This window comes from Rhodococcus sp. NPDC056960 (genome assembly GCF_042674125.1).
Classification (GTDB): domain Bacteria; phylum Actinomycetota; class Actinomycetes; order Mycobacteriales; family Mycobacteriaceae; genus Rhodococcus_F.
In genome coordinates this window covers 57,672-115,342 of sequence record NZ_JBHURF010000026.1, presented here as the reverse complement: position 1 = coordinate 115,342, position 57,671 = coordinate 57,672, and the positions used below count along the sequence as shown (strand labels likewise).

Below are 57,671 nucleotides of genomic sequence, written 5' to 3'. Positions count from 1 at the left end.
TGAACGAGGTCCGGCCCGGCTGCGTAGCCTTGGAAAGGGCGGAGAAGAACGCATGACCCGGCAATAACATCCCAACATCGGTCGTAATGGGATGAGGTGGATCACGTCTTGGGCGGTGAGGGTGCCGACCTGATCTGTAGGAGAGAGGTCCGTTCACGCAATCGCGACCGCATTGCAGATGGCGGAACGCACTCCCTTACAGGTGAGCTTCTCGGGTCGGTTCACCTGCACGTTCAAGCGCATCGACGGTAGATTGTGGCGGATCACGCATGCGATGTCACCGGGCCTGATCAGCGATGTATCCCGCCACCGCAACTGCGCGCGGGCATGGATCTGACGCATCTGAATCGTGATACGAGAGGGACTGAGAGACGAGATGCACCATCTCCTGTGACTCTCGCGCGGTCACCCGACGGCTGCCTAATAATTTCCGGGGTGTGACTTCAGTAGTCGCCGGCGAACTCGTGGTCAACTACCGTCTCGACCTCGGGGTCGAAAGGTGAGCCGACGAGGCTCCGACTACGAAGGGACGAGAAAGTGAAACTAGCACGGTACATGTCCGACCATGGACCGCGCATCGGGATAGTGGTGGATGAGCGACTGGTCGATGTCCAGCAACTCGGTTATCGGCTAGAGGTCGAAGGCATACTCGAGGGTGGGCTCGACTTGTGGTCCCGGATGAGCGCCGATGCACGGGCCGACGGCCGACTCCCGGTGCCAATCGATTCGCTCGAACTGCTGGCGCCGGTCTCCCAGCCTAGTAAATACTTCGCCGTCGGCATGAACACCCGCGACCATCTGGCAGAGGTGTCCGGAGGAACGACGGCACGTGCGCAATCGGCACATCGACGTAATCAATTGGTCGCGCAAGCCTATCCCGATCCTCGGTTCGCGATGATCTTCAACAAACAGGTCTCCTGCATCAGCGGGCCCCACTCCCCGATCTGGCTCCCGCGAAAGTCGACCTTTCTGGACTACGAGGGCGAAGTAGCTGTGGTCATTGGCCGACGCCTGAGAGATGCCGACGAATCTGCGGCGCGGGCAGCGATCGCCGGCTACGTCGTCGCTAACGATGTGTCCGTGCGCGATTGGCAGACGACGACGTCCCAGGCGTGGCTCGGTAAGAGCTTCGATACACACGGGCCTATCGGCCCGTGGATCGTGACCGCCGACGAGTTCGATCCTGCTTCCGCCGAGATCAGGACATGGGTGAACGGAGAGCTCCGCCAGTCGGGCACTCTGGCGGACCAGATCCTCAGCCCATGGGCGATCGTCAGCCAAATATCACAAGTGTGTACGCTCGAACCCGGCGATCTTATCGCCACCGGTACGCCTGCAGGTGTCGGCGCCGTACAAGAGAAGTGGCTGACTCTGGGCGACCGTGTCCGAGTGCAAGTCACTGGCATAGGCGTCATTGAGAACGAAGTCGTCGCCGAACCGTCTGCAGAAGGACGCTGAGTAGCTGAGTCTTGCTAGCATTCCACCCTACGGACCTGTGCAAGCGGTGGCGGCAAGCTGACTGCATCTTCGTGTCGCTCGCGACAGCGACCTACTGTGGAAAAGTCGATAGTAGTTGGTGCGAACGCCTGGTCAGTGTTAGGGACGCCTTTCGAGTAACGCGGTTCTGACGATCGGTAGAAGTACTGAGATCCGGTGTCACCAAAGAAGTGAGACTCAGCGCCTACGATGTGCCGAAAATAACCGCCTATGCTCATACCCGCGCTATCGGACCATCAAAACCGTGTATTCCGAAAAGCGTCCCTAACATTGCGTCGGAGCGCCTCCAGCACGGAGCTGCGCCGGCCGATGGCCGCAACCGAGATATGTTGGGACAATAGTCCATTTGAATCGCTCTGGTCGAGATTCAAGCACAAGGAATACTATCGGCACCTCTATGCCGAAAAATCTAATCGCATTGCTGCAGTTGACATCTAGATTCGCTTCTTTGACACTCGATGGTGGACATGCAAAGCTCCGGCAGCTACGAGATGTCATTTCAGGCAGCAGCCGTCGGAAGCGCGGTAAGCCCTCTGCCCACTGTTCGAGGGAACCTCCTGCGGTTGACTCACATCGAAAGGGATATTATGAGTGCGAACGTTAACAACGAGCGGGACAATGGATTCCGTTTCTCACATATCGGATTGTGTGTGTCGGACATGGAGCGGGCAGTGGCCTTTTACCGTGACGGGCTTGGCTTTACCGAGGGCATCGCGCTGCCGCTGAACGACGAGCACCGCGACCTCGTCGGGGTGGACGATGGAGTGGAGCTGCGGGGCCGCGCCCAGTATGTACGGTTGGACGGACTACTGCTTGAGCTCATCGAGATGGAATCTCCGGAAAGCGTGCCCGCTTCCGCACACGCGGTACGCCCCATGCACCACCGCGGCATGACTCATCTCTCGCTCCATGTCGACGATATTGACTCTGCGATCGAGACCTTGACCACCCACGGGGGAACCTATCTCGAGCAGACCAGGCTCGACCTTGAGTGGCCCGAAACTTCGGGGGTCTGCCTCTTCTGCCTCGATCCGGATGGCAATCGTGTCGAGCTCATGCACTTCACGAACAAAGTTGACTTCGGTTGATAGCAGTTTGCGCAATCGCAATGGCCACCCCACCCACACCAAACGAATCATCGGCGAGGTAACACATGATCCGAATGTCGAACGTCTCCCGTCGCCGGCAGGGCGACACTTTGGAGTGGTTCTACAAGGAGTGGCACGGCGAGCATGTCGACATCATGCGCCGCTCTCCGGGCGTCATGAAACTCGTGCGACGTTACGTCCAGAACCCCGCACTGCATGACGGCGCCCTCCCTAGCCCGCCCCTGCCGCTCGGACTGGAAGGGTGGGATGCCATGAGCCAACTGACATTCACTGGAATCCAGGAGTTCATTGACTGCTTCAACGATCCTGACTACATCGCCAACGTCCGAGGTCATCTGCTATCCGATCCAGAGAAGGTGGTAACGGTCCTCACCGAGGACGAGGTCGTCATCGACGGGATCGCGAACGACTCAGCGGTCAAGGCGGCCGTCTTCTACGAACTGCGTGATCCGGCTGATCGCGATGCATTCGAGTCCAAATGGGCGGGCGAGTTCGCCGAAGAGGTCACCGCAGCTGAGCCGATCCTGCGTCACGTTCGCAACCGCGTCGCCGGATCAGTACATCCAGATGTATTTAAGAACACACGCTGGGAGAACGTACCGATGAACGAGTTCGTCTGCTACGACGAATTCTGGTTTGCCAATCATTTGGACATGGCAACCTTCCTCGACAACGAGCAGGTACGCAAGGCGAACTCACGGCTGCGCAAAGATTTCCTCACCGATCGAAGCTTCACGTACTTGTGCCGCGAGATCATTCCGATTGACAGCCTGACCCCTGCACCTCACTGACCGCCCTACGAGCGAAAAGCGGTCATCAGGCACTGACCCATCGCCCGAACAATTGCGATACAGCCGAGCGTGTATTCATTCCTAAATGTCGATGGCGCCCCCTACTGGCGGTGCCGATTCAATCGGCGTAATATCCTGGCACTCGAACACTTCCACTGCAGAGCACCCAACACTTTGCATGCAAGACGATTTGGCTCATCAGTCCAATCGGGGAGGATCAATGGACAGTCGAATGGATGGACGCCAAAGGTGGCAGATCGTCCCACGAGGCGCGGACATGGATAGCCGTCTACACGTCCCTCGCCGCGTCCGACCCTTCAACTCCAGCCTCGGCTACCGCATCCTGGCCCGAGCCTGGGCCGACACACACCAGACCGCCGCCGACGACCTCGCTAGGGCGGCCTGACACGAACGAAAAGCCGAGGACTGTCTAAATTCCTTGACACAGCCTAGTCGGGGCTCGTGTGACAAAAGTCGCTGATCGGGCCGCAACGCGGCGCTAGCGTGTCCTCTCGGCGACTCCTGACGGGTGTTTCGCGGCTTTTGATGAAAGGGAGAGTGCATTGGAGTGGTCACGGTCTGTGCCGATCTCGGCTCCGCGGTCGCCGGGATACGTGTCGGCGATCGGCGCCCCATCTGGGGAATGGAGGCGCCTGCTGGGCACGGACAAAGACGCGGTGCTGGTCCGATCCGACGGACTCTTCGGGTGGCACGCCGCCGCACCGGACGATCCTGAAGCCGCGTTCCGCGAGGCGATGCGGACGATCTGCGGCTCGCCGGTCACCGCACCCACCGCGCGCGAGTTCGCCGGGGAGGCCTCGCGATGACCGCCGAGCAATGGATCGACGCCCGCGGAGTGCGCACCCGCGTTCTGACAGCCGGATCGAACGGCGCGCCGCCCGTGCTGCTGCTCCACGATGGCGGTTGGGGGGCTTCCGCGGACATGTCGTGGGAACGCGTGATCCCGGTCCTCGCGCGCGAGTTTCAGATCGTGGCCCCCGACATGATCGGCTACGGCGGTACCGACAAGATCGGATTTTTCGACCGATCCGGAGTCAAGGTCCGTACAGAGCATCTACTGGCGGTCCTCGATCGTCTCGGCATCGAGTCGGCCGCGTTCGTAGGGAACTCGTTCGGCGGGACGATCGCGGTGCGCGCCCTCGTCGACCCGGAGGCGAGGAGCCGGATCAGCGCAGTGGTGAGCATTGGCGGCACGGGCGGTCCCTGGAAGACCGAGAAAGCGCTCTCAGAGCTCACCCGATTCGACGGAACCAGTAAGGACATGGAGCGTTACGTCGAATTGCTCGGCATCGACCCGAAAGACGCCGAATACGTCGACCGTCGACTGGCATGGGCGCGGGAGCCCGGCCACTACGAAACGCTGTTGGCCGCGCACCTAGAGGTGCCCGACGTCTTCCTACGATCGAGACCGGTTTCGCGGGACCCTTTCCCCGAGTCGCTGCGCGGCGTCGGCACGCCCACGCTGCTGATCGCGGGGCGAGACGACGACCTCTTACTCTCCGAGTGGACGCGGCACCTCGCAGACGAACTCGTGGCGGCGCAGATTACGGTGATGCCGACGGGCCACAGCCCGAATGTGTCCCATCCCGACGACACCGCTCGCGTGCTAGGCCAATTCCTGCGCAGCCGCCTCGTCCCCGCGCCCATGGCGGAGTAATCGGGACAGACGATCGATGCCCGGTTGTTTGAAGGTCTGGCGTTGCTGTTTCCAACGGAACGGGGATGGGCCTCCGTAGCCTGCGGCGTTCAGTCGGCCGCGGAGGGCGTGGTGCCGCCGTTGCCGTTGGAACCCGGCATGGCAGGCCTAATGGGAATCGATCTGTGAGCCTTCGACAGGGAACGGATCAAGAGGGGGTAGCTGATCACAGAGCCAGCCAGCCGGTGAGCACCATGAGACCCGGGAGTGGAGGTTGATTCCTAACCGGTCTTCGTCGATCTCGGTGCCGATCATTCACCCGTCACATCAATCCGGACACGAAGAAACGCAAACATATTCGTCAACTCGAAGCTCTCGGGTACTGCGTCACCCTGACTCCGGCCGCCTGAACCGCGTTGTTCGAACTGACCGACGCCACTGCTGTGTGCGGGCGCGCCGGTCCGAACGCTGTTGGAGTTGTCACTGACCGGTGAGCGTCGTCGCGGACTCGGTGCCCTCTACGACGGACTGAACGGCGACCGAATTGATTTCAGCCCGGCTGCGACGCTCACTGCGCACCCTGACTGTACCCCGCGACCACGACGGCCGGATCGTGCTTGCCGTCGATATCAGTGCGTGGCTGCGCCCGGATGCCCCGGCCAACCCGCAGCGGGCGTTCTGCCACGTCTATGGGCGCGGGAAGAATGCGGCGCAGCTGATCCCGGGTGGCCGTACTCGTTCATCGCCGCCCTCGAACCCGGTCGTAGTTCGTGGACGGCAGTCCTCGATGCGGGGCGCCTGCACCCCGATGACAACGAAACAGCAGTTGCCGCACTACAAATCAGTGACGTCGTCACCCGTTTGCAGGAATCCGGGCAGTGGAAAGAGGGGGACCCGGACATCCTGCTGATCTTCGATTCCGGCTACGAGCTGGCCCGGCTGGCGTTCCTGCTCGCCGATCTACCGGTGGTGGTGTTGGGGCGGATGCGGTCGGATAAGGTGCTGTGTTTCCCGGCACCACCGCCAGGCCGGACCGGGCGCCCACCTCGACACGGGGCGAGTTCCGTTTCGCCGACCAGCAGAGTTGGCGCACCCCGGCGGCCACCACCAACACCGCCACCGACCGGTACGGTGCCGCCACCGCGCAGGAATCGAATCGGTTGCACCCGAGGATTACCCACAGTGGCTCCTGGGCCGAGCATCCGGGACTACCGCCGATCGTGGAGGGCACGGTCATCCGGCTGACCGTCGACCATCTGCCCGGCGACCGCCATCCGACCCCGGTATGGCTGTGGTGTTCCGACCCGGACATTGGCGCCGGACAGATCGATCGGTTGTGGCAGCTGTACCTGCGCCGCTTCGACCTCGAACACACCTTCCGACTGCTCAAGCAGACCCTTGGCTGGACAGCACCGAAGATCCGCAGCCCCGAAGCCGCCGATCGGTGGACCTGGCGGGGGATCGTCGCGCGCACCCAGCTACGGCTGGCCCGCCCGCTCGCCGAGGACCTCCGCCGGCCGTGGGAGAATCCACCCCACCTCGCCGGCTCGCACCGGCTCGGGTGCGGCGGGGGTTTTCGCGCATCCGCCAGACCATGCTCTGTCCGGCCGGTGCGCCGAAACCCACCAAGCCCGGTCCCGGACCCCCACGGGGTCGAGGAACAGTTGCCTCGCCCTGAGGCTATGACGTGGGAAACGACGCACCACCGACAGCAGCAAACGGTCGAAAAGAAGAAATCGCACAGGATAAACCTCAAGCTTAGACCGGAACCCTCTGACAGATCCAGGGAGATTCAAAACTCTTGGTGTCAAGCACCAGAGTTCAGAATCACGCACGCCGTCGAACCCGGGACGCACCAATAGCGAGCACGATGGGCATGGGCATGGGCGGGCGACGATCGGTCCCGCGATCGTATGCGGCATGCGGGCTGGCCACCGCGCCGCGACCGGCGAGTCATTCTCTGTTTAACCCTTTAACCCATCATCACACATCGGCGTGCAGCCGAAAATGTGGACATCAATGACTGCGAATAATGGCCCCGCCAGACATCCGGCGTCACTGTGACCAATGTCGCTGAGACCCCTGGCGAAACCCGTAATGTCCACCAGGAAAGCTCGATGGCACGGAAGGTCGGGCCGCCCAGAGGCGAACGTTTCGGAACCAGACGTGACGATACAAAGGAACGCTGCACATGGTGATTCGCACGCGCACGAATGGGTCGGGCTATGACCCCGGCTCGGGGCAGGGGAGAAACGCCCACGAGGAGGTCGTGCTGTGAAGCTTTTCGAGCCGCTCGAACTCGGTCCGGTGATACTGAAGAACCGGGTCGCGGTCACATCCCACAAGTTCTCGTACCGTCACTGGGAAAACGACCACGAGAGGTCGACGGACAAGTACCTCGGATATGTACGACGACGCATGGAGGGTGGCGTCGGGTTCTTCGGTCTCAGCGCTCTTCCCGTCTGGGGTGTCGACGACCGGCATCCGTTTCAGCTCGAGCACGTCGGATCCAAGCTACGTCGCTTCGCGGATGTGGCACGGGAGCATGGATGTGGCACGTTCGTGCAGCTGCATAACGCAGGAGTGCAGGGTAATTCGTCACTCCCGGGTGTCAACTACGATGAGTCGGCTCCCTCGGATGGGGAGGGCCTCGTCGCCTTCTCGGCCGCGCCGTCGACTTCAGGCACCGAAGTTGCACACGAACTGAGCCCGGATGAGATCGATGCGATCATCGAAGGTTACGGCAGGCTTGCCGAGCTTGCTGTCGCGAGCGGCATTGATGGCGTCGAGCTGCACGCTGGACACGGCTACCTGCTGCAGCAATCCTTCAGCCCTTGGCGCAACCAGCGCACCGATGATTGGGGACCGTCGACGCGCTTCCTCAGGGCTGTAACAGCACGCGTCCGGGCTGGGCTCGGACCGAAAGGCGTGCTGGGCGTGCGCATCGCGACCAAGGACTTCCAGCCCTCAGAGGCCGGGGGACTAACCGAGCAGCGACTCCTGGAGATTGCCCTCGAGCTCGCTGACACGGGAATGGTCGATTACTTCAACCCTACGCACGGGTCCCAGGCGTCGGACTACGGGCGGGTGGTGGGAACATACCGGCGTCCGCTCGGGGAGTTCCTCCCATCAGCGGCAAGACTGCGGCGGGAGCTCGACGGTAAGGCAGCTGTGTTGGGCGTCGGCAGGCTGACGACGGTGCAGGCGGCCGAGGACGCGCTTCAGCGTGGCGACTGCGACTTCGTCGGGCTCACAAGAGCGCACATCGCCGACCCCGACATCCTGGAAAAGTCCAAGCGCGGCGAAGCGGATCGCGTGCGTCTCTGCGTGGGCGCTAATCAAGGATGCATCGATCGGCTCGGCGCAGGGGGTGATGTCTATTGCTTCCACAACCCCGACGTGGGTCGCGAATACCGACGTAATGACCCGCAGCCGGTCGCCTCGCCGAGGTCCGTGCTGGTGGTGGGGGCAGGGCCTGCCGGGCTCAAGGTGGCCGAGATCGCAGCGCGTCGTGGTAACGATGTGGTGGTCTTGGAGGCAGGCAGTCAAGCTGGGGGACGGCTCGGCAGCATCACGAATGTCACGGGTGCGCACGAACTAGTGGCTTCCACCGCGTGGCTTGAGGCCGAACTGGCCCGCATGGGTGTGCAGGTGCGGCTGGGCGTGCACGTCGACGAGGAGGTGCTCGCCTCGTCCGGGGTCGACGTTGTAGTCCTTGCCACTGGGTCCATCGCGCCGCCGCCACGGTTCCCGACGGATGGCTCGGTCGCCGTGTACTCTCCGGAGCTCGCCCTCAAGGAACTCGTCGGGGCACCGAAGGAAACCGTCGTCGTCCACGACTCTCTCGGCACCGAGGAAGCGATGGTTACCTACGAGCAGTTGGCGGCGAGCGGACACCAGGTCATCATCACGTCGCCGTTGCCGACGATCAGCCAATCGACCGGCTTCACGCACCGCACGGACCTTCTGGACCGACTGAAGGGCGGGGGCTGCACCCTTCTAGAGCGCACCGATCTCGTCTCGGCCACAGGCGGCCGAGTCCGCGCGCAGCGTACGTTCACGGGCGAGATCATTGAGCTCGGACCAGTCGCGGCCGTGGTGCTCGCGCAGAGCCGGCTACCCGAGACTTCGTTGCTGGATGCCGCGCGCAGGCACAGCACGGAGGTCCTGGTCGTCGGCGATGCGTACTCGCCCCGGGACGCGATGATGGCGTTCACACATGGCGACGTCGTAGCGCGGCAGATCTGAGCGGCGTGAGGCGAGCAGAGTTGCTGGGGATTCGGAACAGGTCGGTCACGGGTGAACCTAGAAGAAGGAGAAGAGATGCCGGATTATGACGTGATCATCGTGGGAGGCGGCCTCGCGGGTCTCGTGGCGGCGCGTGAGCTTCGGATGCTCGATCAGCGCGTGCTGCTGTTGGAGGCCAAGGATCACCTCGGCGGGCGGGCGTGGACAGCGGACTGGGATGGCTCTCCCATCGAGATGGGTGCCATGAACGTGCACTGGCTGAACCCACACCTGTGGGCCGAGATCATGCGCTATCGGCTCGAGGTCGTCGAGGTCGGCTCCTTTTCCACGTTCGCGCTCGCGCACGACGACGGTTTGACGCGCCTCGCTGCCCACGAGGCGCTCACTCATCTGGGCAAGGGGCTCGAGGCGTTCTTCCGCGGACTCGGCGAGTCCATCCCTCGTCCATTCGACCCCTGGTTCGACATCGACGCCCTGGTCGCTATGGACGAACTCTCCGTCAGCAGTCGTGTGGAGCAGCTGGACCTCACCAGTGAGGAGAGGGCGTGGCTCGAGGCCTGGATGACCGTTCGCACCAGCGGGCTGCGAGATCAAGCCGGGGTTTCGTCTCTCGTGAAGCACTATGCGATGGCCGGCCACAGCTTGAATCGGATGCTCGAGATGTCAAGCCGATTCCGTCTGGCGGGAGGCATGAAAGCACTGGTGGATAGCATCGCGGCCGAGTCCCGCGCCCATATACGGCTGGGATCGCCGGTCGCCCGGATCGTTCACGACGAGACAACGGTGGCGGTGCACACGGAGGCCGGCGAGACCTACACGGCGTTGGCGTGCATCGTTGCCACGCCACCGACGATCTGGCCTACCCTCGACGTTGATCCAAAGCTTCCCGCCCGGCGTACCGATGCGGACGAGGTCTATGCGACGCCACACCTGACCAAAATCTGGGCGCTGGCCGAGGGCGAGGTCGAGGATCTATTCGTGTTGCGCGCAGACCGGACCGATGCCCCGCTGGTGCATGCCCGAAAGGACATCGTCCGACCAGACGGTCTCACCACGATCCTCGGCTTCAGTCTCAGCGACGGCCTCGACACCGGGGACAAGGACAAGCTCGCTAAGGAATTCGAGACGATCTTCCCGCTTCCGCGCGCGAAGATCGTGGACGTCTTCTCGCACGATTGGGGCAGCGACGTCTACGCACGAGGCGGGCAGCATCACCTCCGGCCCCGCCAACTGTCTCAGACCGTGCCCTACCTCCAAACCGCGGAGAGTCGTCTGGTGTTCGCGAGCGCGGAGCTCGCGAACGCGTTGGTCGGAGTCGACGGCGCACTGCAATCGGGAACCCACGCGGCGCGTCGCGTCGGCGAGCTCCTAACGACGCATCGTCGGTGAACGAAACCCTGCCGCATGGCAACGCCGGCTCCTCGATCGCGCCGATGTTCCGCGTGGATCCCGCGTCGCCCTCGGCGACGGCTGCTCCAAGACCGAGATCCGGGGCAAGCCGGATCGCTGGAGCCCGTAACCCAAGGTGGACCTGGATATTGGAGAGGAATTGGACATGGTGGAAAGGATGCTGCACGTGACGCTCATCCCAATAGAGAACGAGCTTCGTAGTCTTGGCAGGGAGATCGTCCGGTGATTCCGAGAGTCATTTCGGCCGTGGACGAATCGGCTGCGTATGCTGAGGAGCGCCAAATGGTGACCGCGTTGATCGCCAAGCAAGCACTTTACGAGAACATGGCCAGCTATTGCCGCGGGATAGATCGCAAAGACCTTGAGCTTGTAAAGTCGACTTTCTGGCCGGAGTCCACTGACGACCATGGCAGTTTCGTCGGACTCTCCCATGACTTCTGCACTGAAGCATTTGAAGCTCAGAAGGTGTCGTCACACAAGGCCAGTCACTACATTTCTAACATGTTGGTGGAACTTGACGGTGAGCAGGCCAAGCGTGAGACCGCATTTATATACATCAAGGTGCCGACTGATGGCGCTGCGGTCGATCTGCTGTGCGGCCGATATCGAGACCTCTGCGAGCGACGCGACGGCGAGTGGAAGGTCCTGTCGAGGACGTGTATATGGGATCTCGCACAGCGGCTGAACCCAGAGTCGGACTACGCCGAGCTGTTCGGTATCCCTCCTAGTTCGAACTTTGGTGCGCTCTACCCGCACGACCCGATCTACGCCGAGCGTTGGTGAGTTGGAGCTGCGAGATCAGCGGGAAGCGGTGAACGCGACAAGGCGCGAACGCAGAATGGCGCCACAGTGCGCACGTGAACAGAGTGGCGCAGGCGGAACGTGACGAACATCGAACCCTTCGACATATAGAAAGGAACGAGATACATGCAGAGACTCGGAATTATCGGGAGCGGGAACATCGGGTCGGCGGTCGCCCGCCTCGCAGTAGCGGCGGGCATACATGTCGTTGTGGCCAACTCCCGCGGCCCAGAGAGCCTCACAGGTCTTATTGCCGAACTGGGGCCACTGGCATCTGCAGGTTCTGTCCACGATGCGGCCGAGGCTGGTGATCTCGTACTGCTCTCCGTGCCTCTCACGGCGTACGTGGCGATTCCCACCCAGGGCCTTCAGGGCAAGACGATGCTGGACACCAGTAACTACTACCCCTTCCGGGACGGGCGAGTACCCCAACTGGACAGTCACGAAGTAACCACGAGTGAACTCATTCAGGCGCACTTCGACGGGGTTCCTCTGGTCAAGACCTTCAACAACATCATGGCGCACCACATCTCTCAGCTGGCCCGCCCAGTCGGTGCTGCTGACCGGAGCGCGCTGCCAATCGCCAGTGATGATGAGGCTGCCAAGGCAGAGGCCGCTGTCCTCATCGACAGGATCGGTTTCGACACCGTGGACGCCGGCCCCTTGGTGGACAGTTGGCGGTTCGAGCCCGAGTCGGACGCCTACTCACGGCTCTATCTCGCCGATCCGGCCACTTCCATGGAACGGATGTTCGAAGCTCCCTCGGCTCCGGTGCCCGCTACCAAGCTGCAAGCCGCACTCGCTCGGGCCGAGCGTGTCCGGGTGGCGGACCGTACGTTCTGATGGGTCATCTCGCGAGTGGACGTTCGGCGCGCTGGCGCAGACGCGTCCATGGCGAAGGGGCCTGCAGCGTTCCCGAAAGGCGCCGATGCCACGAAGTACTGAGATCCGGTGTTGCCGAAGAGGTGAGATCCGGTGTCCACGATGTGCCGAGATAACTTGGGTCATTCGTGGACACCAGGACTGAGGCAGGACGCCGTTCTTGTCTCGGGGGATGGTCCGATTCGTCGGGCGCACCCGCAGCGCCCACGAGCCGCGACCGTATCGCCGCGGCCGCCGATCTTGGTGCCGCGCCAGATGATCTTGGTCAGTGCCTGCGCGCATGGAGTTCTGCGGTCTTCGCGAGATCGGAGGCTGCACAACAATCTTACAAAGGCCCACTAGTACCAAAGGCCCACTAGTGTCCCGCGTCAGAAATTCGTGAGATATATATGGCGAGGGAATCGAGGATCTCCTCGGCGGTCTTGTGCCAGACGATCGGCTTCCGGTCGTCGTTCCAGGTCTTAATCCAGTTGCGAACGTCTTTCTCCAGTGCTGCAACGCTTTTGTGTACACCACGGCGGAGCAGCTGATCGGTCAGGAATGCGAACCATCGCTCGACCTGATTGATCCAGGAGGACCCGGTCGGGGTGAAGTGGACGTGAAAACGTGGGTGCTTGGCCAACCAGTCGCCCACTGCCGGCGTCTTGTGGGTGGCCAGGTTGTCGCAGACGAGATGCACGTCCAACTCGTCGGGGACGGCCTTGTCGATCGCGGCGAGGAACTTCTTGAACTCCACGGCCCGGTGACGTCGATGAAGCTCGGAGTTCACCGTGCCGTCGGCGATGTTGAATGCCGCGAACAGGCTGGTGACGCCGCTGCGGGCGTAGTCATGACTGCGCCGTTCCGGCATGCCGGGCATCATCGGCAGCATCGGCTGGGAACGGTTCAATGCCTGCATCTGGCTCTTCGCGTCCACACAGAGGATGACGGCATGCTCGGGCGGATTATGGTAAAGGCCAACAGTATCGACGACCTTGTTCACGAACTGCGGATCCGTGGAAAGCTTGAAACCGTCGGTCAGATGCGGTTTGAGTTCGAACTTGCGCCAGATCCGGCCGATCGTCGACGGTGACAGGCCGGTGCGCTTGGCCATCGAGGTACGCGACCAGTGCGTCGTCGCATTGGCCGGGGTGGTTTCCAGTGTTGCGGTGACCACGTCTTCGACCCGGTCCAGCAAGATCGAGGGCGGACGACCCGGTCGAGGTTCGTCGACCAAGCCGTCGAGGCGTCGGTCGACGAAGCGCCCGCGCCATTTCTTGACCGTGTTGGCGGATATCCCCAGGTCTGCCGCGACTTGCTTGTTGGTCATCCCCGGACTCCGCGCAGGCCAACACGATCCGCGACCTCAGTGCCAACGATTGTGGGGTTTTCGCTCACCGCGACCATCGAACGAGTTGTTCGCGTTCGTTATCGGTCAACATCAACTCAGCCTTCGGGCGTCCGGTTCGAGGCATGCCTCAGTTCATCCAAGCCCAACGCCTGCCCCGCAACGAGAACGTCGTCCGCCTCGCCCGTCATGTTCAACCGCGGCCAAGGCCCCGTCCCGCATCCACGGAAACTGTGGGCCGCCCGCACGGTCCCAGAAATCGGCTGGGACCGTGTCGAGGACGCAGCGCCCGTCATGGCCGCCACCATGCGCACCACGAGTCTGTCCAAGACCACCATCGGGATGCGGATGGGCCACCTGAGCGCGTTCTACCAGCGCATCATCGAATGGGACTACCCCGACATCCCGCCCGGGCGCCGGTCTACTCGTCGGACCGGTCGATCAAGGACGAGCCGCTGCCGAGGTTCCTCGACGACGGCGCCGCCGCGAAGTTCCTCACCGCGGCCCGCAACCTGCCCGACGAGTTCGATCGTCTCTGCATCGAGTGCTCTCGCGCACGGGCATGCGCAAGGGCGACTCCTGGGCCTGACCGTCGATTCGGTGGTCCAGATCGGCTCGGCCTACTGGCTGCGGATCCCGATCGGCAAGCTCCACAACGACCGCTACGTCCCGCTGCACCCACAACTGAAAACAATGATCGACGCCTGGCTCACGCACCGCCCGGACTGGCAGGACAGCCCGCTGCTGTTCACCGACCGCGGCTGGCCGATCCCGGGCACCCTCGTCGACATGGTCGTCCAATCTGCTTCTGCCGCAGCGGGAATCGGACACGTGCACCCCCACCAGCTTCGCCATGCTCTCGCCACCCAGGCGATCAACCGGGGCATGAGCCTCGAGGCGATCGCTGCCTTGCTCGGGCATAAAGCCATGACGATGACGATGGTTTACGCCAACCCTCGGGAATTGCATCAGACGGGAGCATTTCCGCAGGTCGCCTGATGGACGCGCTACAGTAACAGTTCCTCGGGCGCTGGATGACACGCCGTCTGAGCTGCACCACTTGCACAATGCACCCGTTTAATGCAGTTTCCATGGCTTGAAGGGTCTCAGCAGATCGGCGTTGGGAGACGGCGGTGGGGCGTGGTGATCTGGCGGGTGCAGCGCACCTCGAGTTGGTGTCCGGTGTGGTGCAGCTGCGTCCAGAGGGCGCCATGGTGGAGGCGATGCTGTTGCCTGTCAAGTCTGCGTGTTGAGATCCTGAAGCCATGCACCTGACCAACCTGCGGCAGCCAGCGTGGTGGTGTTCCTTGGGCAGATGAAGCTCCCCGCGGCCGGGATTGGTAAACGTTGAAACCGCCGCGCACGATGAGGTCCTTGGCGCGAGGCGGTGGCGAACCCCAGCGCTGAGGTCATCCCGATTCGGCGACGGCAGCGACACCACACAGAAGAATGATCGCGCCAGCAGGCGGCCGAATCGCATTTCCGACAACTCTGCCCCGTGCCCCCATCCCGCAGCACGTGATTCTCAAGCGTGAGTCTATTTCACCGCCTGGACAAGGGCGGGGACGTCGGCCCGAAGTTGGACGAGTTCGGCGTTCTTGTTCGCGATGGTCTTCAGTGCGGCGATGGTGGGCCCGGAGGCGGGTCTCGACTTCCGGTGGCGCCCCGCGATCGGCCACCCGCGTGTAGGACTCGTTCTTAAAGTCCGTATGTCGCTGTGTCAGAGCGTTTCTAGGGGCATCCGCCTCCAGTGCGAGGGCGACGAGCGTGAGCGCACCGTTGGATCGCTCGGCGGTGCCGGACAGGATGCGGTCCATGGCTGCGCGGATCTGGTCGCGCTCGTCGGTGTTCATCCTGCGTCCTCGGTCAAGGTGATGCGGGTGCGGTCATGAGTGTCGGCGTAATCTCGAAGCTTGTCGGCGTTGGCGCGCAGCCGGTCACCCAGCGGACCAAGAACCCGGGCGGCTCGGGTGTCCATGACAGTAGCGCGCTCGCGGAGCTGGATAGCGTGCTGATCGGTTCGGATAGTGTTGCCGCAGCCGGGGACCCAGTGGTCCAGGCTGGGTGTGTCCTTGACCCCGTCGCGGTGACAGAGGGCGGTGGCCCGCTTGTAGTGGCAGAGCAGCAGTGCGTGCGGGTTGTCGTAGATCATGGCGTCATCGTTCGCGATCAGCCGCCAGGCCGTGGTGGCGGTGATGACTGTGCCGACGAAGCGAGGTGCGGTCGCGGCGGCCTTGATCGCCCGCCGGGCGGCCGGACCAGACACACCCTCACCGGACCCCAGGCTGTCGTGGAGGTTGGCGACGGTGTCGGCGACCACACGGGCGGTCTCGATGTCGATCAGGTCCTGGATCCCGCCCCGACTACGAGCCGCATTAATTGCCCGATACGGCCGTGCGAAGATGCCCATACTGAATGGCCAGCGCGACAGGGCCATTCGGGCGGCGGCCGATATGCCAGGCAAGGCCGCGGCGGAACCGGGCGGTTCCGATCGCGCCATTCGGATCAGGTGGGATGATCTCACCGGGCAGCCCGTGAGCAGCTGCTTCGGCGTTGACCCAGGCGACGAACGCTTCGATCCGGTTTCGAGGGTGGCCGTCATGAGCGACCCTGCGCCTGGCCGCGACATGATGTCGTGAACGTAGTGGTCGAACAGGAGCGCTCCCTCGGGAACCATTCGCTCCAGCACGCGAATGGCGTTGACGACGGGACGAATCGCGACCCAAGGCATGTCGCGTTCCACCCCGGAAGAGTCGTTGGTTGCCGTGCTCGTCCACGGCGTTCTTGAACATGGTACTGCGGATCAAGTGCCGGCCAACCTTGCCGTCGGCATCAGGTGCCGGGTCAGGGCAGCCCCCGGACCGAATGCCCAGGACCTCACCCTGCCGGGCGCCTGTGAGGTAGGCGCATCAACGTTGGCACACTGATATGTACGCCGGTTTGTCAAGGGCGCAGGGGCGAGGCGGGGACCAAGGTGAGGTGGTGGTGCCAGCCCAGCTCGGAACGGCCTTCAAAAGAGCGAGACCGAGCCCGGCTTCACTTCCCGGTAGTCGAGTTCGATACGCCAGCGGATCTTGGCCCGCCACACCAGCTCGGCGATCGGCGTGGCCTCGGTCAGGGCGGACAACCAGAAGTCGGTGGGTTGGCCGGACGCATCGGCAGTGCTAGGAAACTCGACTGAATGATCGCGACCGGATTGTCGGGGCCGGCGGGCCTCAGCCAGTCGCATCACCGATACAAGTCCGACTGCTGACATGAGATTGAATTATCGAAGACCGGCGTGATCGTGTGAGGTGCTTCTGTTCTTGGCTGCCCAGATTCTCCCGCCTGCAGGGTCACTCACGTTCTACAACCCCTTCACATCGTCAGTAGATCAGCTCAGACATCCCTGGATCTCGGATGTCAAGCAGCGATGGTGTGCTGACGGTGCGACCACGCGGTCGCCTGGTCGTAGGCGGCGTGGGTCTTGAGGCAACCGTGAAGGATGCCGACGAGCCTGTTGCCGACCTGCCGCAGAGCAGCGTTGTGGCTGACGTCGCGGGCGCGGAGCTGGTCGTAGTAGGCACGGACCTGCTCATCGTGCAGGATCGCGCAGGAGGCCTGCATGTGCAGGGCGTCGACAAGCCGATCGTTGTGCACGTGCCGGGCGGAGACCACTCGCATCTTGCCGGACTGCCTGGTGATCGGACTGGTCCCGGCGTAGTTCTTGCGTGCCTTCGCGCTGGTATAGCGGCCCGGGGCGTCCCCGAACTCGGCAAGCACCCGGGGACCGAGAACGACGCCGAGACCGGGCTGGCTGAGCAGGATCTCAGCGTCCGGGTGCTGACCAAAATGCGCCGTCACGTCTTTCTCGAGGTTCGCGATCTCGGTGTTCAACGTCGTCAGAATCGCAACGAGCGACCGCACCGTCGCCGCATACGCCGTAGTCACAGGATCGGGTTGGCCGAGGTGCTCGGCGCGCAGCACCTGCTGGATCGCCGCCGCTTTGGTGTCGATGTCGCGGCGGCCCTTCAACGCGGCGGTGATCTGCCGGAGGGTGAGCGTGGCTGCCGCGTCCGGGGCCGGGGCCTTGGCCAACAGGGTCAACACCGTGGTGGAGGTCAGCCCGAACCGCGTGTAGGCCTCGAGCGCGGCGGGGAAGTAGTCCCGCAACGCCACCCGCAGGCGCAGCAGGTGTCGGGTTCGTTCCCAGATCAACGTCTGATGCGCGCGGGTGACGACCTTGACCGCCTCCGCGATCTCGGAGTCGGCGGCGACCTCACGAAGTTGATGTCGGCGGGTGCGGAGCATGTCGGCGAGGGCGTGCGCGTCCCCCTTGTCGCTCTTGGCTCCGGAGTTTCCGAGGATTTCCCGGTGTCGCGCAGCCTGTTTCGGGTCTACAGCAAACACGGTGTAGCCGGCGGCCAGCAGTGCTTGTACCCAGGGTCCGCGGTCGGTTTCGATGCACACCAGCACGTCGGCGAACTCGGTGTCGTCGTCGGCGAACCGTCCGACGAGTTCCCCGAATCCGCGGATCCCCGCTATCCCTTCCGGTAACCGTTCGCGCCGCCGGACTCGGCCGTGTGCGTCCTGGACCTCCACGTCGTGGTGGTCTTCGGCCCAGTCGTCTCCGATGTACAACAACCTGCACCTCCTGGGATCGTCGAGCGTCCGGCCGGCAGCCTGCAGGAAGTCGTTCGCGGACTAATGGTCGAGTGCTCACGACCTCGGCCGGGCACGACATCCCATCAGCGATGCAGACCTCCTGGCGCGCCGGTGGGGGCACGGTCTGACCTCAGGACTCGGCTAATCGGTCCAGTCGACGAGAGTGCTCATCCACCAGCGGCTACCAGGTACCAAGTCTGCCGGACTGGCCAGGCTTGGTACCTCCCATTAGTCGTCGGGGATCGACGCTCGCAGACCGTCACGATCGAGAATTCTGAGTGCACGACCTTCTCGGACCAACAGTCCCGCGTCACGGAGTTCGGACAGCGCTCGTCCTGTCACCGCTCTCACTGAACCGATGGCGTCGGCTAGATTCTGTTGCGTCTCGTAAACAAGCCAGCGCCCGCCTTCCTGCACGGCGAGATCCAGCAGTGTTCGCGCGAGCAACTGCTTAACGGACAAGAAGATCTCATCGGCGAGAAGCATGTGGCCGGCAACCATGTCGTCGACCAACCACTGGCCGATCCGCCACGCGATCGCGCCATCGCGCTGGGCCACGGTGGCCAAACGCTGCGGCGACAACTTCATGATCTGGGCAGGCGTTGCGGCCTTGATGATCAAGGGCAGCCGTGCCGGGCTCAGCGTGGGCCGGAAGGCGGATGCTAAACCCGTCATCTCGCCCGGCCCTAAATGACGCATCATCGCGAGGCGCTCGGTTGAGCTGACGTAGATCCCGACTCGACCGGTGGCGATAACCATCAGAATGGGAACGTCCCACCGAATCATCTCGTCTTTGGCCAGGGAGGTTACCGTTGCGGTCGCCAGTAATTCCTGCTTCACCGACTCTGAGAGCTCGCCAAACCGGCTGGCTTCCCATGCGGCTTCGAGCAGAATTCGTCGGCCAGATAAGTTCGGCTGCGATGACCGCGACGACTCCATTGTCGAGACTCCTGCTTCCCATCTTCTTCTATACTCGCTTGTAGTCTAGGGTGCTCGCTGATTCATCGAGGTGGTGGGGGGGTGGCCGTGTAGGAGGAGCTCAATCCGCGGCCGGTGAGCCGCTGCAGGTTCATCGCCGCCGCCGGTAGGTTTCACCACGAGTCGTACTTGGCGACGCCCGGTACCGCAGTCTTCGTGCTCCGCGGGTCATCCACGCGATGCTGCGTTCGATCATCGAACGATGCTGCCGGAGTCTCGCCGCCTCACTCCATCGCGGGCCCACCGGCCCGGTAGGCCCGGTGGGCCCGCACCCGACGGTCGTGTTCCCGATGTGGACGGTGCGGCCCGCACAGAGTTGGTGCAGCGAGACCGGAATGGGTATGTTGTAGCGCTCGCGGTCCAGGGCTTGTTTCGCGAACAATACAGTCACGCCGTTAGGGCAGGCCACCGTCTTGCGGTCGTGATCGCGTCCTCGAGGCCGGTAGGAGTGGGGGACGGGCTTGGGGGTCCCAGGTGGTGTCGGGTTTGCCGGGACGGGTGTAGTCGGCAGCCGTGCGGAGCCGGGTGTGGTGTTCGTCGGCCGGGCGCAGGAGAAGACACCGCTGTTCCGCACGGAGAAACGCCGCGACGCCGACGGTCGGAGCTACCCGTGGATCGTCAGGTCCACCGGCATGGTCAACCACTACTACTTCTACTGCGTCGACGCCGACTTCGGCCCGTTCTTCCTCAAGTTCTGCTCGTACTTCCCCTACAACGCCAAACTTTGCATCAACGGCCACCACTGGGCACAACGGAAGGCCGCAAGGGCTGGGCTCGGGTTCACTGCACTCGACAACGCCTTCGCCGCGGTCGATGACCCCGACGCGCTGCAGGCGATCTGCGACCGGCTCTAGGCGGCTAGGGTGTGGTCGGGCAGGGTCGTTGCCATCGCCAGCAGAGCGGTGACCTGACTCCGTGCCAGGTGCATTTCAGCCGGCGGCGAGTTCGGAGGCGACGACGTCGATCAGCTCGGGGGTCGGGCGGATCGGACTAAGGCCGTTTGTTCGGGGACGGAGTGGCCCGACCGAAGCCATTACCACCGTGAGCGATGTTTAAAGTCGACCGCGCCATCGCCGCTTCGATACGCACGCTCAATTCTCTCAACGAGAGCTTCGACGTCGAGAATCCAATACTACTCGTATTAGAAACGTGGACAGTGAGCAACTGGCCTATTCAGAGCGCACATGGGGTGCCTGTCATCCTCAGGCAATTCCGACGAAACGCACATCGGCACCGACGCGCGTCGGACAACAACCCTTTTACTTCCTCCACATGATGGGTGACGTGGACCACATCTCGCCGCAGAATGGCTGCATGACAAACTTTCCCACACTCGACCCCGAACTGGCCGCAGCGGTCACGATGCTCCCGAAGATCGACTTCGGTGACCTCCCGGCGGCCCGGGCCACGTTCGATGCGTTGACCGGGACCCTGCTGACCGACCTGTCGTACGACGGCGTCGACTTGCGCACTATCACCGCCCCCGGCCTCGACGGCGACCAGGACGTGACAATCAGATTCTTCACACCCCAGAACGTCGAGGGCCCGCTGCCGGTTCTTGTGTGGATTCATGGTGGCGGGTTCGCCATCGGCACATCTGAATCCAGCGATCCCTATTGTGTGGATGTCGTCCGAGCACTCGGTTTGGCGGTCGCCAACGTGGAATACCGCCTCGCACCGGAAACGCCGTTCCCCGGGCCTTTGAACGACTGTTACGCGGCGCTGTCCTATGTGCATGCTCACGCAGATGAGCTGGGTATTGACCCTACCCGAATCGCGGTCGGTGGTCAGAGCGCCGGTGGAGGTCTCGCCGCGGGAGCCGTGCTCAAGGCGCGCGACGAAGGAGTCGTCCCTGTCGCTTTCCAGCTGTTAGAGATCCCGGAATTGGACGACCGGCTGACCACCACTTCGATGACCGAGTTCGTGGATACACCGTTGCGGCACCGTCCCAATGCGATTCTGTCGTGGCAGTTCTATTTGGGCGAGGGCTACTCCGGCCCCGAGGATCCGAATGTGTCGATCTACGCTGCGCCCGCGCGCGCAACCGACCTTGCCGGTCTTCCCCCGACATATCTGTGCACGATGGAATTGGACCCGCTTCGCGACGAGGGCATCGACTACGCACTCCGCCTGCTCCGTGCCGGTGTCAGCGTCGAGTTGCACTCCTTTCCCGGGACCTTCCACGGTTCTGCTCTACTTGAGACCGCTGAAGTCAGCAAGCGAGGTCACGCGGAAGCCCTCGACGCTCTCCGGCGAGGCTTGCGCACACTGGCCCCTGCCTCGTAGTTTTCCTGAATGCAAGGATTGATGTACCGCCTCGCGGAGCTCGACGCGAACTCCGCGGGCCTGGTACGTGTGATCGACTATTTCGACGCACTGATTCGCCACGGCGCCGACGCCGCGGCGATGATGCGCGCCAGTGCAGCGCTCGCCGACTGTGTCGTCGGTATGGACGTCTCCGGATGGCCTGGGATCGGCCACGGCGCGAGGCGTTGCGATTCGCGAGGCCGCTGGTCTCCGCAACCCCAACGGCCGCCATCGTCGAGCAAGGACGTGGTGATCGACGACGTCGTGGTCGGCACGGTATGGATCGAACGCGTCGGTACACCGCTTGCCCTCGACGAGATGCTCGTAGACCGCATGGCGTTGACCGCGGCGTCCATCCTGCAACCTCGTCGAGCACCGACGGCCGCGGAACTCACGCTCAATTTGTTGTTTCCCATGGATGAGTTGGCGGTGCTGACGGCTTGCGCAGCACTCGGGCTCGATCCCGCCGCCGACGTCCGAGTCCTCGTCCACGCCACCGATGCGGGTCTTCACACTCCACGTACCTCGGCCGGGCGTGCAGTCCCTGTCACCGTCGACGACTGCGTGCTCGTCCCTGTGACGGGTTCCGACCACTTGACCGACCCGTCGGTCAACATCGGAATTTCTCTGGCCGCAACAGCGTCGACAATTCACCTCTACGTCGGATCCGCCTATTTCGCATTGAGTCAGACCTCGGATGAGCAACGGTTCGTCGACGCCGCAGAGTTGGGAGCACTCAACCTCCTTGCACCCGGCAACTCGCTTGCGCATGAAAGCATTCCGGACCTGATTCGCGCGCACGAACTGACCGACACAGAATCCGGTGCCGAACTTCTGTCCACCCTGCGCGTGTATCTGCGTTCAGGGACCTTGCGCGCCGCTGCCGACCGGATGCATCTACACCACAGCAGCGTTGCGCATCGCTTGGCGAAGCTCTCTCAGATTCTCGGATTCACCGTCGACGCCATCGAAAACCGACCTCGCGCCGCGGCGATGATCATCGTGATCGATAGCACGAGCTCCTCCACACGAGCCGAATGAGCACCCGCGCGACATAGCGGCAGCCCAGACACCGACGAGGTCGAGCCCTACCATTGCGCCATCAAGGGCCTGTAATCGAACAAGCTCGTCGGCTACTCGACCCGGGTGGTGCGGAGCTGCGACTTGATGTAGTCAAGCAACGCGCCGTATCCGGCGGGCTCGATCTCGTCTGCTCGGCGGAGAAGACCACCACAAAGAAGCTGCCGCGAAGACAGCCGCCGACAACACAGCCACGAAGACGTTAGCTGTGAAGGAGGTTGTCGCGGAGATGGCGGCTGCGGCGAAGTCGACGACCAGGAGATTCGTGAGTGGGCGATCGGGGAGGGCCACGCAGTGGCCTCCCGCGGTCGGATTCCGGCCGAAATCGTGCAAGCCTTCTATGGCGTTCAGGCAAACGAAGGTCAGGCAAAGGTAAGAACGACGCCGGCGAAGAAGACGGCCGTAAAGAAGGCAGCCGCGGAGAAGGCGACTACGAGCAAGGTGAGGAGGACGACCAAGGGCCGCGCAGTGTCGTCCGTGGTCGGACCCAGCCGAGTTCGAGCGGTCCTTCTGCAACGCCAGACGAAGATGCCGGTCGCGTGAGTCGCCCGCCTGCCTGATGGAACCTGCGGATATCCGGTGTTGTGGGCGAGCGTATTCACGCGTCCGTCGGGTTCCATATTGATCTTGTATCGGAAGCCACGGGTGTCGAAGGTGGCGGTTTGAGTGCTATGGACTTGAGGGGTGCCGGAAACGAACGACGTGGTATCACTGGGGTGGGAAGCTCCATGAGCGTCCCGGGGTGCGATCGTTCCTGGCCTCGTCTGCCACGATCACGGAGTAACTGTTCAGAAGCCCGAGTCGTCGGCTCGGATCCTCGAGAATTGTCCGCCTTAGAAGGTTCGGGGAGGTCCGAAGCATCGGTAGGGATGTTGTCAGGCGAAGTCTCGGCAGATCAGTTGTGCACTGTCGGCCACTCGGTTACGGTAGCGGACGAAAAAGCAGGTGGTGCAGGTGAATTAGTCGGATTGTCTGGAGATGACGCGGACGGTGAAGTCTTCGCTGGGAAGGTCGGCGACGGGGCAATTCGAAGAATTCGGCGATGTAGGTGTTGTCGACGTCCACGGCGGGGGACTGGGATCCTTTCCGGTTGGCCGTCAGTTGTTCGGGGGACATGTCCGTCAACTTGTCGGATTCGGTGACTCGGGGTGCGTCGTAGTCGGTGGCCATGCCTGTCCGTTCCTCGTACTTGAGGTGAATGTCTGCGTGTTCGGACTCTCAGATCGGAGGGTGTGCCGGTGCGACACGTCCGCGGCAGGGTTGCGTGGCCGCTCCTTCCGCGGCCGAAAGACGTCGCGCTTGGCCCGGATCCGATCTCCGTGGATGTCGGGGCCGAGTAGAAGTGGGTTCAGAGGTTCGAGAGGCGGCAAGGACGGTCCCGCAGGTCGGCGGAGCGGGTCCGGTGGCCGGTGTGCTGGCTGGGGTTCGTGTGTCCGAGGTCGGCGAGCAGGATATCGGCGTCGGTCACCGTGATAGATTCGAGGTCGATGCGGGTGCGCAGCAGATAACTACGGCGGTGCGCCTGTGCACCACTGCTCACGGGCGTCGAGGAGCTCGGCGAAATTGGTTATCCTCAAGTAGATTCGCCTCGGTCGGGATGAGATCGGTCTTCGCAATCTTGACCGTGTGCTCGGAGCCGCCCTTCGATTCCGAGTCGAACGGTTCATAGGTGTGTCACGACGCAGCCGTAATGCTTTCCTGCGGAGACGATGTCGGGGTGGCGGACGGGGATGCCGGCGATCCGTTCTATTGTGACGGTTCGGGGATTGTCGGTCAGCAGATACGTCGGTGCCCCACCAATGCGCCGCGCACACTGGGTCAGGTCGTAGGCCTGCAAGATCTCCATCCCTCCCTGGCACACTTGGTCATGGGGGTTCCTTCGGTCGGTTGGTTTGCGCGGCAAACCAAGCCAACTCGGGCGAAGGAACCCCGTCCTGTATTTACTCCAGCGTGTCAATCAGCTGTTTCGTGACCGCCGAGCCGGAATTCTCGTGTCCGCCCAACCGGAGCGAACTGACCGCCTACAAGGAGTCTGACGTGTCCGTTGGCGCGGGGTCCTCCGGCCGCTTGGAAGGGAGATTTGCCGAGCGGTGATCCCGCATGCTTGGCAGTGCTGCTTTGTTCATTTGCGCGGCGTGGTGCACCTTTTTGCCGAAGAGGCGCTGGACCTGCGCGGCTTGCCTTTTGCCGACAACTCGGCATCGAACAGCAGCGCGGTTGCCGGTGGCCGGACCGGACTCGAGGGAAGGGAATGCCGCTAGCGTGGTTTACCCGCGTAGGCCGCGATGTCTGAGCATGCGCAAACGCCGCGCCAGGCGACAGAAATTACTCGCCCGCCGTACTCGCCCGGGTGGCTTTGTCGCCGTAGAGTTTGGCCTCCTCACACGAAAGTCCATCGTCCGTCAGGATCATGTCGACTTCGTCTATGGCCGCAACTTTGGCGAGGGTGCGGTGTCCGAACTTTGAACTATCCGCGACGACGATCGTCTGGGTCGCTGCCGCTATGATTGCCCGCTTGAGTGGAACTTCGAGGGTGTTGGTGTTGGTGATGCCAGCCTTAGGATCGAGGGCGTCGGCGCCGAGAAAGGCCCAGTCGGCGGAGTAGTCGGACAGGAAGTCGACGGCGCGTTCACCGACGAGTGTGAAGACGGATCCGAGGAGCTCGCCGCCGGTCACCAGCAGTCGGACGCCGGGGATGGTGGCCACGTATTTTCCGATGCGGAGGTCGTTGGTGATGATCGTCAGATCCGCCTTGTGGCGCAGTGCGAGTGCGACCTGATAGGTGGTCGACCCGCTGTCGAGAATGACGGTTTGTCCATCCATCACCTCTCGTGCTGCAACAAGTGCGATCGCGACCTTTTCTTGTTGCCGTTCGGTCTGCTTGACCGCATAGGGTATTTCGGATGACGCGTCTGTGACTGGGCGTGCTCCTCCGTGGGTCCGTTCGGCTTGGCCGGAGCGCACGAGTGTGTCGAGATCGCGCCGGATCGTGGAGGAGTCCACACCGAGCTCGCGTGAGAGTACCTTGGCCTCGACGTAGCCGTCGATGTGGAGGCGTTGGAGTATCTGACCCCGTCGTTCGGTGGCGGACACCATTCTCTCCTCGTCAATCGGTGCTTCGAACCCTGTCGGGGGATTCTAGCGATCGATGCGCGGTTATTGACAGTTCAGCTGGCCGAACGGCATCATTGTGTGCACTCAGTGCGCGAAATCGTGCAGCGCGGATTTGTGTCCCGTTCCGATCGCTAAGCAATTGTCGAGGAGCTCCCCATGCAATTGGGTTTGATAGGTCTGGGACGGATGGACGGGACCATGCGTGAGCGTGTTCGTGCTGCGGGCCATGAGGTCGTCGGGTACGACTGCGAACCGTCAGCTCGGGATGTCGGTTCATTGGCGGAGATGGTCACTCGCCCGAGTGTTCCTCAGGTATGTGGGTGATGGTGCCGGCCGGCGAGCCGACTCGTTCGGTGATCAGCGAACTCAGATATCTACTGGCGGCCGGGGACCTCGTGATCGAAGGCGGGAATTCCCGGTTCTCCGACGACGAGAGCCATTCCGCGTCGCTAGGCAAGCGGGGGTCGGCTTATTGGACTGCGGCGGCGTGTCGGGCGGTGTGAGGGGCCTGACGGAAGGCTACGGGCTGATGGTCGGCGGCGACGAGGTTGATGTGGCGCGTGCGATGCCGATCTTCGATGCCTCCGACCGGCTGGGAATCGGGAGGAGAGCTTTGTGCACGCGGGTCCGGTCGGGGCCGGTCATTACGCGAAGATGGTGCACAACAGTATCGAGTACGGGTTGAAGCAGGCCTACGCGGAGGGTTACGAACTCTTGGCGGCCGAACCCCGGATCACCGCTCCCGACAATGTGATGCGGGCGTGGCAGCGGGGCACGGTGGTGATTTCCTGGCTACTCGAACTCCTGGTGAAGGCACTCCGGCACGATCCAGGATTGAACTCGATGTCCGGGTATACCGAGGACTCAGGGGAGGGTCGCTGGACCGTGGAGGAAGCCATCACGCATGCGGTGCCGGTGCCGGTGATCTCGGCGGCGTTGTTCGCGCGATTCTCCTCTCGACAGCGCGATTCGCCGACGATGAAGGCGGTGTCGGCGCTGCGCAAACAGTTCGGTGGACATCAGGTTCGGAGAATGGAAGCGGTGAAGTAGTGATCAAGTTCGGTTATAAGGCGTCTGCGGAGCAGTTCGGTCCGCGGGAGTTGGTGGAGCTGGGTGTTCTGGCGGAGGCGCACGGGATGGATTCGGCGACGGTGTCGGATCATTTCCAGCCGTGGCGGCACGAGGGTGGTCATGCGCCGTTCTCGCTGGCGTGGATGACGGCGGTCGGTGAGCGGACGGAGCGGTTGCAGTTGGGGACGTCGGTGATGACGCCGACGTTCCGGTACAACCCGGCGGTGGTGGCGCAGGCGTTCGCGACGATGGGGTGTCTGTATCCGGGGCGGATCATGCTGGGTGTGGGGACCGGTGAGGCGCTCAACGAGATCGCGACGGGGTATGCGGGGGAGTGGCCGGAGTTCAAGGAGCGGTTCGCGCGGCTGCGGGAGTCGGTGCGGTTGATGCGGGAGCTGTGGCTCGGTGACCGGGTCGATTTCGAGGGCGAGTACTTCCGGGCGAAGGGGGCGTCGATCTACGACGTGCCCGAGGGTGGGATTCCGGTGTACATCGCGGCGGGTGGTCCGGTGGTGGCCCGGTACGCCGGTCGCAGTGGTGACGGGTTCATCTGCACGTCGGGTAAGGGCATGGAGCTGTATACGGAGAAGTTGATGCCGGCGGTGGCGGAGGGTGCGGCGAAGGCGGAGCGGGATGTGGCGGAGATCGACAGGATGATCGAGATCAAGATTTCGTATGACACGGATCCGGAGTTGGCGCTGGAGAACACCCGGTTCTGGGCGCCGTTGTCGTTGACGGCGGAGCAGAAGCATTCGATCGAGATGGAGAAGGCGGCGGATGCGTTGCCGATCGAGCAGGTCGCGAAGCGGTGGATCGTGGCGTCGGATCCCGATGAGGCGGTGGCGCAGATCAAGCCGTACCTCGATGCCGGGTTGAACCACCTCGTGTTCCATGCGCCGGGGCACGATCAGAAGCGGTTCCTGGAGTTGTTCGAGAAGGACCTCGCTCCCCGATTGCGGGCCCTGGCATGAGTGGCATGAACCGCGCGGAGGTCGCCGGCACCTCGTTGTGGGAGAAACTCGCCGACCACCAAAAAACCGTTGCGCCGCTGCATCTGCGGGAGATATTCTCTACCCATCCGGACCGGGGCCGGGATCTGACGGTCACCGCCGCCGATCTCTACATCGACTACAGCAAGCACCGCGTCACCCGCGAAACCCTCGGGCTGTTGCTGGATTTGGCTCGGGCCGCGGGCGTGGAGGAACACCGGGACGCAATGTTCTCGGGCGCGCACATCAACACCTCCGAAGATCGCGCGGTGCTGCACACCGCCCTGCGGATGCCGCCCGGCGGTGAGCTGATCGTGCACGGCCAGGATGTGGCCGCGGACGTGCACGCGGTGCTCGATCGAATGGAGAAGTTCACCGACCGGGTGCGGTCCGGTGAGTGGCGCGGTGCCACCGGGAAACCCATCCGCACCGTCGTGAACATCGGCATCGGCGGCTCCGACCTCGGTCCCGCGATGGTCTATCGCGCCCTGCGGCACTACGCGGACGGACCGCAGGTGCGGTTCGTGTCGAATCTCGACCCCACCGACCTGCTGTCCACGCTCTCGGACCTCGACCCGGCGACCACGCTGTTCGTGGTGGTGTCCAAGACGTTCTCCACTTTGGAGACGATGACCAACGCGCAGGCGGCCCGCCGCTGGGTCACCGACGCGCTGGGGGATGCCGCGGTGCCGCAGCATTTCGCTGCCGTCTCCACCGACACGGAGCGGGTGGCGGCGTTCGGGATCGCCCCGGATAGCGTGTTCAGGTTCTGGGATTGGGTCGGGGGTCGATATTCTGTGAGCTCGGCTGTCGGCCTCGCGGTGATGGCCGCGATCGGGCGGGATGGGTTCGCCGAGTTCCTGGGTGGGTTCCGGAAGGTGGATGAGCACTTCCAAACCGCTCCGCTCGAGACTAACGCGCCGGTTCTGCTGGGCTTGCTCGGGGTCTGGTATGCGAGTTTTTTCGGCGCCGATTCTCGCGCGGTGCTGCCCTATGCGCACGATCTCGGACGGTTCCCGGCGTATCTGCAGCAGTTGACGATGGAGTCGAACGGCAAGTCGGTGCGGGCGGACGGCAGTCCGGTGGCGGTGGCGACCGGAGAGGTGTTCTGGGGTGAGCCTGGTACGAATGGTCAGCACGCGTTCCATCAGCTGCTCCATCAGGGCACCCGGTTGATTCCGGTAGATTTCCTGGGCTTCGCCCAGCCGATCGAGGATCTACCTTCCCTAGACGGGGTGGGGTCGATGCACTCGGTGCTGATGGCGAACCTGTTCGCCCAATCTCGGGTGCTCGCGTTCGGCAAGACCGCCGGCGAGATCGCTGCCGAGGGCACCGAGACAGAGCTGGTCGCGCACAAGGTGATGCCCGGCAACCGGCCCTCCACCACGATCCTCGGTACGAGGCTCACACCGTCCACGCTGGGCCAATTGATCGCACTCTATGAGCACCAGGTATTCGTCCAGGGCGTCGTGTGGGGCATCGACTCGTTCGACCAGTGGGGAGTCGAGCTCGGCAAGACATCGGCAATGGAACTGGGACCGGCGCTGTGGGATCGCGACGGTCCCGCTCCGGCCGGGGACAGTTCCACCGACGGATTGATCCGCGAGTACCGCAGAGCACGGGACGCACGGTAATGCCCGCGTTGATGTTGAAACTTCCGTCACCGGTCGCCGAGTCCTGGGATTGGCAACTGGCCGCGGCATGCCGGGATGCCGATCCGGCGGTGTTCTTCTACCTCGACAATGAACGAGGCGAGCCCCGAGCAGATAGAGTACGCGCGGCCAAGAAGGTCTGCCTGCGTTGCCCTGTGCGGGCCCAGTGTCTGAACTACGCATTCGAAGCACGCGAAACCCATGGCATCTGGGGCGGTTACACCGGGGACGAGCGAAGGAAACTTCGACGTTTGCGTGAGTCGGAAAGCTCATCAACGTCCACCCCACGAGGAGACGACGCCGACAGTAGGACCTCATGGGACTCTGTTCTTCCTGCACAGTAGAACTCAGTAGCGACGTCGCACACCGGGCAAGGCATGCGCAGCGCGGTTCTCCGGCTGCTGAAAGTCGTCGGGCTCAGGCACCTTTAGGTGCAACATCGCCGCGTCCAACCCGATCGGTACTTCGCTCGGGAACCAGCCGTAGACAGGACACCTTGTGACTGAACGCTCAATGCCCGCACCCGACCCGACTCCGTCCGCGATGCGGCGGGTGCTGCGCCGTGCCCGCGACGGTGCGACGGTGAACGTGGACGAGGCGGCGGTGCTGCTGCAGGCCCGCGGCGAGGACCTGGCCGATCTGTGTTCGTCGGCGGCGAAGGTGCGCGATGCCGGGTTGCTGGCGGCGGGCAGACCGAAGGCCGTCACGTATTCGCGGAAGGTGTTCATCCCGCTGACCCGGTTGTGCCGGGACAAGTGCCACTACTGCACGTTCGTGACGGTGCCCGGCAAGTTGCGGGCCGAGGGACGCGGCGCGTATCTCGAACCCGACGAGGTCCTCGAGATCGCCCGGCAGGGCGCCGAATTGGGCTGCAAGGAAGCCCTGTTCACATTGGGCGACCGTCCCGAGGACCGGTGGCCGGAGGCGAAGCAGTGGCTCGACGAGCGCGGCTACGACTCCACCTTGGACTACCTGCGGGCGATGTCGATCCGGGTGCTCGAGGAGACCGGGCTGCTGCCGCACCTGAACCCGGGGGTGCTGAGCTGGGAGGAGATCTCCCGACTCAAGCCGGTCGCCCCGTCGATGGGCATGATGCTCGAAACCACCTCCACCCGGTTGTTCACCGACAAGGGGCAGTGCCACTACGGCAGCCCGGACAAGGATCCGGCGGTGCGGTTGCGGACCCTGACCGACGCGGGCCGGCTCAGTGTGCCGTTCACCACCGGCATCCTGGTCGGGATCGGGGAGACCGTGCGCGAGCGGGCCGAGTCGATTCTGGCGATCCGCAAGTCCCACAAGGCGTTCGGGCACGTTCAGGAGGTGATCGTGCAGAACTTCTTGGCCAAGCCGGACACCGCGATGCGCGACACCCCGGACGCGGGCCTGGAGGAGTTCCTGGCGGCGATCGCGGTGTCCCGGTTGCTGCTGGGCCCGGGGATGCGGATCCAGTCGCCGCCGAACCTGGTCTCGACCACCGAGTGCGCCGCGTTGTTGGGGGCCGGGGTCGACGACTGGGGTGGGGTGTCACCGCTGACGCCGGATCATGTGAACCCGGAGCGGCCGTGGCCGAACCTGGACACCCTCGCCGAAATCACCGCGGCCGCCGGGTTCGTCCTGACCGAGCGGACGGCGGCGCAGCCGCAGTTCGTGCTGGCCGGTGCGCCGTGGATCGATCCGCGGATCACCGGGCACGTGCAGGCCCTCGCCGACCCGAGCACCGGGCTGGCGCGACAGGATGTGACACCGGTGGGGTTGCCGTGGCAGGAGCCGGACGAGTCGTGGGAGTCGGCGGGGCGGGTGGACCTGCACACCGAGATCGACACCGCCGGCCGTCACACCGACACCCGCAGCGATCTGGGCAGTGCGTTCGGGGACTGGGACACCGTCCGCGAACAGGTGCTCGAACTCAGTGGCCCGGTGCGGGTGGACACCGATGTGCTGGCGGCGCTGCGGGCCGCGGAACGGGATCCGGCCGGGTTGTCGGACGACGAGTATCTGGCGTTGGCGACCGCGGACGGTGCGGGGCTGGAGGCGGTGGTGGCGTTGGCCGATGCGCTGCGCGTCGATGCGGTCGGGGACGAGGTGACGTATGTGGTGAACCGGAACATCAATTTCACCAACATTTGCTACACCGGCTGCCGGTTCTGTGCGTTCGCGCAGCGCAAGGGGGATGCGGATGCGTTCACCCTGTCCACCGACCAGGTCGCGGACCGGGCGTGGGAGGCGCACGTGGCGGGGGCGACGGAGGTGTGCATGCAGGGCGGTATCGATCCGGAACTCCCGGTGGCCGGGTATGCGGATCTGGTGCGCGCGGTGAAGGCGCGGGTGCCGTCGATGCACGTGCACGCGTTCAGCCCGATGGAGATCGTCAACGGCGCCTCCCGCGGCGGGCAGAGCATCCGGGACTGGCTGACGGAGCTGCGGGAGGCCGGGTTGGACACCATTCCCGGCACGGCCGCGGAAATCCTCGACGACGAGGTGCGGTGGGTGCTCACCAAGGGCAAACTGCCCACCGCCACCTGGATCGAGGTGGTGACCACGGCCCACGAGGTGGGGTTGCGGTCGAGTTCGACGATGATGTACGGGCATGTGGACAATCCGCGGCATTGGGTGGGGCATCTGCGGGTGTTGTCCGGGATTCAGGACCGGACCGGCGGCTTTACGGAGTTCGTGCCGTTGCCGTTCGTGCATCAGAGTGCGCCGCTGTATCTGGCGGGGGCGTCGCGGCCGGGCCCGACCAACCGGGACAATCGGGCGGTGCATGCGTTGGCGCGGATCATGTTGCACGGGCGGATCCCGAACATTCAGACCAGTTGGGTCAAGTTGGGGGTGACGGGTACGCAGGTGATGTTGCGGGGCGGGGCGAACGATCTCGGGGGGACGTTGATGGAGGAAACCATTTCCCGGATGGCCGGTTCCGAGCACGGCTCGGAGAAGACCGTCGAAGAGTTGCGGGCCATCGCCGAGGGCATCGGCCGCCCGGCCCGCGAACGCACCACCACCCACGCCCGCCCGCACACCCTCCCCGCGCTGTTATGACCGCGACCGGGGCCGGCCGCTACGCGGTGGTGGTGCCGATCAGATCGTTGAGGACGGCGAAGAGCCGGCTTCGGGTATCCGGCGCGATGCGTTCGCAGCTGGCGTTGGCGTTCTTCCTCGACACCATCGCCGCGCTCGAAGGCTGCACCGAGGTGGAGCGGATCGTGGTGGTCTCGCGCGACGCTACCATCCAGGCGTGGGTGCGGGGGCGGTGTGACATCGTTCCCGACGGTGAGACGGGTCTCCCTGCCGCGATAGACTGCGGTATCGAAAGGCTCCGAAGAATAAGACATTCCGGGCCGGTGGCCGTCGTCCTCCCGGACCTGCCCTATGCGACTGCTGACGCGGTCGACATGCTGTTCGACTCTGCACGCGAACACCTGCGGGCCTTCCTGGCTGACGCCACCGGCACGGGCACAACATGCGTGACAGCAGCATCGACCGACGCCGTGGTCCACCGTTTCGGTCCGAACTCGGCGAGCGCTCATGCCGAGGCCGGCCTCGCAGCACTCGATGCTCCAGTGCCCAACTTACGCAACGACGTAGACGAACTCGCCGATCTTCGCCGACCGCGAGCACACAGGGTCGGTGACGCCACCAGTATGGTCCTGAATCGCTGGCGAGTACCCGTTTAGCTTGGTTCAGTCCAGGGCGATTTCGCTGATGGCGATGCGCCCAGCCTTTTCGTCGACGATGGTGGTCGGCGGCGAAGGCAGCGGTCAGGCCGCCAGGCGCCGAGGGTGTGGATCAGCTGCATCCGGGTGGGATTGCGGATCTGATCACGCAATTCCTCGGGCGCGGAAGCGGTCTGCCACTTGATCATCTCGAGCGCGCGTCGGGCTCGCCGACGCGGCCCGCATCACCGAGGACGACCGCAGCCAACTCGATGCACTGCTCGCGCGCAGTCCCGCATTGGCCATCACCCGCCGCCTCGTACACGACTTCGCCGCGATCATGAACGAGCGCGAGGAAGCGACCTAACCGCAAGGATACGGCTGAATCTGCATCCGCATCCCGGCCGACAGTGGGCCGACGCGGCGGCAGGCACAGGGATCCGGAGAAACAGCGGCGCCGGCGGCGTGCCCCTAAATTACATGTACCCGCGCGGGGAAGGAGTGCGATCGCGGCCGCGAAATGAGCCTCCCGAACTCCGGCACCCCAGTACGAACCAGTCGGTACGGCAAGGCGCGGAAAATATATCGGGGCACCGTGTCGGCGACCGGGACAGTCTGCGAACGATCGCCGCGGTTGGACCGCGATCCCTTCCGGCCCGCACCCGCAGCCGGTCGCGCAGCGTGTCGAGGATGCGCTGCCAGACACCGCCACGGATCCTACGCACGAAGATCGCGTACACCGTCCCGAGCGGCGGAAACTCCGCCGGCAGCTGCCGCCACGCGATCCCACCCCGAACCAGGTACAGGATCGCATCCAATACGATCCGGCGGCAGTGCTTCTCGGGTCTGCCGCCGCGACCCGCGGTGTTGCCCGGCGGCGGCAGCGGCTGCAGGATCTCCCACTGGGCGTCGGTGACCGACGACGGGTACACAGCGCAACCGTGCCCGCCGATCGCGTCGGGCGGACACGACGGGCACGGTGAGATGGACGATGACGGCATGGGCGGGCTCCTCGGTTCGGCTGTGACTTCAACCTCACCAACCCAACCAGGAGCCCACTTCCATGCACTGACCACAGCAGAGGCACACCTCGGCGAGTCCTCAATCACGCACTCAGTCGATCCCATCCTGACACCGGTTGCCGTGGCAGGGGTTAGGCCGTGGTGGGGATGGTGATCTGCTCTCGGCCGTCGATGGCAGAGAGCAAAGCACTGAGATCCGACGTCCGTGTCGGCGACCCCTGGGAGTGTTCACCTCGGCGCCGGTCATGGTCATAGTCTCCTCTGCTCCTCGATTCAGTGCGTGGTCGCCGGCGCCCGCGCGGCGGCTCGGGCCGCAGCGAGAGCGAGCACGTCGCCAAGCACGCCGCGGGTGCGGCGACCTATCGGAGGACGTGCCGTCACCGCAGGTCTGATTAAAATTTCGGGACAGCGGGTGCCGGTCCGTGAAGGCACAGCCTCACCCCTCCATGTCCGCGCAGCCCGGAGATCTCAGCGCCGATTCCGACCCGGCGCTGCCGAACCTGGCCCTGGCCCTGGCCGACAGCTCGGTGGATCCGCACACCGTCACGGTCGCGGCGCGCACCGCAGCGGAGATCGAACTGCGTGTCGGTGTCTCGGAGCCGCGATCGCACTCGTCGTGATCATCGGACTCTGGACTGGTGTCGCCCTGGCCGTGTCCCGGGTCAACAAGCAGACGCGATGCCTCCGCATCTACGCGGCACGCAGTGGGATACGCGGCGAAGGGGCCCGGCTCGAGAAGATTGCCACCCAGCTCGATTCCCTCGACGCGGCGAATCTCGACCCGGTGCACTACGAAGCGGAATGGGGTCGCATCTACCGCCAGCTCACCGCATAACGACCGTGACCTGCCGAGTGCATCAGAATCCGGACGGCGTCCGAAACCTGTAGGGGGAAATCTATGATTTGGGCCAGAATCGCCGGATCGGCTGCAGTGCAACTAGTGATGTTGCCCTGGGTGGCGTTCTCGTTCGCCTCCCTGGCGAACGGTGTCGGTGACGCTCGGGGGTGGGGGTTATGGATATTCGCGGTGTTCTTCGGAGCCCCCACGACGCACACCTGGCGGTAGGCGGTGAAACGGTGGCGCCCCGGAGGGGTTCGCCCGGGACCGAGAGGATGAGCTAGGCATCCGTCAACGCCGCTGCGGAGCGAACAGCCCGCAGCTCTCGTCCCCGGCCCGGTACGGTACTTCGACCTTTCGGCAACACCTTTGGTCGTCCTGCTCGCGATAGTTGCCGAAAGGTCCGGTCCGGGGTTCTGTTGTTCCACGGTCTTCTGTCGGTTTCCAGATTTCGTGTCGTGACGTGTCAGTTTCCACATTTCATGTCGGTCGGGTCCCGATGCTCAGTTCAGGAGTGAGGCGAGTTCATGAGCTGAGCGAAACCCCGACTTTCGACGCACCGAGGAGGTTCTCTGCTGGTATTCGTATGTCGGTCGGCATCTTTCTCCTCTCGGTGAGCTCGGCGGGAGCGTCGGCGACGACGCCCCCGCGTGGCGGCGTCGATCAGACGCTCTCGGTCTCGAGAGCGACCTGGTGTGTGCCGGCGCGGCCGGGATCGGACTTGTCGAAGAACTGAGCTGATCGTTCACTGATCGCGGGGTTGTCGCCGCAGAGCGCGTACCCGAGTAGGGCTTCGAGTTTGAGTTGGTCGTCGAGCGGTCGGCCGATGACCTCGAAGATCGTTTCCTTGGCCGATTCCATGGCTTTCTGGTCGTTGCGCAGGATCTTGGCCACAAGATCGTTGGTCGCGGACTCGAGGTCGTCATGCGGAACGACCCGGGAGACCAGGTTGGCGCCCAGCGCGCGCTGGGCGTCGATCGGCTCACCGGTCAGTTCCATCTCGAGGGCGATTCCGACACCGGCGGTGTTGACCAGCCGCACGATGCCGCCGTCGGCGGGGTGCATGCCCCGGCGCAGTTCGAACGAGCCGAATTGGGCCTTGTCCGAGGCGATCCGGATGTCACAGGCGAGGGCGAGCTCGAGGCCTCCGCCGAGGACCCAGCCGTTGAGCGCGGCGACGATCGGCTTGTAGATGCGGTGCTGGCCGCGCGTGATACCCCCGGCGAAACCGTCGGGCAGCTTGTTGCGGGCCAGCATCGGTCCGCCGTCGCTCCACGTCGGCACGTGTGTCTTGAGATCGGCGCCGGCGCAGAAGGCGTCGCCGGTTCCGGTGAGCACCGCCACCCGCAGGTTGTCGTCGGCGGCGAAGTCCGCCCAGATCTCGCGGAGCAGTTCGTGGGTTTCGACGTCGATGGCGTTCTTGACCTCGGGGCGGTTGAGCCGGATGTGGGCGACGGGACCGCGCTTGTCGTAGACGACCTTGGACATGATGTTCTCCTTATCGGATTTAGGACGAGACCGCGGTGAGGATCTCGGGGGCCGTCGAGCGGTGGAATCCGTCGAACGGCTCGTTGTGGACGGCCGGCTGCAGTTGCCACCAGCCGCGGCGGGCGTTGGGGGCGCCGCCGTCGATGCGCAGGCAGGTACCGGTGACGAACCGGGCGGCCGGGGAGAGCAGGTACACGATGGCGGCCGACACCTCGGCCTCGGTACCGAAGCGCTGCAACGGAATACCGGGCGTTACCTCCTCCTGGATGAACTTGCGGTCCTTCTCGTCGTAGGTGTCCAGGCCGCTCGAGGCGATCGATCCGGGGGCGACGGTGTTGACCCGGACTCCCGCGGCCGCCCACTCGGTGGCGGCGCTCTCGCTGAGGGTGAACATGCCGCCACGTGCGGCGGCGGAGTGCGAGAAGTGGGGCCAGCCGTGCCAGATGTCGGCGATCATGTTCACGATCGACCCGCCGTGCTGGGCCATTGAGCGGTTGAACACTTCCCGCATGACGATGAAGCCGCCGGTCAGGTTGTTGCGTACGACGGCTTCGAAGCCCTTGGTGGAGATGTCCTGGAGCGGTGACCGGTACTGGCCGCCGGCGTTGTTGACCAGACCGTCGATGCGGCCACGGTCGGCGATGATGGCGTCGACGACCGCGCCGACGCCGTCCTCGTCGCGGATGTCGGTGACGTGCGTCGACACCGATCCCCCGTCGTCGGTGATCTCGGCGCGCACGTGGTCGAGCTTGTCCTGGTTGCGGCCGACGATGGCCACGTGTGCGCCGAGCGAGGCGAGTTCGTGCGCGGTGCAGCGGCCGATGCCGCTGCCCCCGCCGGTGACGACGACCGTCTGACCAGCGAACAGCCCTGGTGCATATACGGATCGATACGGCATGGTGACTCCTTCTCAGGCGCGGTCGCCGTACTTGGCGCGCAGCGCAAACTTCTGGATCTTGCCGGTCGCGGTGCGCGGGAACTCGTCGACGTACTCGACGCGTTCGGGGACCTTCCACACGGCGATCTTGTGTTCCTCGGCGAGATGGCGGCGCAGGTCGTCGACCGTGAGACGGGTATCGTCGCGCGCCACGACGACGGCGCAGGCGCGTTCCCCCACCGCGTCGTCCGGCAACCCCACTACCGCGACATCGGCGACCGCCGGGTGCAGCAACAACGCTTCTTCGACTTCGCGGGCGCTGATGTTGAATCCGCCCCGGATGATGATGTCCTTGATCCGGCCCGTCACCCGCAGGTAGCCGTGCTCATCGATCCGGCCGAGATCGCCGGTGCGCCACCACCCCTCGGTGTCCTGACCCTCAGCCGTGAGTTCGGGACGCCCCCAGTACTCGAGCATCCGGCCCGGCCCGCGGTACCGGATCTCGCCATCGGTCCCGGGGACAGCCTCCTTCTCGTCGAAGTCGACGATCCGCAGTTCCACACCGGGTACCGGTGCCCCGTCGGACGTAGCGACGCGTTCGACGGAGTCTTCGGGCCGGCAGACTGTGGCCATCATGATCTCGCTGGACCCGTAGGCGCTGACCACCCGGCAGCCCGAGAGCCGGTCCTGCGCCTCCTGTACCAGCGACGCGGGAATCGCGGCGCCGGCGGTGAGCCAGAACCGCAGCCGCGACACGTCGTGCACGGCCGGGTCGTAGGCGTCGAGGAGCATCCGGATGAACGGTGCGGGGCTGGCCGTGCCGGTGCAGTGGTATCCGTCGATGCGTTCGAGGGCGGCGGCCGGGCTGAAGGCATCGAGGAGATGCGCCTGTGCCCCCGCGATCGTGGGGGCCATGACGCCGAGGGTCAAACCCAGCGTGTGCGCGACCGGCGACGGCACGAACATCACATCCGACCGGACCATACCCAGCACCGGCACCGCCTGTTTCGGCAGGAACGCCGCCGTGTTCCAGGTGTGCAGACAGCCCTTGGGGCGGGACTCGGTGCCCGAGCTGTAGAGAATGAGATGCGGGTCGTCCGCCGCAGGCACCGGCGGGAGTGCCGTCGTGTCGTGCTCGGCGGCGAGCAACGCGGCGAGATCGACTCGACCGTCACCACTGCCCGCGCGGACCGTCACATGGAACGACACACTCGGGACCGCGGCCGCGATCGTCGCCCCCATCGCCGCATGGTCGAACCCCCGGAACTCCCCGGCGGTGATCAGACCGACGGCCTCGGAGTTCTCGACGATGAACTGCACCTCGTGCTCACGGTAGACCGAGACCACCGGCACCATCACGGCGCCGATCCGTGCGATCGCGGCGTAGACGAGGAAGAACTCATTCCAGTTGGGTAGCTGGACGACGACCCGGTCGCCGGAACGCACTCCCAGCCCGACGAGGCCCCCGGCGAGATTCCACGCGCTCCGGCGGAACTCTCCGTAGCTGTAGGTACTGGTGCCGTCGGAAATGTACGGGTGGCCGGGATCGACCTCGGCCCAGTGATCGATTGCGGTAACAAGCGTCGAGTGATCCCAGTAGCCGGCCTGGTGGTAGGCGCGCACCTGGTCCTCGAAGTCGGGGTCTGCGCTGACAGTCATGGTTTGCCCTTCTGGCTGTGACGCGGCTCGCATCTGCCACGTAGAAAAAGTTATACACCATTAACTATTGGACCAAAACCCCTCTGGTGTATTCGGTCATCGTCGAGACGCCCCTCGGCGAGCGAAGCCCAGTGCACCGACAATTCCCAACGCGGCCGCCATGATGCCGGCGCGCCAGGCATAGGGTCGTTAGACTCGGTAAAGTTATGTATGAGTAACTTATCGCCGGGGCTGTGGAAGTCAGGGTTCCGAGGAGACCACTCAGCTCCGGTCGGACAGGCCGAGCACGGCGTACGCCGCGCGGCGCAGCATCGCCTTGAGCCGATCATCGGGCATGCCGACGTTGTGGACGAGCGCCGACTGAATCGTGCCGATCGTGGCATGGACCAGCACACGAGCGGCGGACTCGTCCAGCGACGGATCAAGTTCGCGCACTATGTGCACCCACTCCTCGACATACTGCCGCTGTTTCCGGCGTAGCCGGACCTGGTCGTCGGGAGAGAGGTGCTCGACCTCCCGGTAATAGACCCGGGCGAACTCGCGCTCGTCGACCACGAAGTCCACCTGACGTTCGACCAGCCTCCGCAGCGCGGCGGGGATGTCCTCACGGCGGCTGACGATCACGCTTTCCTCGAAAAGCAGACCGTCGAGGGAACGATCGAACAGCGCCAACAGCAGGGTGCCCTTGTTGTCGAAGTGTCGATAGACCGCCGCACCACTGATTCCGACCCGGGCGCCGATGTCCGCCATCGATACGGCGTGAAATCCCCGCTGCGCAACCAACTCGGCCGCCGCCGCAAGGATCTTCTCCTTGCGGTCGGGGTCGCGGCGACGAGCCACCGGTGCGGCATCGGCCATGAATTCAACCTCTGGATCGTTCGTCGGTACGGGTGACCGAAGCATAGAGGCCCAGCACGCCCGGCAATGTTCGCCTCGAATGCCAGAGCACGGCGACTTGGGATCCTTGCCAAGATCGCCGGAATCCATCACCGACACATCGCCGGAAAACAGCAGGTCACCGGACCGTGCGACTGACATCGACCGGCGGAAGCTACACGTCTTCTTGGATCTTGTTAGAACATCCCAGGGGTCCTCTGCAAAATGATCCGAGGCATTGCCATCCCGTCCGGAGCACGGGCAAAGGTTCTGCCACCAAGACAAGACATGCCATGGCTTGAACTGGGGCACTTGTTGGACCTTCGCTCCCGTCCGGCGGGCAGCTATCAGCGTGTCGCGCCTCGAGGGGGCAGCGCCGTGCCGCTTGTCTTGGATTGGCGACCTGCGTCGAGCTGGAACTCTGCGCAGAAGTCATATCTACCCGGTGTGACGGCGGTCATATTTTGTGCAATCGGCGCAAGAAGCACGTCGCTGGGCGGGCGTAGATTCTGACATCGTCGGCTACGGCGGTCACAAGCGGACCTCGCGTAAAGACTCGCTTCGGCCGGCGACGGGTGTGAAACACATCGTCGGTCGGTCAGCGTGGTCGGTCGGTCAGCGAGCACATGTGTCGGCGGCGGAAAGATGGGGCGATGTCACGTACGCCGCAGAAACGGACGTCGCAAGAACCACAAAACATCAACGGCGGCGTCGCAACGGACACACGAGAAGAGAAATATTGATATGACCTGTATCGTCGGCGAGCCCTGTATCGATGTCCTGGACAAAGCCTGGATGGACGTATCCCCGATTTACTGTATCCACACTGGGCTCCGTGAGAACTACATTAACGTCGATGGTTCAGCGAAATTCGGCGTCGTCGGCCCGGATAACCCGATGGTGGCAACTATGCCACGAGTGGCTCCTAAGCGGTGAGTGACGTGCTGACGGTAGAGGCGGCGACGGCGGGTGACATCACGCGCGACGGAGTGGCAAAGATGTCGATCGCTCACCCCGAAGTAGCCCTGCAGGCCATCACGGAGGCGTACGCCCCGTCGAAGCTTGACGTCTTTGGTACCGACCGGGATTTCGATCTCCGGTTGCACGTGCTGAGGATTCCCGGTATCACCTATGGGCACATCCGGTTCGGTACCGATGTGCGAGTGACGGCACTCCCGCCATCGTGTTATGTCGTGTGCTTCGCACCCTCCGGCGGACTCCAAGTCGCAACCACACGGTCGGTTCAGGAAGTTTCCGGCAGCAAAGGCGCGGTGTTATACCCGCACGAAGCGACCTTCTTCGAGAATTGGAGTCCCGAATCCGAGCTCGTATCCCTGCGGATCGAGGACCAGTATCTCGAAAGAGGACTCGTCCAGCTGACCGGGGAGCCGATGCGCGAGCCGATTCGGTTCGAGCCCGGATGTGATTTGGACAAAGCCGGCAACACGTCTTTCCGTCGGGCACTGCGCCTTCTCGAGGCAGAACTGACGGACGTCAGCTCGCTGACACAGAACCCGACAGGTGGTGCGCGACTGGCCGAACTCGTCACCACGTCCCTGCTGCTCTCACAGCCCAGCAACTATTCAGAGTTGATCCACAAGCTGACAATGGCCGTGCCCGTCGGACCTACTCGGACAGCCCAGGAGTTGATCGACGCGGATCCTATGTCGATCAGCACGGTTGGTGAGCTGGCCAGCAGAGTGCACACCAGCGTGAGATCCCTAGAACACGGTTTCCGGACGCACCTGGACACGTCACCGATGGCGTACCTACGTCGGACTCGGTTGACTCGTGCTTTCCGAGACCTGCAGGTCGCGGATCCGTCGATGTGTACGGTCAGGGGGATCGCGAACCGATGGGGATTTCGGCACCTGGGCCGCTTCGCTCGGTGCTATCACGAAGCGTTCGGCGAGTTTCCGGCGGAAACCTTGAGGTCCGTCCGCCGGTAGCCGACTGCGTCGATTCCCCGCGGGCGCCGCACGCGGACCCGATTATCCCGGATCAACGATGAACCGGCGATCGACGGCACCCGTGCGCGTCCCGCAGGTCCGCGGCTGAACGCGAGGACCCCCACTGAGTGGCACGGTCGCGAGCAGATCTTCCACCGCGCGTAGTCAGCCCCACAGCGTCCGCGGCATGTATTGCAGGACGTGTTTACGTTCTCGATTGACGCCACGCCTAAAAATGACTGTCCCGCAGCAGGTTCCGAAGATCAAGCACTCGGATTCCCAGCGTTCAAGCAGGGTAGATGAGGCTCGTCGAAACGATCAATGAGCGCCGCAGGCTTGCGCAGGCCGTCCGGCCATGACCGCGCTATGGGTTACCAGCCGCGGTTTGACAGCACGCCTCGGCGTGCTGTCACGTGTCGCGGTAACCACGTCTTCGACCCGGTCCAGCAAGATCGAGGGCGGAGACCCGGTCGAGGATCGTCGACCACGTCGGGGAGACGGCGGTCGACGAAGCGCCCGCGCCATGTGTTGCCCGTATTGACGGATATCCCCAGGTCTGCCGCGACTTGCTCGTTTGGTCATCCCCCGGCTCCGCGCAGACCAACAGGCTCCGCGACCTCAACGCCAACGATAATGGGGTTGTCGCTCGCCGCGACCATTGAAAGCGGTTGTTCGCGTTCGTCATTGGCGAACACAAACTCAGCCTTCGGGTGTCCAATTCAAACCATACCTCAGACTGTTAAAGCGCGAACTTTGGCGCAGGGCCTAGGCTACGTCCTGAACAACCCGATCGTCCGCCCGGCCGACTCCCGAGGCGCGAACGTGAATGCAGCCTCGAGTGCTACTGCGGTCCACCGGGACAGAGCTTTCCGAGAACGCGATTGACGACTGTTTGCTGGGGCTCGATTCGCTTGTTCAGCGCGGCGAGTATCCGTGCCTGCTGTAGTCGCTCGTCCACCTTCAACGCGCTGGTGAGCGTGAACCTGGCGGTCTCCATGACCGTCACTGCGTGTGCGGCGCCGGTCACCCGTGGCAAAGCAGTCGATGACGTATGCCACGTCCACGCCGGTGGGCCGAACGACGCTCATCTGCCGCGGTGCTGAGCGGGAAGCGGCCGTATACCCGCAACCATACAGACGCATCACCGGCGGCTGCGTTTTTGGGCTACTGCGTTGCGATTTCGGGACTCAGGGTCGGCGCGGCACCGAATACAGTCGTCGATCAGCGCCCAGTTGTGACTCCCGTCACGAACGACTATAACTTCGGGCGATTCAGAGGAATGAGAGGAACACCCAAAGTGAGTGCCAGCGAGGAAAACAAAGAAATCGTTCGAGGATTCGTGGACACGCTCCTCAGCGAGGGTCCTGAGGCAGCGTTCGACAAGTACTGCGATGCCGAGAAGTACAAGCAGCACAACCCGCGCCTGGTGAATGGTCGTGAGGGATTCCTCGAATTCGGTCGCAACGCAGCGATGTGTGAAGGTTTCTCTTTCACGGTCCGTCGGATGGCCGCAGAGGATGACCTTGTCTGGATGCAGGCCGAAACGACGGGCTTCCACTGGGCCGACGAGCCCAACCCGGTTGACCCGGCGTCGCTGCGACACGTTTTCATGGACATCTTCCGCGTCGAGAACGGGAAGCTGGTCGAGCATTGGGACATCTACCAGCGTATTCCTCCGTACACCGCTAACGGCAACGACATGATCTGATTAGGAGTTTTGGAAATGCTGCTGAAGAATAAAGTCGCCCTCGTTACCGGCGGCGGGCAGGGAATCGGCGCCGGAATAGCGTGGTCTCTGGTGCGAGAAGGCGCCAAAGTTGCCATTCTCGATCGCGCGACCGGCCCGGCGAAAGAACTCGTCGATGAGATCAACTCTTCGGGAGGAACGGCGGACAGTTGGCAGGTCGACGTCACCGACTACGCCGCCCTGAACGACGTTGTCGGCGAGGTCGACAAGGCGTGGGGATCAATCGACGTCCTGGTCAACAACGCCGGTGTGGTTGTACCCCCGGGACCGTTCATGGACAGCGACCCGGCGGACTGGGATCACATACTCGACGTCGATTTCAAAGGCGTCCTGCACGGGGTGAAGGCATGTGTTCCCCGGATGCTGCGAGCGGGTGGAGGCGCGATCGTCAATATCGGATCCGACTCGGCGAAATTCGGTGAGCCCGGTATCGCTGTCTACGCAGGAGCCAAGGGGGCGGTGAACTCGATCAGCAAGTCCCTCGCGAAGGAACTCGCACCCTCGGGTATTCGGGTCAACGTCATCACTCCGGGAATCATCGAGACCCCCATGATCGATCTGGCACGTTCGACACCGGATGGACGAGCAATGATCGACGGCACAGTATCGACGATCCCACTTGCGCGGATGGGTGCGCCGCGCGAAGTCGGTGACGTGGTCGTCTTCCTCGCGAGCGAGCTGTCGAGCTACCTCACCGGACAGAGCATCAGCGTCAACGGTGGAATGTTGATGATCGGTTAGACCCGACTGGCACTGCAACCCTCCTGTCTCTCCACACTGAGCAGGAGAGTTGCAGTGCCGGCAACCGGCGTATATCAGGACCTGAACCCCGCGTGAGTTTTCCGCTCGGTGACACCTGGGCCTCGTAACGGGGGGTGCCGGAGCCCGTAACGGTGAGTGTCGCCCCGAGGGGCACCGCCGTGCCGCTTGTCTTGTATCGGCGACCTGCGTCGGACCTTGGAACACTGCGCAGAAGTCATATCTAACCGGTGTGACGGCGGTCATAGTTTGTGCAATCGGCGCAAGAAGCACGTCGCTGGGCGGGCGTAGATTTTGACATTACCGGCTACGGCGGTTGCAAGGGTCCGCGTGAGTGCCGCGCAGCGGACCGCGAGCGAGAAAGACCCGCCTCCGGCCGTCGGCGGGTGTGAAACACATCGTCGGTCCGATTGGCCGGCCAGTCAGCGTCAGCGAGCACATGTGTCGGCGGCGGAGGGATGCCGCGTTGTCAAAACGTCCGTAGGAGAAGCGGACACCGCAAGGAGAGCAGGAGACATGAAGAGAATCGATTGGCGGGAGCAAGCATGAGCATCGATCAGGAAGCTCGAGACACGTCCGGGGAAACCGAACGGCGGTCCGCGTACCCCGCGGAGTGGAATGTCGAGTTCAAGCCGTCGACTCCTCTGCCCGAGGGCTACAAGATCGGTCGTGAGACGACGCGTCTGACGGCCGGCTCGGTCCTCATCGAGGGAGGCAAGCCTCTGCCCTGTGATGTTGTGTGGGAGCAGGACATTCCGATCACGCTGCGCGACGGCGTCGTGATCTACACCGACGTGCTGCGCCCGGCAGATCAGGACAAGGACCTGCCGGCCATCGTCAGCTGGAGCTCGTACGGGAAGTCGTTGCCCACGCCGCCACCGAGCGGGGTGTTGCCGGAGAACTTCTCGGGGTTGGGGAAGTTCGAGGGAGCCGACGGCGCTTTCTGGTTGGACAAGGGATATGCACTGGTCAATCCCGATGTTCGGGGCGCGGGCAAGTCCGGTGGGGACATCCATTACTGGGGCTGCGTGGACTCTCACGACGGTTACGACGTTATCGAGTGGGCCGCCGAGCAGCCCTGGAGCAACGGCAAGGTAGCGCTGTACGGCGCATCCTGGCTGGCGATGTCGCAGTGGGGTATTGCAGCCACAAAGCCCCCGCACCTCGCCGCGATCGCGCCCTGGAACGGCGTATACGACATTTATCGCACGCACATGGTGTGGGGAGGTATCCCGGACCCCGGATTCTTCGACTTCATCAACGGAATTCTTCCCGGGGATTCGAGTTCCACGGAGCAGATCGGCGCCATGAGCGTCCGAGAGCCTCTGATGAACGAGTACTGGGAGGACAAGACCCCCGACCTTTCTGACGTCACCGTTCCTGCCTATGTCGTGGTGGACGGGGTGACCGGGCTGCACTCCATGGGAGGGCCCGAGGCCTTCCGGCGGTTGGGGTCGGGCCAGAAGTGGTTGCGGTTCAACAACACACAGGAATGGACAGACCAGTACAGCGACGTTTACCAGAACGACGTGTCGCGGTTCTTCGACCGCTACCTCAAGAACATCGAGAACGGATGGGAGCAGACCCCACGGGTGCGGGCGTGCATCATCAACGCCGGCGGTGAGGACTTCGTCGACGTACCGTACGCCCAATGGCCGGTAGAGGAGACGCGCTACCAGGAGCTGTATCTGGATGCCGGCAGCGAGTCCCTGTCGACGAGTGCTCCGGCAGAGGTGTCGTCGGTGAGCTATCCCGGCGTCGACGGATCGACCGCGTTCACGGTCACATTCGATCAGGACACGACCCTCGTCGGGTACATGTCCGTACGTTTGTGGGTGGAGGCGCAGGGCGCCGACGACCTGGACCTCTTCGTCCTGGTCGAGAAGCTCGACGCTGACGGTAACCTGCTTGCCCCGCACCTGGACATCGCCGACAGCTACCCCATCTCGCCTCCCGGCGCACCGGGTCGACTGCGGGTGTCGCTGCGTGAACTGGATCGGGAGCTGTCGACCGAGTTCCTCCCGGTGCATGCATTCCGCAACAACAAGAAACTGAGTCCCGGTGAGATCGTCCCGGTCGACATCGGACTGACTCCTCGCGGGTACTACGTCGAGGCGGGGCAGCAGCTGCGGCTTACCGTTGCCGGCTGGAACATCCGCGGTACCGGTGTGGACGTCCACGGGCCCGAAAACCCTCTCGTGCTCGGCGGCCGCGTGGCCGCGGAAACTCCACGTGCAGAGAACCGCGGAACCCACGTCATCCATACCGGGCCGGGGTACCTCTCGTACCTGAGGGTGCCGGTGCTGGACAACCCGCACTGACCCTGCGGACGGCGCTGCGGTCCGACTCGGGTTTGACAGTGCCGTCGAAGCACGACAACACGTGGTGGTGTTTCGGCGGCACTGCTCACCGCCGCTGGATCGGCCGCTGAATGCTCGGTTCTCGGACCGCAGATCGACGACTGACGAGGGAGAGACCCCATGATCGATGGTCTGCCCTTTATCGATGCAGTTATCCACCCCTACAACCGAACACGCACCGCAGCACGAGAGAAAACTCGGATGCCACCGATCACGTCGGACTCGATGACCCGCGAGGACATCGTCAGATCCGAACTCTCCCTCGGTGGCGTGCCGAGCACCGCGGAGGGTGGCCGGTACATCACCACGAACAAGGCTGAACCCGATCTAAGCGCAGCTCCCCCTCTTACACAGTCGACTCATCGTGCGCACTGCGCTCGCACCCACATACCGAAGGGACAGAAGAAGTGACTATCACCGACCCTGCCGTCGTCGCGGACGGTCATCTCGACCGCATTCTGGAGCGTGTCGAAGACGGCCTCGATAAGGACGTCATCCCCGCCGAGATCTTCAACGACGAGGCGGTCTTCAAGGCCGAGATGGAACAGATCTTCGGCACGTGCTGGGTGTTCGTGGCGCACGAAAGCGAGATCCCCAACGCCGGCGACTTCGTGCAACGACGCATCGGCCTCGACCCCGTGATCGTCACCCGCGACGGACAGGGCGGGATCAACGTACTGTCGAACTACTGCCGTCATCGCGGCACTCAGGTGTGCCAAACCGACACGGGCAATTCCCGGTTCTTCAAGTGCCCCTACCACGGGTGGACTTACTCGAACACCGGTGACCTCGTCGGGACGCCCAACATGGCCGGCGCGTACGGCGAGCGCCTCGACCCGAAGGCGTGGGGTCTGTACAGGGCGCCGCGGGTAGAGACCCGGTTCGGCTTGATCTTCGCCAGCCTCGCCGCAGAGGGACCTTCACTGGACGAGTACCTCGGCGGTGCCGGGTGGATGCTTCAGATGATGCTGGATCTTCACCCCGATGGGATGCGTGTCGCCGGACCGCCCGAGCGGTACAAGCTCAAGTGCGACTGGAAGACCGGCGCCGAGAACTTCGCCGGCGACGCGTACCATGTCGGGACGCTCCACTACAGCAACGAGCAGGTCGGAGTCATTCAGGGCCTCAAGAGCAACGTCGAGGCCACCCGCCTGTACGACTTCGGCGACGGGCACGCCTCCGTCAATATGCCGTTCACCGAGTTGGTCGCGCCCGAGATGGTGATGTGGGGCTATGCCCCGGAGACGGTGAGCAAGTTCGATCTCACCGGCCTCGACGACACTCAGCGGCACATCGTCACGCACGAACCTCCGATCGTCGGGACGATATTCCCGAACCTGAGTTTCCTGCGTGGGTCCCTGGCCATGGATTCCGAGGGACAGACCACCGGCAAGTTGACGGTAGCCACGACGTTCCGTCAGTGGCAGCCGATCGGGCCCGGTGAGATGGAAATTTGGAACTGGCAGTTCGTCTGGACGTTCCAGGACGAGAAGGATGCCCTCGACTCCTACGTCGTCGGCCAGTTCACCTTCGGTTCGGCAGGCACGTTCGAGGTCGACGACACGGTCGCCTGGGAGGGTGCCCCCAAGGCAGCCAGGAGCCCGTGGATGCTGCGGGAAGGGATGAACTTCAACTTCGAGCAGGCGCATCGCAGCACCGTCAATCGTGATCCGGACCCGAGCTATCAAGGACCAGGGATCAAGCGCGGCACGGGATACGGTGAACACAATCAGCTCAACTTCTACCGCCACTGGCTCAAAACCTTGCGTCACGGCGTCCAAACGACGACTCAGCAGGAGGGCTGACTCATGACTCAGGCAGATCTCAGTGCCACCGAGGCCGTCGAGGCCGACTCGAGCCTGCTTGCCCAGGTCACGCAATTCCTGGCCCTGGAGGCGAAGTTGCTGGACGAAGGGCGCGAGGAGGAATGGTACGAACTCCTCGACGATGAGCTTCTCTACGTGGTCCCGATCAGGCAAGCGACCGAGCAACGTGCCGACGAAGTCGACAGGAGCGCCTACCGCATCCGAGACACCAAGGCGCATGTGCGAACCCGCCTCAATCGCCTCGCCACGGGCAACGCCTACTCGGAGATACCTCCGTCGCGCACCATGCGACTCGTCGGCTCGGTGCTCCTGGAGGGTAGTGAGCCGCCAGACCTGATCAAGGCGACCAGCGCCATGCTCGTCTACCGGCAGCGCGGGATCGACGAGACCTTCGACCTGATCCCATGTCGCCGCAATGACACGCTCCGACGCACTGACGACGGACTGCGCCTGGTCCGCCGCGAGGTGCTTCTGACCGAGGTCGGTATCGCGACGCCCAACCTGGGAGTGTTCCTGTGAGTGCTGATCAGATCGAGATCCGACTCGATACCAACCTCTGCAGCGCCTACGGCGTCTGCGTGAGCATCCTGCCGGAGGTCTTCGACACGCCCCCCGGCAGCCCGGTGGCGGTGCTGCTACGCGACCGTGTCGGGGCCGACGAGCGAGAAGACCTCGAAGAGGCGGTTCGGGCATGTCCCGCCCAGGCGTTGGCGATCGGCGATGGACCGTCGTGACCGGCACGAAGTCACGACCGCTTCAGAACGTGGTCGTCGTGGGCGCATCCGCAGCCGGCCTCAGTGCCGCCGACGGACTTCGCGAGGGTGGTTATGGCGGCGGGATCGTCGTCCTCGGCAATGAGCTGCACCAGCCCTACGACCGTCCGACTCTGTCCAAGAAGCTGCTTGCCTCCCGGGGAGAGCCCCAGCTTCACGCGCTTCGGACGCCGGAACGACTGCAGGCTGCGCGGCTGGAGCTGTTACTCGGGCGTGAAGCGGTCGGGCTGGATGTCGACCGACGTTACGTGATCACCGACTACGGCGACACCATCGCGTGGGACGCGATCATCGTCGCTACCGGATGCCGTCCGAGGACCCTCATCACCAGCGAGGGGGAAGAGCTTCCCGCACTCCGCACGCCGGAGGACCTTGCGATCTTGCGCGAGGCCGCGGCACGGTACGGCGAAATCACCCTGATCGGTGCCGGTCTGATCGGCCTGGAGATTGCTGCCGCCCTTTCTGATCACCAGATCGAGGTGACCGTCATCAACGACCTCGAGCTCCCACTGCGCAACATCGTGGGAACCCCGATCGCTGAGGTCATTCGAGATCTGCACAGAGACCACGACGTCAACTTCAGGCTGGGAGTCGCGGTCCAGGGTGTGCGTGGCGGCCGCGGCTCTTACGCGGTGCAGCTCTCCGACGGGACCACCCACCGCACTCCGTTCATCCTGGTCGGCATGGGTGTCATCGCCAACGACGAATGGTTGCTCGGTTCCGGTCTCGACCTGGACTCGGGTGTCGTCGTCGACACCGCCGGCAGGGCCAATCTTCCCGGCGTCTGGGCGACGGGCGACGTGGCGCGACTTGCTCACCCGCATCTGCCGGGAGCGGTACGGGTGGAGCACTGGACTCACGCCATCGAGCACGGCCGCCACGTCGGCCTGAACGTGGCCGGGGGATTGAGTACGCCGTACTCGGGTGCACCCTACTTCTGGACGGAACAGTACGGACGACGATTCCACAGCTACGGCCGTTTGCGTCCCGGCGACGACGCCGTCGTGGCCGAAGGCGCTCTCGATGAGGACCAGTACCTCGTGCTGTACGGAGCCGGTGGTGAGTTCCACGCCGTTGTCTCCTGCGGATGTGTGAAGTCGTTGCGCGGCTATCGCAAGCTCCTGGAGCGAGGTGGGAGCTGGAACGAAGCGCTCGACCTCGCCGCCGCAAACGATCCAACCGTCTCCCGCATCCCCAGACCCATCATGTGACCTTCGGCAACAGCGAAAGGTGACAAGGTGGAACTCCTCGAACCACGTCGTCGTGACTGGAGGCTGATCCGGCTCGGGGTAGCCGCACTACCGTTCAGTTGCGCCGGACCTCGTCGATGAGGTGATTGCGGAGGTCGGTCGGTCCGAGTAGCGCCACCCGCTCCGTTGCGTGGCGCGGGTGGTGGCCTACTTCTCGATCGGGACGGCACTAACTCCGAGGGCTCCGATGGGGACGTGCTCGCGCGTACCAGCTGAACCCTCCCGCAACCATCGCCGCAGGTCAGCGCGATCCGCTGCCCAAGATCATGCGGCCGCGAGGCAACTCGGGGGGCCGGGGTACCTCTCGTAACAGAGGGTGCCGGTGCTGGACAACCCGCACTGACGCCACGGCGTTGCGGTCCGATGGCCGGTGGTGTCGAGGGACGATTCCGCGTTTCGAATCTGGGCCGCACCGCCGGCTTCATCGGTGTGACATCTACGATTGCTGCAGGCGCACCCCGCACCCGTGTTACGCGAGGCGTCGGCAGCGCTCGTCAACTCACCTACTCGAACTGTGGAGGGTCTGACGTGTACTCGTGCAGCACAAGAGCGGTCCACGTCTCGAGTTGCCGCTCCTCTAACGGGCGGCCAAGGATCTCGGATGCTCGTCTGAGGCGATAGGTAACCGTGTTTCTCGCGATGTGGAGCTTCGTCGCGGTCGTGTTGGGGCTGTGATTTTCGAGATACGTACGAAGTGTCAGTCTCAGATCTGCTGTCTTGGGGTCGTCCTTCATGAGATCGCCCAACTCGAAAGCAGCAAACTCTGCTGCCTCCTCCGGATTCTTCAGCAGGAGGCTGAGCAGGCTGATGTCGTCGAACAAGAATATTGACGGCCCGGACGTCCGACGCCGTTGGGCTATGCGGTGAGCCTCGAGTGCTTGCTCGTGCGAACGCCGAAAACCGGCCGGCCCGTAACCGAGTCGGCCGACGAGAATCCTGAGTCCGCTGAATCCCTGCAGTAGGCGGACATCCAGTCGTGCGGACGAATTGCCCCATGCCCACAGCGTCATGAGGCCGCGAGGCACGATTAACGTCTGCGTGGCGCCGAGAACGGCCAACACGTGACGCGCCGCCTCGACAAGAAGAGCATCGGATTCGTCCGGCGTCTCGTTGTAGACTGCAATGCCTACGTGGTAGCGATGCGCAATGTCGTAGGACAGACGGCGACCCGCGTCGTCGAGTTCCGTTTCGTCCCCTTGCAGGAGGTGCTCGAGTGCCTTCGCCCGTGCGGCATATACTGAAGCTCCCCAGTCCTTTTCGGCTGCTGCAAAGGCTGGTTCGACCTCAGTGACGAGACCTTCAACGTACTCGAACAAGACCCTGGAGATGCGCTGCAACTCTTCGGCGTGCTCATGTGCCGGTAGGAGGTCTCGGCAGGCGTCCATGAGTTGGTCTGCTATGTATGCGTGGCCCTGACGAATCTGAGTCAGCAAACGGGCCAGTGGGACGCGTCGCTGGATGAGATCAGCTATGTATCTGTTTCCATCCGCGTTCAGAAAGGGCGGTGTGGGTTTCCCCCGATACAAGCTCTCCAGCATGGACAGACACCCCAACTCGACGCCGAGGCGTTGTACCGTGGCCAGAGAATGGCCTCCCGCCAGTCCGACCGATCCTGTTACCGGCTCGAAGGCGGCGTCGGCAGCCACGCGGACAGCCCAGTTGACGGCGTCGGCCCCGACCAGTGCACGGATCGGTGCCACGGAGGCCTCTGTGCAGACTGGCGGCAAAACCTCGTCCTCCGGGACGCGGAGACCACGGATCCACGATGCCGAGGTCGTCATGTCGCCCCCTCCTGGTCTGTATGTCGTGTCGTAGACCGATTGTGGCATGAGGTCGACCCCGGACCGAGCCGCGTGAAGCGCGGAAACACAGTCCACCACCGGTGGTGTCCACCGGAGGCGTGTATCGACTACTGATCAGTGGTTTCTGGTTCGTTCACATAGTGGTGTGTGCGAGCACGATGTCGAAGCGAACCCGTGACCATGTGCTCTCCGGCAGGCGACCGTCGGGCGCAGGAGAGGTTGCGGGTTGTCTTGCAAATTCCTTGATGAGCGAGGGCTTGACGCCGAAAACGGCGTCTTTTTCCCCGATTTCGTCGCCTTCCGGAAAAATGTGTGTCACCAATGTGCGGCATTCGGGGTGGGTCACCATGAAGTGTAGGTGGCTGGCACGTAGTGGGGACCGGCCGACGGCTTCGAGCATTTTGCCGACGGGTCCGTCATGCGGGATGGGGTAGGGGGTGGGGGTCAGTCCCCAGAAGGCGTAACGGCCGTCCTGGGAGGAGTACAGATGTGCCCGAGCGGCTCGCTTGGACGGGTCGTATTGCACGTCATAGAGGCCGTGTTCGTCGGCCTCCCAGACCTCGATAAGCGCGCCGGAAAGTGGGTTGCCGTCGGTATCGGTGACTGTGCCTTCGACCCAGCACGGTTCGCCCGGTGCGCCGAAGGCCATGTCGCCGCCGATCTCGATCTCCGGGCTGTCCTCGACGAAGAACGGACCGAACACGGTGGCCTCGGTGGCCGACTGAAAAGCCTGGTTGTTGACGTTGATCGTCTGCATCGACGCACCCAACGTGTCGGAGAGGAGGATGAACTCCTGCCGCACGTCGTCGGTGATATGGCCGGCGGCGGTCAGGAACTCGATGGCGGAGCCCCACTCCGCCTCGGTCAGACGGGTTTCCCGGATGAACGAGTGCAGATGCGTCACGAGTGAGGTCATGAGTTCCTTCAGGCGTGGGTCCTCGCATGCATCGAAACTTGCCACGACTTTATCGACCAGTCTCTGCTCGACCGTCTGCTGCTCGTCGCTGACGATGCGGTCGATCGTCGGCTGGGGGCGGTCTCCGGTCGCGCCGGGGTTCACGTAGGCCGCGCTCACAGCGGGTCTCCTTCCCACGCCGCCGTCAGCAGGGCGGTGAGGTTCTCTTCGGTCACTGGTGTGGGGTTGCTACCGGGGATCGCCTCGATGATGGGGCGCACCGCCTTGGCGATTCCGTCGGCCGGCATCCCGTAATCCTTCAGCGCCCGGGGCGCTTTCAGGGTTTCGTACAGCGCGGTCAGGCCCGCAACCGCGGTCGGGGCGTCGAGGGCGGCCGCGATCCGATGTTCCGCTTCGGGTGCGTGAGGTGCGTTGAACGCCAGCACGTGCGGGAGTACCACGGCGTGGGTCTGCGCGTGGGGGAGATTGAACATTCCGCCGAGGACATGGCAGATCTTGTGGTGCATACCGCTGCCCGCGGAGGCGAAGCTGACCGCGGCCAGGTAGGCGCCGTACAGGGTTTCCTCGATACCGGTGATGCTGCCCGGTTCAGTGGCGACCTTCGGCAGGCCGGTCGCCAGACCGCTGATGCCTTCGCCGGCCAGAGACCGATCGATCGGGTCGACGCGCGGTCCCCACATCGCGTCGACGCTGTGCGCCAGTGCGTTGAGTCCACTGGCCACGCTCATGTCGCCCGGCAGGGTGGTGAGCAGTCCGGCGTCGTACACGATCGACGAGGGTAGAACCCTGGGGTCGATTCCGGTGGTCTTGCGTTCGCCCTCGGTGAGGCCCCATACGTTGGTTGCCTCGGAGCCGGCGTAGGTCGTCGGAACCGACACGATGGGCAGGCCCGTTGTCAATGCGACGGCTTTGGCCAATCCCGTCGTGGACCCGCCACCGACGCTGACCAGGATGTCGGCACCGGATGCCGCGGCGGCGTCGCGTGCTCGCGCGGCGACCTCGACGGGCACGTGCATCACGACCTCCTCGTGGCGCAGCACCACTGGGAGTTCGGCGCCGATCGGGCCGGCCAGTTCCTTTTCGCGTTCCGATGCGATGAGCATGACCTTGGCGCCGCCGAGCGCTGCGACCTCGGCGGCCACCGCAGCGGGTGCCTGACCGGAGGCGAAGGTGACCCGCTGCGGCAGCGACACGTGTGTGAAGTTCATCTGTTCCATCCTCCTCAGTGCGCGACCGGTGCGGTCAGCCGCCGGCCAGGAGGCTGCGAAGTGCGGACCGGACCGCATCGGTGTCGACGTCCGGAGCCTCGCTCGCCCAGCCGACGTAGGTGTCGGGACGCACGACCAGTGCAGTGATCCCGCGCAGCGCTTCGGGCCGACGGGCGGCGTGTGCCTCGACGAAGGTGGCGGGCAGCGCTTCTGCATCGGCGGCTCGGAGCATGCCGGTTCCGCTGAGGTCCAGGACGACGAACGGAGACTTCCGGAGGAGTTCGTACAGACGAACGCTCGAGCCGTCGCGGAGGAAGACATCGAAGTCCGGCGCGGGCCAACCCACGCAGGGGTGGCTGCCCTCGGGTGAGGGGTAGGCCGTCTCGAGTCCGTTGAGCTCCTTCCAGAGTTGGGCGGTGACCTCGGGTGTCGTGATCATGTGCTTCTCGAAGCGCTGCTTGAACGCCGTGCCCTCTGCGGTGAAGTTGAACTGGACTGAAACCTGCGCGTCGACGCTGTTGAGAAGGTCGTCGGCGATGGGGCGACGTTCGGACTCGTAGGTGTCGAGCAGTGCGTCGTCGGCGTGGCCCGCGAGGACGGCGCCGATCTTCCAGCCGAGGTTGAATGCGTCTTGAATGCAGTAGTTCATTCCGACGCCGCTGGCCGGGTAGTGGATCCGCGCGGCCTCACCGACGAGGAACACCTGCCCCTTCCGGTAGGTCTCGGCCTGGTACTGGGCGTCTCCGTACCTGCTGGCTGCGGAGAGCGACGGAACCTCGACGTGGTCGCCGAGGATCTCACTCGCATACTTCGATACCTCTTCCGCCGTGACCGGTTCGTTCTGTGCGGTCTTACGCCCTTCGGCGTGCACCATGGTGAAGCGGGTGATGCCGGGGCCGTACGGGTATGCGGCCACCCAGCCGTGGGTGTTCTGGCCGACCTTCATTCCGCCGGGCCACGGGAAGTCGATGTCCGCGTTCGCGATGATTCCGGTGAAGGTCGCGGGATGGCCGACCTGTCCGATTTTCGCTTCCTGACGGGTACGGCTGCGGCCACCGTCGGCGCCGACGACGTAGCGGGCGACCGTGGTGTGCTGTTGCCCGTCGGGCGAGCGCCAGCCGACCTCGACGCTGTCGCCGAGGTCGTTGAGGGTTTCGACCTCTGCTTGGAAGGTCGTCTGGACGCCGAGTTCGGCGGCCCAGTCGCGCAGAATGTTCTCGGTTTCGTGCTGGGAGAGGAACAGGGTGAACCCGAAGCGGGAGTCGCGGTCGGTCCAGTCTACCGGGTGCATGCCGGCCCAGATGTGCCAGGTCTGGAACGGGTGCGGGTTCTGCTCGCAGGTGCGCTTGATGAAGCGGTCGGCGATGCCGCGTGCATCGAACAGCTCCAGGGGCCGCGGGAGCACGGTACCCGCCCGCGGGATCGGCGCGACGGCACGCTTTTCGAGAATGTGAACGCTCGCGCCGGTGCGAGCGATCTCGGCGGCAACCGTCATGCCGGACGGCCCACCGCCGACCACCAGAACATCCACGTCGGTCATGGTTCTCCTTCACTGTGTGAGCTGACTGATACGTCGCTCGAAATCGGTGAGACGGGCATCACGTCAACTCGTCGGGGTTGAACACTAGTAGCGCTCGTGCTGGATCGTTGTCCGGATTTCGTGCCGGACTGTCCATTGCTCGCGGTCATCCACACATGATTCGAATGTCAGCGGAAGCGGTCACCGCCTCCGACGAAAGAGACTGTCCGGTAACGAATCCGGCACCTTCACTGGTGAGGTAGGCGACCGCCTCGGCGATGTCTTCGGGTTCGCCCCTGCGCTGGACGGACTGGCCGGCGAGCACCTGGTACGGATATTCACGACAGTGCCGTCGACGCTCGAGCGCGTGAGGACGGATCCTGGCTTGTGGGAGAACACGATCGGGGAAGGCCTTCGCCGGTTTGCCATCATCAACTGTCTGGACGCCGAACTCGGCGGTCGGATTCAGCTGCCGTGCTGCGGCGCACAGTGAGCTCAGACGGCTCCGCCGTCGATGCTGTAGGTGGCACCGGAGATGAAGCTCGACGCGTCCGAACACAGCAACAGTGTCAAGCCGTCGAGTTCATTCGGCTGGGCGAGTCGGCCGAATGCAGAGTCGTCCGCAAACGCTTGGGCGATCTCCGGGATGTCGCTGAGGCGGGCGCCACCGATGTTGGTGTCGAATGCTGATGGTGCGATTGCGTTGATTCGAATACCAGTCTTCGCCAGATCCTTCGCTGCGTACTTGACCAGAATGGAGATAGCGGCTTTTGAGGCGGCGTACGGGTACCCTGCCATGGACAGGAATCTCAGCGCGGCGACGGAAGACGTCACGACGATTCGGCCGCTGTCACCGGGTGTCAGGTGGCGGGCTGCGGCGCGGAGGGTGCCTGCAGCCCCGGACAGGTTGATGTCCATCACCCGCCGCCACACGTCGGCATCGAGTTTCGCCAGCGTTCCTTCGTCGGTCAACGGCCCATGGCTACCGGCGATTCCCGCGTTGGCGATCACGATGTCCAGACGATTGTGTGCCCTTTTGGCGGTAACGAGAGTCGACTCGACCGCATCCCAGTCGGACACGTCGACGAGCGCACCGTGCACGTCGAGGTTCTCGGCTCGCAACTGGCCGACGACGCGGTCGAGTTCTGGTCCGTTGACGTCGGCGAGGGTGACGACGGCACCCGCTCGGGCCAGTGCCGTTCCCATTCCGAGGCCGAGTCCGCTGGCGCCGCCGGTGACGACGGCGACGCGCCCGGTGACATCGAATAATCTGTTGTGGTTTTCGGACATACGAATGCCTTGTCTCCTTGATTGGTCGAGCCGAGTCGTGGCGTCCTATTTCACGGAATGAGCACTGCGCGTCCAGCGACGAGCCCACGTTCGAGACGGTCGAAGACGTCGTTGATGGCAGTGAGCGGGTACTCCTCGACGTGGGAGACGAGGACACCCCGTTGTGCCAGCGCGAGTACTTCTGCGAGCTCGTTCCGCGAACCCCAATTGCTCGTGGTCAACGATGCTTCTTGGGCGACCCCGAAGAAGGAGTAGGGAACGCTGCCTCCCGCGAGGCCTACCAGCACGAAGATCCCTTGCTT

At 63.9% G+C, this 57,671-nt stretch carries 48 protein-coding genes and 4 pseudogenes (1 of these 52 only partly in view); 32 read left to right on the top strand and 20 right to left on the bottom strand.

Features of this window, described 5'->3' with window-relative positions; translation table 11 throughout:
- Window positions 1-537 precede the first annotated feature (537 nt).
- From ACFTWF_RS34035 to ACFTWF_RS33985, 11 genes and pseudogenes are all read left to right on the top strand, one after another.
- Window positions 538-1,458, top strand: coding sequence for a fumarylacetoacetate hydrolase family protein (locus ACFTWF_RS34035; RefSeq protein WP_378465479.1), 921 nt, complete (start codon window positions 538-540; stop codon window positions 1,456-1,458).
- Between the two features lie 626 nt (window positions 1,459-2,084).
- Entirely contained in the window at window positions 2,085-2,585 is a 501-nt protein-coding gene (locus ACFTWF_RS34030) for a VOC family protein (protein WP_378465478.1), read from the top strand.
- A gap of 74 nt (window positions 2,586-2,659) precedes the next feature.
- The gene (locus ACFTWF_RS34025) at window positions 2,660-3,397 is read left to right on the top strand and encodes an EthD domain-containing protein (RefSeq protein WP_378465477.1); all 738 of its coding nucleotides are present in this window, start codon (window positions 2,660-2,662) and stop codon (window positions 3,395-3,397) included.
- A 581-nt stretch (window positions 3,398-3,978) separates the two neighbouring features.
- Complete coding sequence (locus ACFTWF_RS34020; protein ID WP_378465476.1) at window positions 3,979-4,224, top strand: hypothetical protein; 246 nt, start codon at window positions 3,979-3,981, stop codon at window positions 4,222-4,224.
- Window positions 4,221-5,075 carry an alpha/beta fold hydrolase gene (locus ACFTWF_RS34015; RefSeq protein WP_378465475.1) on the top strand — a complete coding sequence of 285 codons (855 nt, stop codon included), beginning with the start codon at window positions 4,221-4,223 and terminating at the stop codon, window positions 5,073-5,075. Before ACFTWF_RS34020 ends, ACFTWF_RS34015 begins: the two co-directional genes overlap by 4 nt.
- Before the next feature lie 523 nt (window positions 5,076-5,598).
- Window positions 5,599-5,712: pseudogene (locus ACFTWF_RS34010) on the top strand (hypothetical protein); the annotation flags it as partial.
- Complete coding sequence (locus ACFTWF_RS34005; RefSeq protein ID WP_378465474.1) at window positions 5,691-6,299, top strand: transposase; 609 nt, start codon at window positions 5,691-5,693, stop codon at window positions 6,297-6,299. The pseudogene ACFTWF_RS34010 and the gene ACFTWF_RS34005, both read left to right, overlap by 22 nt.
- A 1,029-nt stretch (window positions 6,300-7,328) precedes the next feature.
- Complete coding sequence (locus ACFTWF_RS34000) at window positions 7,329-9,302, top strand: NAD(P)-binding protein (protein WP_378465473.1); 1,974 nt, start codon at window positions 7,329-7,331, stop codon at window positions 9,300-9,302.
- A gap of 75 nt (window positions 9,303-9,377) precedes the next feature.
- A complete protein-coding gene (locus ACFTWF_RS33995; protein WP_378465472.1) occupies window positions 9,378-10,691 on the top strand; it encodes a flavin monoamine oxidase family protein in 1,314 nt (437 codons plus the stop codon).
- A gap of 303 nt (window positions 10,692-10,994) precedes the next feature.
- Window positions 10,995-11,495, top strand: coding sequence for a nuclear transport factor 2 family protein (locus ACFTWF_RS33990; RefSeq protein WP_378465471.1), 501 nt, complete (start codon window positions 10,995-10,997; stop codon window positions 11,493-11,495).
- Window positions 11,496-11,639: 144 nt separating this feature from the next.
- Window positions 11,640-12,356 (top strand): NADPH-dependent F420 reductase, encoded by a 717-nt coding sequence (locus tag ACFTWF_RS33985; protein ID WP_378465470.1) that lies wholly within the window; start codon window positions 11,640-11,642, stop codon window positions 12,354-12,356.
- 394 nt (window positions 12,357-12,750) lie between these two features.
- Here the strand turns inward: ACFTWF_RS33985 and ACFTWF_RS33980 are convergent.
- Window positions 12,751-13,849 (bottom strand): annotated as a pseudogene (locus ACFTWF_RS33980) (IS630 family transposase).
- Window positions 13,850-14,016: 167 nt separating this feature from the next.
- On the opposite strand from ACFTWF_RS33980, the gene ACFTWF_RS33975 reads away from it, so the two are divergent.
- The gene (locus ACFTWF_RS33975; protein WP_378465469.1) at window positions 14,017-14,721 is read left to right on the top strand and encodes a tyrosine-type recombinase/integrase; all 705 of its coding nucleotides are present in this window, start codon (window positions 14,017-14,019) and stop codon (window positions 14,719-14,721) included.
- A gap of 850 nt (window positions 14,722-15,571) precedes the next feature.
- On the opposite strand, the gene ACFTWF_RS33970 is transcribed toward ACFTWF_RS33975, so the two are convergent.
- The 3 genes from ACFTWF_RS33970 to ACFTWF_RS33960 form a co-directional block, all read right to left on the bottom strand.
- On the bottom strand, window positions 15,572-16,465 hold the full coding sequence (locus ACFTWF_RS33970; RefSeq protein ID WP_378465468.1) for a hypothetical protein: 894 nt from the start codon (window positions 16,463-16,465) through the stop codon (window positions 15,572-15,574).
- A 659-nt stretch (window positions 16,466-17,124) separates the two neighbouring features.
- The gene (locus tag ACFTWF_RS33965) at window positions 17,125-18,345 is read right to left on the bottom strand and encodes an IS110 family transposase (protein WP_378465467.1); all 1,221 of its coding nucleotides are present in this window, start codon (window positions 18,343-18,345) and stop codon (window positions 17,125-17,127) included.
- Between the two features lie 249 nt (window positions 18,346-18,594).
- Entirely contained in the window at window positions 18,595-19,305 is a 711-nt protein-coding gene (locus ACFTWF_RS33960) for a Crp/Fnr family transcriptional regulator (protein WP_378465466.1), read from the bottom strand.
- Window positions 19,306-19,871: 566 nt separating this feature from the next.
- Here ACFTWF_RS33960 and ACFTWF_RS33955 point away from each other — a divergent pair.
- The 4 genes from ACFTWF_RS33955 to ACFTWF_RS33940 all read left to right on the top strand — a co-directional run bounded on the left by ACFTWF_RS33955 (window position 19,872) and on the right by ACFTWF_RS33940 (window position 23,274).
- Entirely contained in the window at window positions 19,872-20,198 is a 327-nt protein-coding gene (locus ACFTWF_RS33955) for a hypothetical protein (RefSeq protein ID WP_378465465.1), read from the top strand.
- Window positions 20,199-20,493: 295 nt separating this feature from the next.
- Window positions 20,494-21,630: an alpha/beta hydrolase gene (locus ACFTWF_RS33950; protein ID WP_378465464.1), complete on the top strand. Its 1,137-nt coding sequence runs from the start codon at window positions 20,494-20,496 to the stop codon at window positions 21,628-21,630.
- Window positions 21,631-21,897: 267 nt separating this feature from the next.
- Window positions 21,898-22,692 (top strand): helix-turn-helix domain-containing protein, encoded by a 795-nt coding sequence (locus ACFTWF_RS33945; RefSeq protein ID WP_378465463.1) that lies wholly within the window; start codon window positions 21,898-21,900, stop codon window positions 22,690-22,692.
- 162 nt (window positions 22,693-22,854) lie between these two features.
- Window positions 22,855-23,274 (top strand): histone-like nucleoid-structuring protein Lsr2, encoded by a 420-nt coding sequence (locus ACFTWF_RS33940; protein WP_378465498.1) that lies wholly within the window; start codon window positions 22,855-22,857, stop codon window positions 23,272-23,274.
- Between the two features lie 332 nt (window positions 23,275-23,606).
- Here the strand turns inward: ACFTWF_RS33940 and ACFTWF_RS33935 are convergent.
- The 4 genes and pseudogenes from ACFTWF_RS33935 to ACFTWF_RS33920 all read right to left on the bottom strand — a co-directional run bounded on the left by ACFTWF_RS33935 (window position 23,607) and on the right by ACFTWF_RS33920 (window position 25,827).
- A pseudogene (locus ACFTWF_RS33935) lies at window positions 23,607-23,901 on the bottom strand (DUF4193 family protein).
- Window positions 23,902-24,079: 178 nt separating this feature from the next.
- Complete coding sequence (locus ACFTWF_RS33930; RefSeq protein ID WP_378465462.1) at window positions 24,080-24,271, bottom strand: hypothetical protein; 192 nt, start codon at window positions 24,269-24,271, stop codon at window positions 24,080-24,082.
- A 123-nt stretch (window positions 24,272-24,394) separates the two neighbouring features.
- A complete protein-coding gene (locus tag ACFTWF_RS33925) occupies window positions 24,395-24,577 on the bottom strand; it encodes a hypothetical protein (RefSeq protein WP_378465461.1) in 183 nt (60 codons plus the stop codon).
- A gap of 479 nt (window positions 24,578-25,056) precedes the next feature.
- On the bottom strand, window positions 25,057-25,827 hold the full coding sequence (locus ACFTWF_RS33920; RefSeq protein ID WP_378465460.1) for a DeoR/GlpR family DNA-binding transcription regulator: 771 nt from the start codon (window positions 25,825-25,827) through the stop codon (window positions 25,057-25,059).
- 174 nt (window positions 25,828-26,001) lie between these two features.
- On the opposite strand from ACFTWF_RS33920, the pseudogene gnd reads away from it, so the two are divergent.
- From gnd to cofC, 6 genes and pseudogenes are all read left to right on the top strand, one after another.
- Window positions 26,002-26,895 (top strand): annotated as a pseudogene (gnd, locus tag ACFTWF_RS33915) (phosphogluconate dehydrogenase (NAD(+)-dependent, decarboxylating)).
- On the top strand, window positions 26,895-27,887 hold the full coding sequence (fgd, locus tag ACFTWF_RS33910) for a glucose-6-phosphate dehydrogenase (coenzyme-F420) (RefSeq protein ID WP_378465459.1): 993 nt from the start codon (window positions 26,895-26,897) through the stop codon (window positions 27,885-27,887). The pseudogene gnd and the gene fgd overlap by 1 nt, the downstream one beginning before the upstream one ends.
- 5 nt (window positions 27,888-27,892) lie before the next feature.
- On the top strand, window positions 27,893-29,539 hold the full coding sequence (pgi, locus tag ACFTWF_RS33905) for a glucose-6-phosphate isomerase (RefSeq protein WP_378465458.1): 1,647 nt from the start codon (window positions 27,893-27,895) through the stop codon (window positions 29,537-29,539).
- Entirely contained in the window at window positions 29,539-29,901 is a 363-nt protein-coding gene (locus ACFTWF_RS33900; RefSeq protein ID WP_378465457.1) for a WhiB family transcriptional regulator, read from the top strand. The genes pgi and ACFTWF_RS33900 overlap by 1 nt, the downstream gene beginning before the upstream one ends.
- A 169-nt stretch (window positions 29,902-30,070) precedes the next feature.
- Entirely contained in the window at window positions 30,071-32,596 is a 2,526-nt protein-coding gene (locus tag ACFTWF_RS33895) for a bifunctional FO biosynthesis protein CofGH (protein WP_378465497.1), read from the top strand.
- A 26-nt stretch (window positions 32,597-32,622) separates the two neighbouring features.
- Window positions 32,623-33,231, top strand: a complete 609-nt coding sequence (cofC, locus tag ACFTWF_RS33890) for a 2-phospho-L-lactate guanylyltransferase (RefSeq protein WP_378465456.1) — start codon at window positions 32,623-32,625, stop codon at window positions 33,229-33,231.
- A 455-nt stretch (window positions 33,232-33,686) separates the two neighbouring features.
- Here cofC and ACFTWF_RS33885 read toward each other — a convergent pair whose 3' ends face one another.
- Window positions 33,687-34,211, bottom strand: a complete 525-nt coding sequence (locus ACFTWF_RS33885; RefSeq protein ID WP_378465455.1) for a transposase — start codon at window positions 34,209-34,211, stop codon at window positions 33,687-33,689.
- A gap of 443 nt (window positions 34,212-34,654) precedes the next feature.
- Between ACFTWF_RS33885 and ACFTWF_RS33880 the strand changes: the two genes are divergently transcribed.
- Together ACFTWF_RS33880 and ACFTWF_RS33875 are read left to right on the top strand one after the other, a co-directional pair.
- A complete protein-coding gene (locus ACFTWF_RS33880; RefSeq protein WP_378465454.1) occupies window positions 34,655-34,852 on the top strand; it encodes a hypothetical protein in 198 nt (65 codons plus the stop codon).
- The gene (locus ACFTWF_RS33875; RefSeq protein ID WP_378465453.1) at window positions 34,849-35,067 is read left to right on the top strand and encodes a hypothetical protein; all 219 of its coding nucleotides are present in this window, start codon (window positions 34,849-34,851) and stop codon (window positions 35,065-35,067) included. Before ACFTWF_RS33880 ends, ACFTWF_RS33875 begins: the two co-directional genes overlap by 4 nt.
- A 666-nt stretch (window positions 35,068-35,733) precedes the next feature.
- On the opposite strand, the gene ACFTWF_RS33870 is transcribed toward ACFTWF_RS33875, so the two are convergent.
- The 4 genes from ACFTWF_RS33870 to ACFTWF_RS33855 all read right to left on the bottom strand — a co-directional run bounded on the left by ACFTWF_RS33870 (window position 35,734) and on the right by ACFTWF_RS33855 (window position 40,132).
- Window positions 35,734-36,558 carry an enoyl-CoA hydratase/isomerase family protein gene (locus ACFTWF_RS33870; RefSeq protein WP_378465452.1) on the bottom strand — a complete coding sequence of 275 codons (825 nt, stop codon included), beginning with the start codon at window positions 36,556-36,558 and terminating at the stop codon, window positions 35,734-35,736.
- A 19-nt stretch (window positions 36,559-36,577) separates the two neighbouring features.
- On the bottom strand, window positions 36,578-37,456 hold the full coding sequence (locus tag ACFTWF_RS33865; RefSeq protein ID WP_378465451.1) for an SDR family oxidoreductase: 879 nt from the start codon (window positions 37,454-37,456) through the stop codon (window positions 36,578-36,580).
- 12 nt (window positions 37,457-37,468) lie between these two features.
- On the bottom strand, window positions 37,469-39,094 hold the full coding sequence (locus tag ACFTWF_RS33860) for a class I adenylate-forming enzyme family protein (protein ID WP_378465450.1): 1,626 nt from the start codon (window positions 39,092-39,094) through the stop codon (window positions 37,469-37,471).
- Between the two features lie 261 nt (window positions 39,095-39,355).
- Entirely contained in the window at window positions 39,356-40,132 is a 777-nt protein-coding gene (locus ACFTWF_RS33855; protein ID WP_378465449.1) for a TetR/AcrR family transcriptional regulator, read from the bottom strand.
- Window positions 40,133-40,968: 836 nt separating this feature from the next.
- Between ACFTWF_RS33855 and ACFTWF_RS33850 the strand changes: the two genes are divergently transcribed.
- The gene (locus tag ACFTWF_RS33850) at window positions 40,969-41,919 is read left to right on the top strand and encodes an AraC family transcriptional regulator (RefSeq protein WP_378465448.1); all 951 of its coding nucleotides are present in this window, start codon (window positions 40,969-40,971) and stop codon (window positions 41,917-41,919) included.
- A gap of 841 nt (window positions 41,920-42,760) precedes the next feature.
- On the opposite strand, the gene ACFTWF_RS33845 is transcribed toward ACFTWF_RS33850, so the two are convergent.
- On the bottom strand, window positions 42,761-42,916 hold the full coding sequence (locus ACFTWF_RS33845) for a hypothetical protein (protein ID WP_378465447.1): 156 nt from the start codon (window positions 42,914-42,916) through the stop codon (window positions 42,761-42,763).
- A gap of 300 nt (window positions 42,917-43,216) precedes the next feature.
- On the opposite strand from ACFTWF_RS33845, the gene ACFTWF_RS33840 reads away from it, so the two are divergent.
- The 7 genes from ACFTWF_RS33840 to ACFTWF_RS33810 all read left to right on the top strand — a co-directional run bounded on the left by ACFTWF_RS33840 (window position 43,217) and on the right by ACFTWF_RS33810 (window position 50,595).
- A complete protein-coding gene (locus ACFTWF_RS33840) occupies window positions 43,217-43,627 on the top strand; it encodes an ester cyclase (RefSeq protein WP_378465446.1) in 411 nt (136 codons plus the stop codon).
- A gap of 15 nt (window positions 43,628-43,642) precedes the next feature.
- A complete protein-coding gene (locus ACFTWF_RS33835; protein ID WP_378465445.1) occupies window positions 43,643-44,407 on the top strand; it encodes an SDR family NAD(P)-dependent oxidoreductase in 765 nt (254 codons plus the stop codon).
- A 563-nt stretch (window positions 44,408-44,970) separates the two neighbouring features.
- The gene (locus ACFTWF_RS33830) at window positions 44,971-46,746 is read left to right on the top strand and encodes a CocE/NonD family hydrolase (protein ID WP_378465444.1); all 1,776 of its coding nucleotides are present in this window, start codon (window positions 44,971-44,973) and stop codon (window positions 46,744-46,746) included.
- A 446-nt stretch (window positions 46,747-47,192) separates the two neighbouring features.
- Window positions 47,193-48,590 carry a Rieske 2Fe-2S domain-containing protein gene (locus ACFTWF_RS33825; RefSeq protein ID WP_378465443.1) on the top strand — a complete coding sequence of 466 codons (1,398 nt, stop codon included), beginning with the start codon at window positions 47,193-47,195 and terminating at the stop codon, window positions 48,588-48,590.
- 3 nt (window positions 48,591-48,593) lie between these two features.
- Window positions 48,594-49,130, top strand: coding sequence for an aromatic-ring-hydroxylating dioxygenase subunit beta (locus tag ACFTWF_RS33820; protein WP_378465442.1), 537 nt, complete (start codon window positions 48,594-48,596; stop codon window positions 49,128-49,130).
- Window positions 49,127-49,345: a ferredoxin gene (locus ACFTWF_RS33815; RefSeq protein ID WP_378465441.1), complete on the top strand. Its 219-nt coding sequence runs from the start codon at window positions 49,127-49,129 to the stop codon at window positions 49,343-49,345. The genes ACFTWF_RS33820 and ACFTWF_RS33815 overlap by 4 nt, the downstream gene beginning before the upstream one ends.
- A 38-nt stretch (window positions 49,346-49,383) precedes the next feature.
- Window positions 49,384-50,595 (top strand): NAD(P)/FAD-dependent oxidoreductase, encoded by a 1,212-nt coding sequence (locus tag ACFTWF_RS33810; RefSeq protein ID WP_378465440.1) that lies wholly within the window; start codon window positions 49,384-49,386, stop codon window positions 50,593-50,595.
- Window positions 50,596-51,137: 542 nt separating this feature from the next.
- On the opposite strand, the gene ACFTWF_RS33805 is transcribed toward ACFTWF_RS33810, so the two are convergent.
- The 6 genes from ACFTWF_RS33805 to ACFTWF_RS33780 all read right to left on the bottom strand — a co-directional run.
- The gene (locus ACFTWF_RS33805; RefSeq protein ID WP_378465439.1) at window positions 51,138-52,415 is read right to left on the bottom strand and encodes a PucR family transcriptional regulator; all 1,278 of its coding nucleotides are present in this window, start codon (window positions 52,413-52,415) and stop codon (window positions 51,138-51,140) included.
- Between the two features lie 154 nt (window positions 52,416-52,569).
- Window positions 52,570-53,457, bottom strand: a complete 888-nt coding sequence (locus ACFTWF_RS33800; RefSeq protein WP_378465496.1) for a dioxygenase — start codon at window positions 53,455-53,457, stop codon at window positions 52,570-52,572.
- Window positions 53,458-53,507: 50 nt separating this feature from the next.
- Window positions 53,508-54,560, bottom strand: a complete 1,053-nt coding sequence (locus ACFTWF_RS33795; RefSeq protein ID WP_378465438.1) for a maleylacetate reductase — start codon at window positions 54,558-54,560, stop codon at window positions 53,508-53,510.
- A 34-nt stretch (window positions 54,561-54,594) separates the two neighbouring features.
- Window positions 54,595-56,100 carry an FAD-dependent monooxygenase gene (locus tag ACFTWF_RS33790; protein WP_378465437.1) on the bottom strand — a complete coding sequence of 502 codons (1,506 nt, stop codon included), beginning with the start codon at window positions 56,098-56,100 and terminating at the stop codon, window positions 54,595-54,597.
- Window positions 56,101-56,574: 474 nt separating this feature from the next.
- Window positions 56,575-57,369: an SDR family NAD(P)-dependent oxidoreductase gene (locus ACFTWF_RS33785; RefSeq protein ID WP_378465436.1), complete on the bottom strand. Its 795-nt coding sequence runs from the start codon at window positions 57,367-57,369 to the stop codon at window positions 56,575-56,577.
- A gap of 50 nt (window positions 57,370-57,419) precedes the next feature.
- On the bottom strand, window positions 57,420-57,671 hold the 3' portion of the coding sequence (locus ACFTWF_RS33780) for a zinc-binding dehydrogenase (protein WP_378465495.1). Its footprint extends 348 nt past the window's final position; only the last 252 of its 600 coding nucleotides appear in the window; its start codon lies off the right edge, out of view — the gene reads right to left on this strand; it ends in the stop codon at window positions 57,420-57,422.

Bases quoted from the DNA above. Each gene is read 5' to 3' on its own strand.
- ACFTWF_RS34030 (WP_378465478.1), top strand. From the start codon at position 2,085: ATGAGTGCGAACGTTAACAACGAGCGGGACAATGGATTCCGTTTCTCA.
- ACFTWF_RS34025 (WP_378465477.1), top strand. From the start codon at position 2,660: ATGTCGAACGTCTCCCGTCGCCGGCAGGGCGACACTTTGGAGTGGTTC.
- ACFTWF_RS34015 (WP_378465475.1), top strand. From the start codon at position 4,221: ATGACCGCCGAGCAATGGATCGACGCCCGCGGAGTGCGCACCCGCGTT.
- ACFTWF_RS33995 (WP_378465472.1), top strand. From the start codon at position 9,378: ATGCCGGATTATGACGTGATCATCGTGGGAGGCGGCCTCGCGGGTCTC.
- ACFTWF_RS33990 (WP_378465471.1), top strand. From the start codon at position 10,995: ATGGTGACCGCGTTGATCGCCAAGCAAGCACTTTACGAGAACATGGCC.
- ACFTWF_RS33985 (WP_378465470.1), top strand. From the start codon at position 11,640: ATGCAGAGACTCGGAATTATCGGGAGCGGGAACATCGGGTCGGCGGTC.
- ACFTWF_RS33975 (WP_378465469.1), top strand. From the start codon at position 14,017: ATGGCCGCCACCATGCGCACCACGAGTCTGTCCAAGACCACCATCGGG.
- ACFTWF_RS33960 (WP_378465466.1), bottom strand. From the start codon at position 19,305: ATGGAGTCGTCGCGGTCATCGCAGCCGAACTTATCTGGCCGACGAATT.
- ACFTWF_RS33925 (WP_378465461.1), bottom strand. From the start codon at position 24,577: ATGGAGATCTTGCAGGCCTACGACCTGACCCAGTGTGCGCGGCGCATT.
- ACFTWF_RS33920 (WP_378465460.1), bottom strand. From the start codon at position 25,827: ATGGTGTCCGCCACCGAACGACGGGGTCAGATACTCCAACGCCTCCAC.
- pgi (WP_378465458.1), top strand. From the start codon at position 27,893: ATGAACCGCGCGGAGGTCGCCGGCACCTCGTTGTGGGAGAAACTCGCC.
- ACFTWF_RS33900 (WP_378465457.1), top strand. From the start codon at position 29,539: ATGCCCGCGTTGATGTTGAAACTTCCGTCACCGGTCGCCGAGTCCTGG.
- ACFTWF_RS33895 (WP_378465497.1), top strand. From the start codon at position 30,071: ATGCCCGCACCCGACCCGACTCCGTCCGCGATGCGGCGGGTGCTGCGC.
- ACFTWF_RS33885 (WP_378465455.1), bottom strand. From the start codon at position 34,211: ATGCCGTCATCGTCCATCTCACCGTGCCCGTCGTGTCCGCCCGACGCG.
- ACFTWF_RS33870 (WP_378465452.1), bottom strand. From the start codon at position 36,558: ATGTCCAAGGTCGTCTACGACAAGCGCGGTCCCGTCGCCCACATCCGG.
- ACFTWF_RS33865 (WP_378465451.1), bottom strand. From the start codon at position 37,456: ATGCCGTATCGATCCGTATATGCACCAGGGCTGTTCGCTGGTCAGACG.
- ACFTWF_RS33860 (WP_378465450.1), bottom strand. From the start codon at position 39,094: ATGACTGTCAGCGCAGACCCCGACTTCGAGGACCAGGTGCGCGCCTAC.
- ACFTWF_RS33855 (WP_378465449.1), bottom strand. From the start codon at position 40,132: ATGTCAGTCGCACGGTCCGGTGACCTGCTGTTTTCCGGCGATGTGTCG.
- ACFTWF_RS33850 (WP_378465448.1), top strand. From the start codon at position 40,969: ATGTCGATCGCTCACCCCGAAGTAGCCCTGCAGGCCATCACGGAGGCG.
- ACFTWF_RS33845 (WP_378465447.1), bottom strand. From the start codon at position 42,916: ATGGAGACCGCCAGGTTCACGCTCACCAGCGCGTTGAAGGTGGACGAG.
- ACFTWF_RS33835 (WP_378465445.1), top strand. From the start codon at position 43,643: ATGCTGCTGAAGAATAAAGTCGCCCTCGTTACCGGCGGCGGGCAGGGA.
- ACFTWF_RS33830 (WP_378465444.1), top strand. From the start codon at position 44,971: ATGAGCATCGATCAGGAAGCTCGAGACACGTCCGGGGAAACCGAACGG.
- ACFTWF_RS33820 (WP_378465442.1), top strand. From the start codon at position 48,594: ATGACTCAGGCAGATCTCAGTGCCACCGAGGCCGTCGAGGCCGACTCG.
- ACFTWF_RS33805 (WP_378465439.1), bottom strand. From the start codon at position 52,415: ATGACGACCTCGGCATCGTGGATCCGTGGTCTCCGCGTCCCGGAGGAC.
- ACFTWF_RS33795 (WP_378465438.1), bottom strand. From the start codon at position 54,560: ATGAACTTCACACACGTGTCGCTGCCGCAGCGGGTCACCTTCGCCTCC.
- ACFTWF_RS33790 (WP_378465437.1), bottom strand. From the start codon at position 56,100: ATGACCGACGTGGATGTTCTGGTGGTCGGCGGTGGGCCGTCCGGCATG.
- ACFTWF_RS33785 (WP_378465436.1), bottom strand. From the start codon at position 57,369: ATGTCCGAAAACCACAACAGATTATTCGATGTCACCGGGCGCGTCGCC.